Source organism: Cupriavidus necator A5-1 (genome assembly GCF_000744095.1).
Classification (GTDB): Bacteria; Pseudomonadota; Gammaproteobacteria; order Burkholderiales; family Burkholderiaceae; genus Cupriavidus; species Cupriavidus necator_A.
Window position 1 is genome coordinate 2,238,158 of sequence record NZ_JQLI01000001.1, and the last position, 57,671, is coordinate 2,295,828.

The 57,671-nt window shown below is 66.7% G+C and carries 41 protein-coding genes, 2 tRNA genes, 3 rRNA genes and 2 pseudogenes (2 of these 48 running past the window's edge); 22 read left to right on the forward strand and 26 right to left on the reverse strand.

All coding sequences use genetic code 11. From position 1 onward, the window contains the following. From K307_RS09835 to K307_RS09845, 3 genes are all read left to right on the forward strand, one after another. Window positions 1–399 carry the 3' portion of a (2Fe-2S)-binding protein gene (locus K307_RS09835; protein ID WP_042877852.1) on the forward strand. Its footprint begins 78 nt before the window's first position, so the window shows 399 of its 477 coding nt (coding positions 79–477); its start codon lies off the left edge, out of view; it ends in the stop codon at window positions 397–399. Beyond that, a complete protein-coding gene (locus K307_RS09840) occupies window positions 389–1,135 on the forward strand; it encodes a CoxG family protein (protein WP_042877854.1) in 747 nt (248 codons plus the stop codon). Before K307_RS09835 ends, K307_RS09840 begins: the two co-directional genes overlap by 11 nt. Before the next feature lie 102 nt (window positions 1,136–1,237). Continuing rightward, complete coding sequence (locus tag K307_RS09845; RefSeq protein WP_042877856.1) at window positions 1,238–2,065, forward strand: IclR family transcriptional regulator; 828 nt, start codon at window positions 1,238–1,240, stop codon at window positions 2,063–2,065. 37 nt (window positions 2,066–2,102) lie between these two features. Here K307_RS09845 and K307_RS09850 read toward each other — a convergent pair whose 3' ends face one another. Both K307_RS09850 and K307_RS09855 read right to left on the reverse strand, forming a co-directional pair. Continuing rightward, window positions 2,103–3,326 (reverse strand): acyl-CoA dehydrogenase family protein, encoded by a 1,224-nt coding sequence (locus tag K307_RS09850; RefSeq protein WP_042877858.1) that lies wholly within the window; start codon window positions 3,324–3,326, stop codon window positions 2,103–2,105. Window positions 3,327–3,374: 48 nt separating this feature from the next. Beyond that, window positions 3,375–4,520 (reverse strand): acyl-CoA dehydrogenase family protein, encoded by a 1,146-nt coding sequence (locus tag K307_RS09855; protein ID WP_042877860.1) that lies wholly within the window; start codon window positions 4,518–4,520, stop codon window positions 3,375–3,377. Window positions 4,521–4,776: 256 nt separating this feature from the next. On the opposite strand from K307_RS09855, the gene K307_RS09860 reads away from it, so the two are divergent. Continuing rightward, window positions 4,777–6,324, forward strand: a complete 1,548-nt coding sequence (locus K307_RS09860) for an AMP-binding protein (protein ID WP_042881736.1) — start codon at window positions 4,777–4,779, stop codon at window positions 6,322–6,324. Between the two features lie 284 nt (window positions 6,325–6,608). After that, window positions 6,609–9,383: a LuxR C-terminal-related transcriptional regulator gene (locus K307_RS09865; RefSeq protein ID WP_042877862.1), complete on the forward strand. Its 2,775-nt coding sequence runs from the start codon at window positions 6,609–6,611 to the stop codon at window positions 9,381–9,383. Between the two features lie 86 nt (window positions 9,384–9,469). On the opposite strand, the gene K307_RS09870 is transcribed toward K307_RS09865, so the two are convergent. Both K307_RS09870 and K307_RS09875 read right to left on the reverse strand, forming a co-directional pair. Further along, a complete protein-coding gene (locus tag K307_RS09870; RefSeq protein ID WP_042877864.1) occupies window positions 9,470–10,141 on the reverse strand; it encodes a nitroreductase in 672 nt (223 codons plus the stop codon). Window positions 10,142–10,178: 37 nt separating this feature from the next. Next, window positions 10,179–11,054 (reverse strand): crotonase/enoyl-CoA hydratase family protein, encoded by an 876-nt coding sequence (locus tag K307_RS09875; protein ID WP_042877866.1) that lies wholly within the window; start codon window positions 11,052–11,054, stop codon window positions 10,179–10,181. Between the two features lie 210 nt (window positions 11,055–11,264). Between K307_RS09875 and K307_RS09880 the strand changes: the two genes are divergently transcribed. From K307_RS09880 to K307_RS09895, 4 genes are all read left to right on the forward strand, one after another. Further along, complete coding sequence (locus K307_RS09880) at window positions 11,265–12,242, forward strand: NAD(P)H-dependent flavin oxidoreductase (RefSeq protein ID WP_268989213.1); 978 nt, start codon at window positions 11,265–11,267, stop codon at window positions 12,240–12,242. 4 nt (window positions 12,243–12,246) lie between these two features. Then, window positions 12,247–12,720 (forward strand): PaaI family thioesterase, encoded by a 474-nt coding sequence (locus K307_RS09885; RefSeq protein WP_042877870.1) that lies wholly within the window; start codon window positions 12,247–12,249, stop codon window positions 12,718–12,720. An 87-nt stretch (window positions 12,721–12,807) separates the two neighbouring features. Next, window positions 12,808–13,983 carry an acetyl-CoA C-acetyltransferase gene (locus tag K307_RS09890; RefSeq protein ID WP_042877873.1) on the forward strand — a complete coding sequence of 392 codons (1,176 nt, stop codon included), beginning with the start codon at window positions 12,808–12,810 and terminating at the stop codon, window positions 13,981–13,983. A gap of 635 nt (window positions 13,984–14,618) precedes the next feature. Then, window positions 14,619–15,755 carry an IS110 family transposase gene (locus K307_RS09895; RefSeq protein WP_042876367.1) on the forward strand — a complete coding sequence of 379 codons (1,137 nt, stop codon included), beginning with the start codon at window positions 14,619–14,621 and terminating at the stop codon, window positions 15,753–15,755. A gap of 921 nt (window positions 15,756–16,676) precedes the next feature. Here the strand turns inward: K307_RS09895 and K307_RS50595 are convergent. Further along, window positions 16,677–16,766: pseudogene (locus K307_RS50595) on the reverse strand (histidine phosphatase family protein); the annotation flags it as partial. 351 nt (window positions 16,767–17,117) lie between these two features. Here K307_RS50595 and K307_RS44360 point away from each other — a divergent pair. From K307_RS44360 to K307_RS09910, 3 genes are all read left to right on the forward strand, one after another. Next, the gene (locus tag K307_RS44360; RefSeq protein ID WP_051974795.1) at window positions 17,118–17,903 is read left to right on the forward strand and encodes a phage late control D family protein; all 786 of its coding nucleotides are present in this window, start codon (window positions 17,118–17,120) and stop codon (window positions 17,901–17,903) included. A 316-nt stretch (window positions 17,904–18,219) separates the two neighbouring features. Beyond that, the gene (locus tag K307_RS44365; RefSeq protein ID WP_051974796.1) at window positions 18,220–18,405 is read left to right on the forward strand and encodes a hypothetical protein; all 186 of its coding nucleotides are present in this window, start codon (window positions 18,220–18,222) and stop codon (window positions 18,403–18,405) included. A 12-nt stretch (window positions 18,406–18,417) separates the two neighbouring features. Continuing rightward, window positions 18,418–18,708 (forward strand): PAAR domain-containing protein, encoded by a 291-nt coding sequence (locus K307_RS09910; protein ID WP_042881738.1) that lies wholly within the window; start codon window positions 18,418–18,420, stop codon window positions 18,706–18,708. A gap of 101 nt (window positions 18,709–18,809) precedes the next feature. Here the strand turns inward: K307_RS09910 and K307_RS09915 are convergent, their stop codons facing one another. From K307_RS09915 to K307_RS09930, 4 genes are all read right to left on the reverse strand, one after another. Beyond that, the gene (locus K307_RS09915) at window positions 18,810–19,484 is read right to left on the reverse strand and encodes a histidine phosphatase family protein (protein ID WP_042877875.1); all 675 of its coding nucleotides are present in this window, start codon (window positions 19,482–19,484) and stop codon (window positions 18,810–18,812) included. Window positions 19,485–19,719: 235 nt separating this feature from the next. Beyond that, window positions 19,720–20,406, reverse strand: coding sequence for a TetR/AcrR family transcriptional regulator (locus K307_RS09920; RefSeq protein ID WP_042877876.1), 687 nt, complete (start codon window positions 20,404–20,406; stop codon window positions 19,720–19,722). Window positions 20,407–20,577: 171 nt separating this feature from the next. Further along, entirely contained in the window at window positions 20,578–21,312 is a 735-nt protein-coding gene (locus K307_RS09925) for a VIT1/CCC1 transporter family protein (protein WP_042877878.1), read from the reverse strand. A gap of 60 nt (window positions 21,313–21,372) precedes the next feature. Beyond that, the gene (locus K307_RS09930) at window positions 21,373–22,263 is read right to left on the reverse strand and encodes a LysR family transcriptional regulator (RefSeq protein WP_042877880.1); all 891 of its coding nucleotides are present in this window, start codon (window positions 22,261–22,263) and stop codon (window positions 21,373–21,375) included. Between the two features lie 121 nt (window positions 22,264–22,384). Between K307_RS09930 and K307_RS09935 the strand changes: the two genes are divergently transcribed. Continuing rightward, window positions 22,385–23,035 (forward strand): glutathione S-transferase family protein, encoded by a 651-nt coding sequence (locus K307_RS09935; protein WP_042877882.1) that lies wholly within the window; start codon window positions 22,385–22,387, stop codon window positions 23,033–23,035. 51 nt (window positions 23,036–23,086) lie between these two features. Continuing rightward, window positions 23,087–24,058, forward strand: a complete 972-nt coding sequence (locus K307_RS09940; RefSeq protein ID WP_042877884.1) for a pyridoxamine 5'-phosphate oxidase family protein — start codon at window positions 23,087–23,089, stop codon at window positions 24,056–24,058. Between the two features lie 44 nt (window positions 24,059–24,102). Here K307_RS09940 and K307_RS09945 read toward each other — a convergent pair whose 3' ends face one another. Together K307_RS09945 and K307_RS09950 are read right to left on the reverse strand one after the other, a co-directional pair. Beyond that, the gene (locus tag K307_RS09945) at window positions 24,103–24,543 is read right to left on the reverse strand and encodes a hypothetical protein (protein WP_042877886.1); all 441 of its coding nucleotides are present in this window, start codon (window positions 24,541–24,543) and stop codon (window positions 24,103–24,105) included. A 119-nt stretch (window positions 24,544–24,662) separates the two neighbouring features. Beyond that, window positions 24,663–26,258: a 3'-5' exonuclease family protein gene (locus K307_RS09950; protein WP_042877888.1), complete on the reverse strand. Its 1,596-nt coding sequence runs from the start codon at window positions 26,256–26,258 to the stop codon at window positions 24,663–24,665. Window positions 26,259–26,754: 496 nt separating this feature from the next. Between K307_RS09950 and K307_RS09955 the strand changes: the two genes are divergently transcribed. From K307_RS09955 to rrf, 5 genes are all read left to right on the forward strand, one after another. Next, window positions 26,755–28,286, forward strand: a 16S ribosomal RNA gene (locus K307_RS09955). A 62-nt stretch (window positions 28,287–28,348) separates the two neighbouring features. Next, window positions 28,349–28,425 (forward strand) — tRNA-Ile (locus K307_RS09960). Window positions 28,426–28,437: 12 nt separating this feature from the next. Then, window positions 28,438–28,513, forward strand: a tRNA-Ala gene (locus tag K307_RS09965). Between the two features lie 298 nt (window positions 28,514–28,811). Continuing rightward, window positions 28,812–31,690: ribosomal RNA gene (locus tag K307_RS09970) — 23S ribosomal RNA — on the forward strand. Between the two features lie 116 nt (window positions 31,691–31,806). Next, a 5S ribosomal RNA gene (rrf, locus tag K307_RS09975) occupies window positions 31,807–31,920 on the forward strand. The 16S, 23S and 5S rRNA genes sit together here with 2 tRNA genes alongside, the layout of an rRNA operon. Before the next feature lie 143 nt (window positions 31,921–32,063). Here rrf and K307_RS09980 read toward each other — a convergent pair. The 7 genes from K307_RS09980 to K307_RS10010 form a co-directional block, all read right to left on the reverse strand. After that, window positions 32,064–32,642 carry a dihydrofolate reductase family protein gene (locus K307_RS09980; RefSeq protein ID WP_230625619.1) on the reverse strand — a complete coding sequence of 193 codons (579 nt, stop codon included), beginning with the start codon at window positions 32,640–32,642 and terminating at the stop codon, window positions 32,064–32,066. A 90-nt stretch (window positions 32,643–32,732) separates the two neighbouring features. Next, a complete protein-coding gene (locus K307_RS09985; RefSeq protein WP_042877890.1) occupies window positions 32,733–35,456 on the reverse strand; it encodes a nitrate reductase in 2,724 nt (907 codons plus the stop codon). Between the two features lie 41 nt (window positions 35,457–35,497). Continuing rightward, on the reverse strand, window positions 35,498–36,739 hold the full coding sequence (locus tag K307_RS09990) for an NAD(P)/FAD-dependent oxidoreductase (protein ID WP_051974797.1): 1,242 nt from the start codon (window positions 36,737–36,739) through the stop codon (window positions 35,498–35,500). Between the two features lie 61 nt (window positions 36,740–36,800). Further along, complete coding sequence (gene nirD, locus K307_RS09995; protein WP_042877892.1) at window positions 36,801–37,184, reverse strand: nitrite reductase small subunit NirD; 384 nt, start codon at window positions 37,182–37,184, stop codon at window positions 36,801–36,803. A gap of 26 nt (window positions 37,185–37,210) precedes the next feature. Continuing rightward, on the reverse strand, window positions 37,211–39,772 hold the full coding sequence (nirB, locus tag K307_RS10000; RefSeq protein ID WP_042877893.1) for a nitrite reductase large subunit NirB: 2,562 nt from the start codon (window positions 39,770–39,772) through the stop codon (window positions 37,211–37,213). 65 nt (window positions 39,773–39,837) lie between these two features. Continuing rightward, window positions 39,838–41,157: an MFS transporter gene (locus K307_RS10005; RefSeq protein WP_042877895.1), complete on the reverse strand. Its 1,320-nt coding sequence runs from the start codon at window positions 41,155–41,157 to the stop codon at window positions 39,838–39,840. A gap of 321 nt (window positions 41,158–41,478) precedes the next feature. After that, on the reverse strand, window positions 41,479–41,952 hold the full coding sequence (locus K307_RS10010; RefSeq protein WP_042877897.1) for a winged helix-turn-helix transcriptional regulator: 474 nt from the start codon (window positions 41,950–41,952) through the stop codon (window positions 41,479–41,481). A 90-nt stretch (window positions 41,953–42,042) separates the two neighbouring features. Here K307_RS10010 and K307_RS10015 point away from each other — a divergent pair, with 90 nt between their 5' ends. Continuing rightward, complete coding sequence (locus K307_RS10015) at window positions 42,043–42,624, forward strand: GNAT family N-acetyltransferase (RefSeq protein ID WP_042877899.1); 582 nt, start codon at window positions 42,043–42,045, stop codon at window positions 42,622–42,624. A gap of 41 nt (window positions 42,625–42,665) precedes the next feature. Here the strand turns inward: K307_RS10015 and K307_RS10020 are convergent, their stop codons facing one another. Beyond that, window positions 42,666–43,541, reverse strand: coding sequence for an EamA family transporter (locus K307_RS10020; RefSeq protein ID WP_042877901.1), 876 nt, complete (start codon window positions 43,539–43,541; stop codon window positions 42,666–42,668). 202 nt (window positions 43,542–43,743) lie between these two features. Next, the gene (locus tag K307_RS10025; protein ID WP_042877903.1) at window positions 43,744–44,166 is read right to left on the reverse strand and encodes a Fur family transcriptional regulator; all 423 of its coding nucleotides are present in this window, start codon (window positions 44,164–44,166) and stop codon (window positions 43,744–43,746) included. A gap of 99 nt (window positions 44,167–44,265) precedes the next feature. On the opposite strand from K307_RS10025, the gene K307_RS10030 reads away from it, so the two are divergent. Continuing rightward, window positions 44,266–46,452: a TonB-dependent siderophore receptor gene (locus K307_RS10030; protein WP_042877904.1), complete on the forward strand. Its 2,187-nt coding sequence runs from the start codon at window positions 44,266–44,268 to the stop codon at window positions 46,450–46,452. A gap of 2 nt (window positions 46,453–46,454) precedes the next feature. Next, window positions 46,455–47,671: pseudogene (locus K307_RS10035) on the forward strand (DUF1624 domain-containing protein). A gap of 30 nt (window positions 47,672–47,701) precedes the next feature. Here the strand turns inward: K307_RS10035 and K307_RS10040 are convergent. The 6 genes from K307_RS10040 to K307_RS10065 all read right to left on the reverse strand — a co-directional run. After that, a complete protein-coding gene (locus tag K307_RS10040; RefSeq protein ID WP_042877905.1) occupies window positions 47,702–49,549 on the reverse strand; it encodes an efflux transporter outer membrane subunit in 1,848 nt (615 codons plus the stop codon). A gap of 35 nt (window positions 49,550–49,584) precedes the next feature. Next, complete coding sequence (locus K307_RS10045) at window positions 49,585–51,546, reverse strand: glycosyltransferase (protein WP_042877906.1); 1,962 nt, start codon at window positions 51,544–51,546, stop codon at window positions 49,585–49,587. Between the two features lie 2 nt (window positions 51,547–51,548). Further along, window positions 51,549–52,895, reverse strand: coding sequence for a hypothetical protein (locus K307_RS10050; protein ID WP_042877908.1), 1,347 nt, complete (start codon window positions 52,893–52,895; stop codon window positions 51,549–51,551). Window positions 52,896–52,924: 29 nt separating this feature from the next. After that, entirely contained in the window at window positions 52,925–54,313 is a 1,389-nt protein-coding gene (locus K307_RS10055; RefSeq protein WP_042877910.1) for an HlyD family secretion protein, read from the reverse strand. Window positions 54,314–54,860: 547 nt separating this feature from the next. Beyond that, window positions 54,861–56,327 (reverse strand): MFS transporter, encoded by a 1,467-nt coding sequence (locus K307_RS10060; protein ID WP_051975038.1) that lies wholly within the window; start codon window positions 56,325–56,327, stop codon window positions 54,861–54,863. Window positions 56,328–56,373: 46 nt separating this feature from the next. After that, window positions 56,374–57,671, reverse strand: partial view of a TRAP transporter large permease gene (locus tag K307_RS10065; RefSeq protein WP_042877912.1) — the 3' portion only. The gene runs 661 nt beyond the window's last position; 1,298 of the gene's 1,959 nt are visible here — the last part of the coding sequence; its start codon lies beyond the right edge, outside the window; the stop codon is at window positions 56,374–56,376.

Consider the following 57,671-nt stretch of genomic DNA (forward strand, 5'->3'; position numbering starts at 1 on the left):
GACCTGCTGCGCGACGACCTGAACCTGACCGGCACCAAGCGCGGCTGCGAGACCGGCATCTGCGGCGCCTGCTCCGTGCTGGTCGACGGCGAGGTGGTCAAGTCCTGCCTGATGCTCGCCGTGCAAGTGCGCGGGTGCCATGTGATGACCGTCGAAGGACTGGCCGCCGACGGGCAGCTCCATCCGCTGCAGCAGTGCTTCATGGACAACGGCGGGCTGCAGTGCGGCTACTGCACGCCGGGCTTCCTGATGGCCTCGTGCGCGCTGCTCGCCAACAACCCCCATCCTACGGAAGAAGAGGTCCGCCACGGCCTGAACGGCAACCTGTGCCGCTGCACCGGCTACGTCGGCATCGTCGAATCCATCCTGTCCGCCGCGGAGAAAATGCGTGGAAATTGAAAAGACCCTCATCACCGCGGCGCCGCCGGCGCGCGTGTGGGAACTGCTGCTCGACCCCAACGTGATGGGCGCCTGCGTGCCCGGCATGGAATCCATCGAGGTGCTCGGCGATGTCGAGTACATCGCGCACATGGCGGTCAAGATCGCCTTTATCAACGCGCGTTTCCGGCTGCATACGAAGATCGTCGAGACCCGTGCGCCGCACTACCTGCGCACCGAGGGCACCGGCGAGGATGCCTCGGTGGCCAGCTCGCTGCGCCAGTCGAGTGAGATCTTCCTGACCGGGCAAGACGATGGCTCGACGCAGCTTCGCATCAAGGTGCAGGTCGAGGTGCTGGGCCGGCTGGGCACCTTCGGCCTGAGCGTAATGAAGACCAAGGCCGACCGCATGTGGGACGAGTTCGGCGCCAACCTGCTGGCGCGGCTGTCGCCTGACAACGCACCGGTTGCCGCGCCACAACCGGCGGCCCGGCGGCCGCAAGCCGCTGTGGCACCGGCACCGGCCGCCGTCAACGGCCATGCGGTGCTGCCGGCGCCATCCGTGGCGGCCGCGGCCCCGGCCATGGGCGGGCTGTTCGCCCGCTGGTTCGGCCGCAGCGAGGCCGCGCGCGGCCCCCAGAGCGATATCTGCGTCGAGCTGCGCCGCCGTGACGAGACCGTCGTGGTGCGCTGGCCGGCGGCGCATGGCGAGCAGTGCGCGGCCTGGCTGCGCGATTACCTGCGCCAGGGAGCATAGCGGGCACAGGGCAGGGGTTTGTCCGCAATACGGGTACCCTACAGGTCGCAGGCGTGATATATGGGAACGTTACGCCAAGACTGAATATTGCAGAGACAGACCATGACGACCGATTCGCCGCAGGATGAGGCCCAGGATAGCGGCCAGGACAAGTACATCGTGCCGGGGCTGGAGCGCGGCCTGCGGCTGCTGGGCGAGTTCAGCAGCCGCGAACGCACCTTGTCGGCGGCCGAGCTGGCGCGCCGGCTCAAGGTGCCGCGTTCGACCGTGTTCCGGCTGCTGGCCACGCTGGAGATGATGGGCTTCGTCGAGCGCACCGACGGCGGGCGCGAGTTCCGCCTCGGCATGGCGGTACTGCGCCTCGGCTTCGACTACCTGGCGTCGCTGGAACTGACCGAGCTGGGCCGGCCGCTGCTGGACCGGCTGCGCGACGAGATCCACTACCCGTGCAACCTGGTGGTGCGCGACGGGCGTTCGATCGTCTACGTGGCCAAGTCGGTGGCGGCGCGGCCGTTTGCCAGCACGGTCAATGTCGGCACGCGGCTGCCGGCGCACGCCACCGTGCTGGGACGCGTGCTGCTGGAGGACCTGTCGCGGGAAGAGTTGCGCGCGCTGTATCCGGAGGAGCGGCTGGAGGTGTATTCGGAAAGCACCCCGCGCACCGTCGAGGAGCTGTACGAGATGGTCCAGCGCGACCGCCAGCGCGGCTATGTGCTGCACGAAGGCTTCTTCGAGGCCAGTATCTCGACCATCGCGGCGCCGGTGCGGGACCGCAGCGGCAAGGTGGTGGCGGCGCTGGGCGCGACCATCCCGGCCGCGCGCATTGACCCGGACCAGCTCGACATCGTGGTGGAAAAGGTCAGGCAGGCGGCGGCCGAGTTGTCGCGCCTGCTCGATTACCGGCCACAGGTGCCCAAGCCGTTCGCCTGACCGGCCATCGGACTGGAACCGATATGCAGCTTGCCGCTCAGAGCCCGAGCACGAGCTTGGCGATGATGTTGCGCTGGATCTCGTTGGACCCACCGTAGATCGACGCCTTGCGATAGTTGAAATAGCGCGGCGCCAGCACCGCGGCATAGTCCGGCCCGACGCGCGGCGCGGCCTCGCATCCCTGCAGCTCGGCCCAGGTGTCCTGCACGAACGGCAGCGCCGCCGGGCCGGCGGCTTCCACCGCCAGTTCGCTGGCCGCCTGCAGCGTCTCCGTGCCGGTGAGCTTCAGCATGCTCGACGCCGCTCCGACCGAGCTGCCCGATTCCAGGCCGGAGAACACGCGCAACTCCACCGCTTCAAGCGTGGCGGCGCGCACGTGCAGCGCCGCCAGCTTGCGGCGGAAGGCGGGGTCGTCCAGCAGCCGGCCACCGTCGTCGGCGGGCTGGTCGGCGGCGATGTCGGCAATCCTGGCCAGCTGCTTGCGCAGCATCGGGCTGTAGGTGCCGCCGCGCTCGAACTCCAGCAGGTACTTGGCATAGGTCCAGCCCTTGCCTTCCTCGCCGATGCGGTTTGCCACCGGCACGCGCACGTTCTCGAAGAAGACCTGGTTCACTTCCTGCTGGCCGGCCACGGGGCCGTCCAGCGTCGGCAGCGGCGACACCGTGATGCCGGGCGCATGCATGTCGAGCAGCAGGAAGGAGATGCCTTCCTGGCGCTTCGATTCGCGGCTGGTGCGCACCAGGCAGAACATCCAGTCGGCCCACTGCGCGTGCGTGGTCCAGATCTTGGAGCCGTTGAGGATGTAGTGCTCACCATCACGCTCCGCGCGCATCTGCAGCGAGGCCAGGTCGGAGCCTGAGTTGGGCTCGGAATACCCCTGGCACCACCACACGTCGGAAGCCAGGATCGGCGGCAGGAAGCGCGCCTTCTGCTCGGGCGTGCCGTACTTCATGATCACCGGCGCCACCATCTTCAGGCCCATCGGCGATACCGGGGGGGAGCCGGCGGCGGCCAGCTCCGACTGGAAGATAAAACGCTGGGTCGCGTTCCAGCCCGGACCGCCATATTCCTCGGGCCAGTTGGGCGCGGCCCAGCCGCGCGCGTGCAGCGCCTTCTGCCAGCGCACCTGGCTGGCCTTGTCTAGGTAGCCGTTCTTGGACTGCGCCATCATGGCGCGCAGGTCGGCGTCATAGGCCTGGGCGATCCAGGCGCCTACGTCTTCACGGAACTGCTGGTCTTGCGGGGAGAAATCGAAATGCATCGACGGGCCTCGCTGGGATAGTCGTCTGGGTTGGCGGGGAGGCGGGCCTTATGCCCCGGCAGGGTAGAGCAGATCGGCGTAGCGGCGCAGGTGGTGTTCGGCCGAACCCATCTGCAGGTCGATCGCCGTGACGCGCTTGAAGTATTGGCCTACCGCCAGTTCTTCGGTGACGCCCATGCCGCCGTGGATCTGCACTGCGGCCTGGCCGACGAAAGCACCGGCCTGGCCCGCCTGGATCTTGGCCGCGCACGCTGCCTGTGCACGCACCGCCGGCGCACTCGTCGCCTGCATCGCCGCCACCTGGGTCAGTCCCACCGACTGCTCGAGCTGCATGTACATGTCTGCCATGCGATGCTGCAGCACCTGGAAGGTACCAATCGGGACGCCGAACTGCTTGCGCTGGCGCGCGTAGTCGATGGTGTCGGCCAGCATGCGCGCCATCGCGCCGTTGGCTTCGGCTGCAAGCGCGACCATGGCTTCGTCGCACAGGCGCTCGATCAATGCGAAAGCTTCACCTTCGGCGCCGATGCGCTGGCTGGCTGGAACCTGCACGTCGTCGAGCAATACCTCGGCGGCGCGCAGGCCGTCGAAGGTCGGGTACTCGCGCAGGCTCGCGCCCGGCGTGTCGCGAGCGATCCAGAACAGGCTGATGCCGTCGCGGTCACGGCGCGTGCCGGCAGTGCGGGCGCTGACCACCAGGTGCGAGGCGAACGGAGCGCCGACCACCGCGTGCTTGTGTCCGCTCAGCTTGTAGCCGTCGCGCTGGCGCGTTGCAGTCGCCTGCACGTCGTGGCGGCAGTAACGGCTGGCGGGTTCGGCATGGGCCCAGGCCGCGGTCGCTTCACCACCGATGATGGCCGGCACCCACTGCGCCGCCAGTTCGGGGTTGCCGTGCACCAGCGCGCCGCCGCTTAGCACCACCGTGCCCAGGTAAGGCTCCAGCACCAGGTGGCGGCCGAACTGCTCCATCACGATCATGTGCTCGGCGGCACCGCCGCCCAGGCCGCCCAATGTCTCGGGGAAGGCCGCGCCGAGAATGCCGAGTTCGCGTGCGAACGCGCGCCAGCAATCCGGGCGCCAGCCCGCGGCGGAATGCGTGGCAGCGCGACGCGCTTCGACATCATAGTGATCGGCCAGGTAACGCGCGATCGTGTCGCGCAGCATCGACTGTTCTTCGCTGAACTGGAAATCCACCGTGGCTCCTTCGGATTGAGGATGAGACGTGACTGCGGTAGTCATGCCGGGCATGATCCGGCCGAGCCGCCAGGTGGCGCATCGTCGCATCGGACGAAGCCGCGCGGCCGGGCAATGTCCCGTTTTATGCGGCGCTGCGGCAAACCTTCGCCGCGGCGCCTCGTCGCTTCCGACGATGGTTGAACCGCCGGGGCCTTCCCAGAATGCGGGATTGGCAATCGCCTATACCGTGACACCTATCGAGGAGCTCAACGTCATGCATCCGCACATCCACGCGCAGCGCACGCCAGACAAGCCGGCCGTCATCATGGGCAGCAGCGGCGCAGTCGTCACCTACCGCGAGCTCGACGCGCGCTCCAACCAGGTCGCCCGGCTGTTCCGCGCACATGGGCTGCGGCCCGGCGACCGCGTGGCCTTCATGGTGGAGAACCATCCGAGGCTGTTCGAGCTGTGCTGGGGCGCGCAACGCAGCGGCATCGTCTTCATCTGCCTGAGCACGCGGCTGAACGTGGCCGATGCTGCCTACATCGTCAACGACAGCGGCGCGAAGATGCTGGTGACCACGCAGGCGCAGGCAGAGACCGCCGCGGCGCTGGTCGGGCAGACGCCCAACCTGATCGGCAGGCTGATGCTGGACGGCACCGTGCCGGGCTACGAGGCCTATGAAACGGTGCTGAGCCGCTGCCCGGGCACGCGCATCGAAGACGAGGCCACCGGCGGCGACATGCTCTATTCCTCCGGCACCACCGGCCGGCCCAAGGGCGTGTTCGCGGCGCCGGCGAGCCCGCACATCGACGATCCCACCTCGCTGACGGCGCTGTGCCAGCGGCTCTACGGCTTCGATGCCGACACGCGCTACCTGTCGCCCGCGCCGCTGTACCACGCCGCGCCGCTGCGCTACAACATGACGGTGCAGGCGCTGGGCGGCACCTCGGTTGTGATGGAGCATTTCGACGCGGAGCAGTTCCTGCAACTGGTGCAGCAGCACCGCATCACGCATACGCAGCTGGTGCCGACGATGTTCTCGCGCATGCTCAAGCTGCCCGAGGCGCAGCGGCTCGCGTACGACGTATCGTCGCTGCGCGTGGCGATCCACGCGGCCGCGCCGTGCCCGGTGCAGGTCAAGCAAGCGATGATCGACTGGTGGGGCCCGGTGATCTGGGAGTACTACGCCGGCACCGAAGGCAACGGCGTGACCGTGGTCAGCACCCAGGAGTGGCAGCAGCGCAAGGGCACAGTGGGGCGGGCGATGATCGGCAAGCTGCGGATCTGCGGCCCGGACGGCGCGCTGATGCCGCCGGGCGAGCCGGGCACGATCTACTTTGCCGAGGGCCGCGCCTTCACCTACCACAACGACGACGCCAAGACCGCGGAGTCGCGCCACCCGCGGCATCCGGACTGGAGCACCATCGGCGATATCGGCTACGTGGACGAGGAGGGCTACCTGTACCTGACCGACCGCAAGGCCAACATGATCATCTCCGGCGGCGTCAACATCTATCCGCAGGAGGCCGAGAACCTGCTGATGACGCACCCCAGGGTGATGGATGTGGCCGTGATCGGCGTGCCCAACGAAGACTTCGGCGAAGAGGTCAAGGCCGTGGTGCAGCCCATCGACATGGCGCAGGCCGGGCCGGAACTGGCCGCCGAGCTGATCGCGTTCTGCCGCGCCAACCTGTCGTCGATCAAGTGCCCGCGCACGGTGGATTTCGAAGCCGAGCTGCCGCGCCTACCGACCGGCAAGCTGCTCAAGCGGCTGCTGCGCGACCGCTACTGGGCCGGGCACACCAACAAGCTGGTTTGATACCCGTGCCGGCGGCGCGGTGCTGTCAGCGCCGGCCGCCGGATCTCCCTTTGCTGCGTCGTCTGGACTCTGCCTGACACGCGCCCGCCACCGCGCCCGCCACCGCACCCGCCATCGCACCCGCCATCGCACCCGCCATCGCACCCGCCATCGCACCCGCCACTGTTTACGCCATAATTCCGAGTTCCATCACAGTCACGCCCGCCCCGGCCTGCACCGCAGCAAGGGCGGGCGCGTTGCCCCGCCCGCGGCGGCGGCCATGCGCGCAAGACGACAACAGGCCAATGGCAAGTATCGAGGAGACAGGGCGGCGCACGCCGTCCGCCACCGGCGCCGGCGCCGCATCGCTGGCGGCCAAGCTGCGTCCGCCGCTGCTGACCCCGTTCCAGGTCGAGCGCGCGGGGATCTGTGACGCCGTGTGCGCAGCGGGCTTCGTCAAGCTGGTGCTGGTGCGTGCGCCGGCGGGCTTTGGCAAGACCACGGCCATGCTCCAGTGCCGCGCGCGGCTGGAGGCCGCGGGCGGGCGTACCGCCTGGCTTACGCTGGACCGTTCGGACAACGACGCCACGCGCTTTCTCGGCTCGGTCGAAGCCGCCATTGCGCAGGCGCTGGGCGGCAGCGTGGCGGGCCGGTCCGCGCGCCCCGCGCTGGCGCAGGATGCGGGCGAACAGGCGCTGGCGCTGATCGACCGCCTCGCCAGCTACAGTGGCGCCTTCACGCTGTTCCTCGACGATTTCGAAGCGATCCAGAATGCCGCCGTGACCGGCCTGGTCTGGCAGCTGGTGGAAAGCCTGCCGCCGGGCTGCCGCGTGGTGATCGGCACGCGCTGGGTGCCTGAATCCGGGCTAGGGCGGCTGCGCGCGCGCGGCGAGCTGCTTGAGATCGAGCCAGCGCAACTACGCTTCAGCGCCAGCGAAACCGAATCCTTCCTGCGCCAGGCGCGCGGGCTCAAGCTGGAGCCCGCCGCGATCAGCGCCCTGCATCGCCGCACCGAAGGCTGGGCCACGGCCTTGTGGCTGGCGTCGGTGGCGCTGGAGCGGCGCAGCCAGCCGGAGGGCTTTATCGCCGGCTTTTCCGGCTCGAACGCGGCCATTGCCGATTACTTGGTCGAAGACGTCTTCCTGCACCTGCCCGACGCGGTGCGCGACTTCCTGCTGCGCACCTCGATCCTGGACCAGCTGTGCGGGCCGCTGTGCGATGTCGTGTGCCAGCCTGCGGGTGGCGCCGGCAGCAGCGACGAGATCCTTGCGTGGCTGGAGCGCGCCAACCTGTTCCTGCTGCCGCTGGAGAGCGAGCGCTATGGCGAACGCGGCAGCGGCGCGGCGCCGGAGCAGTGGTACCGCTATCACAGCCTGTTTTCCGGTTTCCTGCGCGGCCAGCTCGCGCAGGCCATGCCCGACGTGGTACCGCAGTTGCATCTTGCCGCGTCGCGCTGGTACGAGTCGCAGGGCCGCCCGGTGCCCGCCATCGAGCATGCGCTCGCGGCCGGTGCGCTGGCGCACGCGCTGCAGCTGCTTGACGGGGCCGCCGACGAGCTGTTGGCGCAGGGCCGCATGCGGCTGCTGACGCGCTGGCTGGAAGCGGTGCCGGCGGAAGAACTGGCGCGCTGGCCCAAGCTGCAGATCGCCCATGTGTGGGCGGTGTCGTTCACGCGCGGACCGGCCGATGCCATCGCGCTGCTGCAGGCGATCCCGACCGAGGGCGCGGCCGGCGACCTGCTCGCGCATATCCGCGCGCTGCGGCACATGCTGCTGAACATGATGGACCGCTTCGACGACGCGCGCGCCTTTGCTCGCAATGAGCTGCCGCCATTGCCGATGGGTTACGCGTTCCCCGATGCGATCCTGGCCACCTCGATGGCGCGCCTGGCCGCGGTCAGCGGCGACTATCCCGAGGCGCGGCGGCTGCTGCAGGTCGCGCGCCAGGCGGTGCGCGGCTCGGACAGCAACTTCAACAAGATTTTCTCGGAGTCGGTCGAAGGGCTGATCGACCTGCGCCAGGGCCGCTTGCAGCAGGCGCTGGCGCGCTTTCGCATCGCCGCGCGCACGATGCTGCCGAACCGCTTTGGCCCGACCAACGGCAACGCCATGGCAGGCATCCTGCTGGCCGAAGGCCTGTACGAGAGCGGCGACACCGAGCGCGCCAGTCGGCTGCTCAACGTCTACCTGCCGCTGTCGCGCGACCTCGGCCTGCCGGACCAGATCATCACCGGCCACGCGGTGCTGGCCCGCATCGCCTTCGAACGCGGCGAAACCGACCAGGCCCATGAATGGCTGGCGCAACTGGAGGCACTGGGGCATCACCGCGGCCTGACCCGGCTGGTGATGGCGGCGATGCTGGAGCGCGCGCGGCTGGCGCTGCGCCAGGGCAATGTCCACGCCGCGCAGGAAGCGATCGAACGGGCCGCGGATCCGGCGCTGTGGCGCACCCGCCCGGGGGTCAGTTCCTTTGCCCAGGATGTCGAGGACATCGCCGTCGGGCGGTTGCGGCTGGGCGTGTATGCGCACCCCGGTGCGCAGGTGCGCGAGGCGATCGAGCGTGAACTGGCCGCCGCCACCGGCAATCAGCTGATGCGCCGCGCACTCAAGCTGCGCATCCTGCTGGCGCAGGCGTGCCAGCGCATCGGCGACGGCGCGCATGCGCTGGTGGTGATGGGCGAGGCGCTGCGCTTCGGTGCCGCCGAGGGCTTTGTCCGGATCTTTGCCGACGAGGGCGAGGACGTGTGCCGGCTGGTTGCCGATGCGTGTGCGCGCCAGTCAGCCAGCCTGCCCGCGGCCTACGTGGCAAAGCTGCTGCAGGCCTGCGGCCAGCGCTGCGCCGACGGGCAGGCCGGCACGCCGGCCCGGCCCGCGCCGGCAGCGCTGGTGGAGCCGCTGACGCCCAAGGAGCTGAAGGTGCTGCAGCTTCTGGCCGAAGGCTTCTCCAACGTGGCGATGGCTGAGCGGCTGTTCGTGTCAGAGACCACGGTGCGTACGCACCTGCGCAATATCAGCGCCAAGCTGCACGCCAGCAACCGCACGCAGGCGGTGGCCATCGCGCGGCAGCTGGGCTTGCTCTGAGCTCGCGGCTCAGATGCCGCTCAGATACCCCTCAGATACCCCTCAGATACCGCTCAGATGCCGCTCAGATGCCGCTCAGATGCCGCTCAGATGCCAATAAACTCGGTGAATTCCTCCAGTTGCGCGCGCGCCGCGCGCAACTGGTTGGCCGGCGCCTCGGGATCTTCATAGCCGATCGCCATGCCGGTGAACAGCATCCGTTCCGCCGGCAGCGACAGGAACTCGCCGATGGTCTGCGGGTACATCGCCCAGCATTCCTGCGCGCAGCTATCGAGCCCTTCCTCGCGCAGCAGCAGCATCACCGTCTGCAGGTACATGCCCAGGTCCGACCATTGCGGCGGGCCCATGCGGCGGTCCACGGTGCAGAACAGCGCCAGCGGCGCGCCGAAGAAGGTGAAGTTGTTGGCGAACTGCGCCAGCCGCCGTGCCTTGTCCTCGCGCGGGATGCCGAGGTAGTGGTACAGCGCCTCGCCCACCTGGAAGCGTCGGTCGCGGTAGGGCGAGACCAGTTCGCGCGGGTAGACGTCGTACTCGCGTTCTTCGCCGGCCGGCGCCTGCGCGATGCGCTCGCGCATGATGCCGCGCAGCCCCTGCAGCGCCTCACCGCCGATGACGTGGATATGCCAGGGTTGCAGGTTGCCGCCCGAGGGCGCGCGCGCGGCGGCGTCGAGCACGCGCCGGATGGTGTCGGGCGGCACCGGTTTGGGCAGGAAGCCGCGGACTGACTTGCGGCTGGCGACGGCTTGGCTGACTTTCATGCGAACTCCGGAAGAATTGGTAGCGGACAGGTGTGCCTCAGGCGAAGGGCGGTTCGCCGCGCCAGTCGAAGAAGTCTGGCAGGTCTTGCGACACCGTATCGGGGAAAGCGGCGGGACGTTTTTCGAGGAAGGCGCTGACGCCTTCCTTCACGTCGGCCGAGCGCCCCCGCGACTGGATCGCGCGGCTGTCGAGCTTGTGCGCTTCCATCGGGTGGCTGGCACCGGCCATGCGCCAGATCAGCTGGCGCGAAATTGCCACCGACACCGGCGCGGCGTTGTCCGCGATTTCGCGGGCGAGCGCCCGTGCCGCGGGCAGCAGGTCTTCGGGCGCGTGCAGCGAGCGCACCAGGCCGCGCTCGAGCGCTTCCTGCGCGGAGAAGACGCGGCCGGTGTAGCACCATTCCAGCGCGGTCGATACGCCGACCACGCGCGACAGGAACCACGACGACGCCGCTTCCGGCGTGATGCCGCGGCGGGCAAAGACAAAGCCGAACTTGGCGTCGGTCGAGGCCAGCCGGATATCCATCGGCAGCTGCATGGTCACCCCCACGCCGACCGCGGCGCCATTGACCGCGGCGATCACCGGCTTGAGGCTGCGGAAAATGCGCAACGACATGCGCCCGCCGCCGTCGCGATGGGCGGTGTCGGGGCTGGCGCCGTAGCGCTTCTCGTAGTCAAAGGTCGAGCCGCCGGCCGAGAGGTCGGCGCCGGCGCAGAAGGCACGGCCCGAACCGGTGACGATCACCGCGCGCACGTTGTCGTCGGCATCCGTGGCATCGAACGCCGCGAGCAGGTCCTGCATCATCTGCGCGGTGAAGGCGTTGAGCTGGTCGGGGCGGTGCAGCGTGATGGTGGCGACACCGTCTTCGACGGCGTAGCGCAGGGTTTCGAATGAAGGCGTGGCTTGCGTCATGGCGGCTCCTGCTGAGGGAAGGGGCAAGGATGCGGTGGCCGGCGGCGGCTGGGCCTTGTGCCGGCAGGGGGACAGCCAACACTAGTGCAGAATGCGCCGCCCGCAATCGTCGCTTCCGACGAGGCTGGGGAGCGGCGCCTGGCCTTAGACTGGCCCGGATCGCCGGCAGGCCACGCCTCGCTCGCACCGGCCGGAGCAGACAGTAAAAGGATATCCATGAAGACACGAATCACCGAACTGCTTGGCATCCGCTACCCGATCATCCAGGGCGGCATGCAATGGGTTGGCTACGCCGAAATGGCCTCCGCCGTTTCCAACGCCGGCGGGCTGGGCATCCTCACCGCGCTGACGCAACCCACGCCGGAGGCACTGGCCGACGAGATCCGCCGCTGCCGCGAAATGACCGACAAGCCGTTCGGCGTGAACCTCACCCTGCTGCCGTCGATCAACCCGCCGCCGTACGCGCGCTACCTCGACGTCATTATCGAGAGCGGCATCACGGTGCTGGAAACCGCCGGCAACAATCCCAAGGAACATATCGCGCGCGCCAAGGCCGCCGGCATCAAGGTGATCCACAAGTGCGTGGCGGTCCGCCATGCGCTGTCCGCCGAGCGCCTGGGCGTGGACGCGGTGTCGATCGACGGCTTCGAGTGCGCCGGCCATCCGGGCGAGGACGACGTGCCCGGCATGGTGCTGATCCCGCAGGCCGCGCGCAAGCTGTCGGTGCCGGTGATCGCCTCGGGCGGCATCGCCGACGGCCGCGGCATGGCGGCGGCGCTGGTGCTGGGCGCCGAGGGCGTCAACATGGGCACGCGCTTCTGCGCCACGCGCGAAGCGCCGATCCACGACAACGTCAAGCAGGCACTGGTGCAGGCCAGCGAGCGCGACACCAACCTGATCTTCCGCACGCTGCACAACACCGCGCGCGTGCTGAAGAACGCGGTGTCGGATGAGGTGGTGAGCATCGAACGCCGCCCGGGCGGCGCGCAGTTCGAGGACGTCAAGCACCTGGTCGCCGGCGTGCGCGGCAAGGCCGCGCTCAAGGCGGGCGAGACCGATGGCGGCATCATCAGCGCCGGCCAGTGCGTGGGCCTGATCGACGACGTGCCCAGCTGCGAAGAACTGATCACGCGTATGGTTGCCGATTGCCGGGAATACCTCGGCGTGGCCTCGCGCTACTTTGCCTGACGCCATGGCCGAAGCAGGAATCGAGGCGTCCATGACCGCGACCCTGGCCGAGCCGGCCGGGGGCGCCGGTGCAGGGGACCTGCCGGAGGGCTTCGTGCCCCTGCGCCGGATGAGCGGCTACATGGCCAATTTCGGCCAGCTCTACCTGCATGCGGAGCGCCGCACGCTGGCGGTGCGGATCGACGAGAGCCACCTGAACAACCTCGGCATCCCGCACGGCGGCATGCTGGCGACGCTGGCCGATACCGCCATCGGCATGATGATGTCGCTGGAGACCGGCCGCTCCAAGAGCGCGGTCACGGTCAACCTGAGCCTGGACTACCTCGATTCCGCGCGCCTGGGCGACTGGGTCGAGGCGCGCGTGGAGTTCGACAAGCTGGGCTCGCGGCTGCGTTATGGCACCTGCCGGGTGGTCAGCGGCGAGCGTTGCGTGCTGCGCGCCACGGCGATCTTTGCGGTGCTGGCGCCGCGCAGTTGAGCCTGCTGGTCAGCATCGTCGCTTCCGACGACGCTTGACGGCTTCCCCACGGCAACAATACCGATCGACGCAGACAAAGGAGATCACATGGCAGAGGCATATATCGTCGCAGCGGTTCGCACCGCCGGCGGGCGCAAGGGCGGCAAGCTGTCGGGCTGGCATCCGGCCGACCTGGCCGCGCAGGTGCTGGACGCGCTGGTCGAGCGCACCGGCGCCGATCCGGCACTGGTTGAAGACGTCATCATGGGTTGCGTGAGCCAGGTCGGCGAACAGGCCGGCAACGTGGCGCGCAATGCGATCCTGGCCTCGCGCCTGCCGGAGAGCGTGCCCGGCACGTCGGTGGACCGCCAGTGCGGATCGTCGCAGCAGGCGCTGCACTTTGCCGCGCAAGCGGTGATGTCGGGTGCGATGGATATCGTGATCTCCGCCGGCGTCGAGAGCATGACGCGCGTGCCGATGGGCCTTTCGTCGCAGCTGCCGGCCAAGAACGGCTTTGGCGTGCCCAAGAGCCCCGGTGTCGAGGCGCGCTATCCGGGCGTGCAGTTCAGCCAGTTCACCGGCGCCGAGATGATTGCACGCAAGTACGACCTGTCGCGCGAGCAGCTCGATGCCTATGCGCTGCTGAGCCACCAGCGCGCAGCCGCCGCGACCAAGGCGGGCCGCTTCAATGCCGAGATCGTGCCGGTGGAAGTGCGCACGGCCGAGGGCGGCAACGGTGAAATGCATACGTCCGACGAGGGCATCCGCTACGACGCCACGCTGGAGAGCATCGGCAGCGTCAAGCTGATTGCCGAAGGCGGCCGCGTGACGGCCGCCTCGGCCAGCCAGATCTGCGACGGCGCCGCTGGCCTGATGGTGGTCAACGAGGCTGGCCTGAAGAAGCTCGGCGTCAAGCCGCTGGCACGCGTGCACCATATGACCGTGATCGGCCATGACCCGGTGGTCATGCTGGAAGCGCCGCTGCCGGCCACCGAGATTGCGCTGAAGAAGGCGGGCCTGAAGATCGGCGATATCGACCTGTTCGAAGTCAACGAAGCGTTCGCCCCGGTGCCGTTGGCCTGGCTGAAGGCGACCGGCGCCGATCCGTCGCGCCTGAACGTGCATGGCGGCGCGATTGCGCTGGGCCATCCGCTGGGCGGCTCGGGCGCCAAGCTGATGACCACGCTGGTGCATGCGCTGCATACGCATGGCAAGCGCTATGGCCTGCAGACGACGTGCGAAGGCGGCGGGCTGGCCAACGTCACCATCGTGGAACGGCTGTAAGGCACAGCCCAGGGAACTGTAAAAGGTAAAGGGAGAAGGACCGGCGGCGCGGGCATGTCAAAGTGCCCGCGCCAGCAGCCGGATCAACGAGGCCGCGACACTGCGGCCTTTTTTGTGTGTGCCGAGCATGTCCAACAGCTCGGGGGTGCAAGTCCCCTATCCAACCTGATGGTGGTGAAGGATTAGTGAAGCGCAAGGGCGTCGTCGCGAGGCGGGGTCTGAAGGAAGCGTGGAGCAAAGCCACGACCTGACGAACAGAAACCAGATATGAGGCCTACCCGGCTGGACGAGCGAGCACATGATCGCGAAGTCCATAGCCATCAAGAGCCGGGGTGGTAAATCTGGCAGGTGTGTGGTGAAGGCGGTTGGACTTACCTCGGGAGGCCTGCTCCGGTGTCCTGAAATCGGGACTGAGTGACCCGCAAGGTGCACTGATCGCCGGGCAGGAGTCAGCAAACGGCATAGTACGGCAGCAATGCCGGAAGGCCCGAACGGAATAGAGAGGCAAGTAGGCCGGAGAACTCGACATGGAAGGGCAGCAGAAAACGCACCGCGGCCTTGAGCAAGATCCTATGAGACAGGACAAACCGATGCTTAAAATCAGCGTGTCGCGCTTGGCTCACAGGGGAGACATCATGCGTACAGATATCGAGGAGCGGGTGTTGGCGGTATCGCTCGAACTGGCGGCCGCGAAGTGGAAGGTCGCGTTACACGACGGTCACCGCGAGCAGCCTGCGGTGCATACGGTCGCGCAGCCGCAAGCCTCAGCGCGTCTGCAGGAGGTGCTGGACCTGATCGAACAGCACAAAAAGAAGTGGTCCCTACCAGCCGGGCTGCGCGTCGTCGTAAGCTACGAGGCCGGCCAGGACGGGTTCTGGATCTGTCGCGCGCTTCAGGCGCACGGCATCAAGTGCTACGTCATCGATCCGGCCAGCATTCCGGTTGAACGCCACAAGCGGCGCGCGAAGACCGACCGGCTCGATGTCATCAAGCTGGTGATCAACCTGCGCGCATGGCTACGCGGCGAGCGCGACCGCATGCACGTGGTTCACGCGCCATCGCCGCAGGACGAAGCGTCGCGGCACCTGATGCGCGATCGCGGGCAACTGCAGAAGGAAGTGCTACAGCACCGCGACCGCATGCGCAAACTGCTGGCCACGTTCGGCTGCTGGGATGAGGTGGATCACAAGCACTTCGCCGGCCGGCTCGCCCGTGACGAGGTGAAGTGTCACGACGGCGCGCCGTTGCCGCCCGAAATGCGTGAGCGGCTGCTGCGCGAGTGCGAACGGCTGGCGCTGGCACAACAGCAACTCACGGCGCTGGAGAAGACGCGGCAGGCAAGCCTGCCCGCACCCGCGCGCAAGCGACGCGATGACCTGGCCCGCCTGAAAGGGATTGGCGAAGTGGGCGCGTCGCGCCTCGCGCTCGAACTGTTCTGGAGGGACTTCAGCAACCGGCGCCAAGTTGGTGCCTGTACCGGTCTGGTGCCCCAGCCCTACGACAGCGGCGAGAGCCAGGTCGACCAGGGCATCAGCAAACAGGGCAACCGACGAGTGCGCGCGTTACTGGTCGAGATGGCATGGTGCTGGCTGCGCCACCAACCCGACAGTGCACTCACGCGCTGGTTCAACGCGCGCACCCAGAGCACGGGACCAAACCGGCGGGCCCGGCGCATCGCGATCGTTGCAGTCGCACGGCGACTCGCCATTGCGCTGTGGCGCTATCTGAAAGACGGTGAGATTCCCGAAGGCGCACGACTGAAGTCAGCGTAGGCTCCCAAAAAAAGTTTTGCAGGAAGGAGGTAACGGTCGGTCAGGGCAACTACGCAAGCACAAACGGTCTGAGGTGAACATGCCCGTTCTCCTCCCGGGTTGCTGATGCAACCGATTTACCAAGATGGGGCATGTCTCCTGGTTGATGATTCCGGCGTAATGCGCATGCAGGACGAGGCCGGCCAAGCGCCGGCGGATAGAAGGTGGTCAGACGTCACGTCTGACGCGCGCACAAACGGCTTCAGACTATGCCGCACGTAGGAAGTTTGATCGTCGGTCGACTAGCCCCAACCTCCCAAAGGGACTTGACAAACCACTGCTCATAGAAGGGAGGAGGGGTGAAGCCCCGGCGCCCGGCCCTCGAGGGGCTGAATCCATGGCGGCGAACCCCGAGACTGAAAGCCCGTCGGTAAGCGACCGACTGATGGAGGAAATCTGTGAACCGGAGAACCTGAGGCAGGCCTTGAGGAGGGTAAGAGCGAACAAGGGGGCACCGGGGGTAGACGGAATGACCGTCAAAGAGTTACCGGCATACCTGAAGTCGCACTGGGCTGAGTTACGGGGGCAACTGCTACGGCTGGCTGCGCCGGCGCCTGCGCTGTTTCCTCTGGAAGCAGTGGAAGGTCAGCCCGGCCAGGTTTCGAGAACTGCGGGCCCGCGGCATTGGCCCCGACCTGAGCGCCCAAACTGTGGGGAGTTCACACGGGCCATGGCGACTAAGCTGCAGTCCCGCCCTCAACATGGCCCTGCCTAATCGGTACTTCGACGAACTGGGACTTCCATCATTAGTACGCAAACCGATTAACTAGACCGAACCGCCGTGTACGGACCCGTACGCACGGTGGTGTGGGAGGGGCCGGGCCGCGAGGCCCGCCCCTATCCCGATTTGCCGTCAGGCGCGAAGCTCGCGCGCGATGCCCTTCAGGCGAAAGTCAGTGCGCTGCGGCGATCGGACCGTTCCAGGTGCGGCACGCTGTTGAAGCTCATCAGCCGCTGCACGCCGCGGCCGATGGCGCCATCAATTTCTTGCTGCTGCCCAGGGGAAAGGAGGGTACTCGCCCCTCGCCCCGGCGATGACTAACACGGGAGAGATATAGCCGATATAGGACTTCTCCGATTTGTGCGTAGACGTTGATGCAAGTTGATAAGGCGCATCAGCGCCGTCCAACAGTTTCCGGCGTTAAGGAATGCGGCTAACTTGCGGCGCGCGGGACCATGCGTCGCACGATGCGTGGTACCTGCAGCAAGTTCGATAACGCTGACAACGGAGCGCACGCAATGGCGGATTTGGTTGAAGAACTGAGGACGTAGGGAGACGCGCTGCTCAAGGGACTGACCGGGCGGCAGGCTTACTTCCTGGAAGTGCCCGGCACCGCAAGCGCTGCCGCGCTGTCGGTGGTGTCGTTCGAGGCCGTGGAGCGGATAGGCGAGACTTATACCGTGACCATCCAGCTTACCCACCCGCTGGAACTGGATCGCGCCGACTACCTCAACAAGGACGCAACCTTCCTGATTGACGCCGGCGATGGCAGCGAGCCGCGCAAGTTCGTGGGCTGCATCACGCGCTTCTCCAAGACCCGGCAGACCCGGGATTTCAGCGGCTACGAGATCGTAGTCGAGCCGCTCGTCGCGCGATTGAAGCTCACGCGCGCCAGCCGAATTTATCAGCAGCAGACCGCCCCGCAGATCATCGAGGCGATCCTGCGCCGCCACGGCCCGAAGGGCCACCAGTTCGCCTTCAAACTGCGCCGCAAATATGCGCAGCACAGATTCCGCATGCAGTACGAGCTGTCTGATTTGGCATACATCCGACTGCTATGCGAACAGGAAGGACTCTATTTCTATTTCACCCCCGGCAAGTTTGGCGAGATGGTTGTGTTCGGCGACGACATCGACCACTACATTTACCAGCCGGAACTGCACGTACCCTACCGCGAGACGGCCGGGCTGGAATCCGGCCAGCGGTATTCTCGCTTAAGATGCACGCGAAGACCATACCGGAATCAGGCGGTCGGCAGCCATTCTTCAATGCCCTCCCGGCCTACGTTTTCGTTTTCGAAGACAGCGACGGAGACTCCAGTGCTATCTCATCCAGTACCGAGCAGGGCCACGCAATCACGTGCTTCCTGTCGCCGTTCGATGCCGTGATCGAAGCGGGCCTAAGGACTGGCCTAAGGACGGCACTCGGGCAGCCCTGCCAAGTTGCGCCAGCATCAATTCTCAACGGGAACTTATTTCGAGACGCGGATGGCGCCGGCTTCATCGCCGACATCCACCTTGGCTGGCCGGCACGTGACGGATGCCTGCTGCAAACTCCACGCGGTGCAGTCGGCAGATATGCCCGTGAGATGCACCACTGGGCGCGCGAGGCGCAAGGGTTCGAAGTGGATGCGGTAACGCTGGCGGAGTTTGCCAAGTAGCAGCAGGCCTGTTTGCCTGGCAGGAAACCAACAGAGAAATTTTGATGTGGGACTCTAGCCGCCTGACCACGGCGTTTGGGCGTGCCGCTGAAACTATCGCCTTTACGCAAGGTGATATTGCCGACTGCAATCAAATCGCCATGTTCGACCCGGAGTTCGGGCAATGGCATTTCGTGCCCATGCCTTTTCAATTTGATGGTGGCGGGCAACCCAACAGCAGTACGACATGATTTCAAGGAATGATGAACCAGCGTCATGACATTCTCAACGGCGACACCACTACGACAAACGGTACTGTCATTGCGACGTCCCGGACCGAAATGCTTAACGGTCGGGCGTTGGCGTATGAGGGCGACCCCGTCTGGTGCCCGAAATGCAAGACAACGGGCAAGATAGTCTGCGTGGGTGAGCGGCTGACCAGTCGAGGACCTGATGGCCGCGAACAGGCGTTGAGCTATGACTGGTGCCTGTGCAAGTGTGATCCGAAGCCGCGCCTGATTGCGTCGCAGAGCGAGTCCGCGAGCATTGCATAAGCCCTCCCGCACGGAACCGCAAAATCCAAGCCGAGGACTTTTCGGCGACGGTTGGCGTGAAAAGGGCGGAACAATCCCACGCCCCCCAACCACGACGCCCTTCAGGCGAACGTCAGCGCACTGCGGCGCTCGGCCCGATCCAGGTGCGGCACGTTGTTGAAGCTCAGCAGCCGCTGTACGCCGCGGCCCACGATGATCTCGCAGAAGGCGGTATTGCGGAACTGCAGGTTCATCTCGATCGCGGCCTGCGAAGGCGCGCCGAGCAGGTCCGCCGTGGCGCGGCCGATCGCGCCGCCGGAACTCACCACCAGGATGGCGTCCTCGCGCGTCGTGCCTTCGCAGGCGTGCGCCAGTGCACCGGCAATGCGCGAGCCGAAGTCTCCCCAGGTCTCGGGCATGTCGGCGAGGCCGTCCTGGGTCCACGCGTGGTAGGCCGCGCGGAAGGTGCGCCAGTAGTCGTTGTAGTCGCTGTTCTGGTGAGCGCGGTGGTCGGCGCCGCCAGTGTGGCAGCGGTACAGCGCCTCGCCGTCGTATTCGTTCAGGCCCGGATGCGTGGCGATCTCAGCCTGAGGCTGTCCCATGGCGGCGAGGATCTCGCTGGCGGTGTCCTGCTGGCGCACCAGTGAGCCGGCCACCACGTGGCGGAAGCGCACGCCGCGCTCGCTGAAGTACTCGCCGAGCCAGCGTGCCTGCTGGCGGCCGGTTGGCGACAGGCAATCGTAGTTGGCGGCGCCAAACGAGGCTTGTCCGTGCCGGACGAGGAAAAGCGTGGCCATGAGCGGTCTCGATAAACGTTGGTGCGCGTAGGTGCGCGTAGGTGCGTATAGCAAGGCCAGGCCGCGCCCGGGGGCCAGGGCGGCCTGGCAGGGCGCGGGCCCGGTGTGAAGGCATTCTAGGGATGCGCATCGCGCCAGCCAAGCAAGCGGTACGCAATTCATAGCAGCCATGGCCGGGCTGCATTACCGCAGGGTGCTGCAGTGCCGGTGACCCAGCACGCAGTGCGTATTGCGCTCAGGCTTGCGGCTCGGACGACACACCCAGGTAACCGGCCATCATCCGGCTGAGCTCCGGCACCAGCCGTTCGTCGTCGAGATGCAGCGGGCCGGAGTCATTGAGCACCGCATTGACCAGCACGCTGAAGACGGCCTGCATGGCAAAACGCACACGCAACTCGGCGGTATCGGCGGGCAGCGACAGCCGCGGCACCAGCAGCTGCACCATGCGCTCGACGATCGCCTCGCCGTTCTGGCGATGGGGCAGCCATTCCTCGGGCCGGGTCGATGCATGACGGAGCGAAGCACGGATCACGCCGCGATTGGCCAGTGTGCCCAGCACCATAAAGCGCGCGGTCTTGTCGAGCAGTACGCCGGTCGGCACGTCGTCCCAGCGCTCCTGCGCGAGGTAGCGGTCGATCGAGGCCGAGGTTTCTTCCATCACCAGCGTGCGCAGCGCCTCGAAATAGGCCATCTTGTCGCGGAAGCGCCCGTAGAAGGCGCCCACCGAGACCTGGCAGGCCGCGGCGATCTGGGCCACAGACACCGCGGCAAAGTCGCGCGTCGCAAGTAGTTCACGGCCGGCGCCCAGCAAGGCCTGCTCGGTCTCGCGCGCACGGCGCTGGCGCGGCGGCTGCAGGATCGAAGGCGTATCGATACGGGGGAAGGAGGCGGAGGCCGCGAGGCCGGTGGGGGTTGTTGACATAGGGTTTTTTCGTATTCGAATTCGGATTCGATTTTGAAAAATACCGGTGCCCGCCGCGACGCGTCAAGGCTTTTGTCGGGTGGTGGCCCGGCCAGGCGTGGGGGCTGCACAGTGGCGCCGGGGCAGGGCGGGCCTTCGGCGCCGCTTCGGCGCCATCGCGGGGAAGCCGTCTCAGAGCGCGCCGAACACCGTGCCGAGCCCGTAGGTAAAGGCCGCCGCCATGCCGCCGATCAGGATCTGGCGCGCGGCCGAGAACCAACCCGGGCGGCCGTTGAAGGAGGAAGTGCCCCAGCCCACCAGGCCGAGCCCGGCCAGGCAGGCAACGATGCTTCCGAGCTGCGCTGACGGCCCGCCCGTCACCAGGAAGGGCAGCAATGGCACCAGCGCGCCGCTGCTGTACAGCACGAACGAAATCACCGCCGCCTGCACGGGATTGCCGCCGCGTTCCTGTGGGTTGATACCCAGCACGTCGCGCGCAAAGGTGTCGAGCGCCGCCTGCGGGTCGCGCATGATCTCGTCGGCGGCGCGCACGGCATCGGCCGGCAGTACGCCCTTGGCCGTGATCACCGCCACCAGCCGCTGCCGCGCCTTGCACGCATCGTGCGCAATCTCGTGCGCCATATCGCGCAGCCGCTTGTTGTTCATCTCGCGGCTGTTGGTGACCGACAGCCATTCGCCCAGCGCCATCGAGCACGCCCCCGCCGTGAGGCCGGCCAGTCCGGCGAGGATGACCGCCTCGCGCGTGGCGGCGGCGCCCTCGAGCCCCATCACCAGGCAGAAGCTGGACACCAGTCCGTCATTGACGCCCAGCACCGCGGCGCGCAGCGCATTGCCGGAGGGGCGATGGATCAGGCGCCGCACGCGGGCGCCAAAGCTGGTTGGAGTCGGGGCGCTGGTCAGGGGCATGGTCAGTGCGGATGAGGGCGGCGTGCTGGTCGAGGTGGCGAACGGCGGCAGGATGCAAAGTCAGCCGAAGCGCGGGCCCAGATCATCCCGCATCCATTCGATAAAGGCCCGCGTGCGCGCGGGCAGCAGCCGCGCATGCGGATAGATCAGCGACAGCGGCCACGCCGGCTGCTCGAAGGCTTCCAGCACGATGCGCAGCTTGCGCGCCTGCACCAGCTCGGCCACCTGGTATGACAGGAAGTTGCCGAAGCCCGCGCCTTCGGCACACGCCGCCACGGCGGGCGCGGTCTGGTTGAATTCGAGGTTGCCCGACACCTGCACGTGAAACGGGCGGCCGTCCTCCTGGAAAGTCCACCAGTGCGCGGCATTGCCGATAAAGCGCACGCAATTGGCGTCGGCCAGTTCCTCCGGGCGGCGCGGCACGCCGTGCTTGCGCAGGTAGGCGGGCGTGGCGACGACCACGCGCCGGATGCGGCCGACGCTCTGCGCCACCAGCGTGGAATCCGCCAGCGGCCCGATGCGCACGCCCACGTCCAGGTCTTCTTCGAGCAGGTTCACCACGCGGTCGGTGAATTCCATGCGGCAGCGCACGCGCGGATAGCGCTGCACGAAGCGCGTGACGGCCGGCGCCACATACATCTGCCCGAACAGCACCGGCGCGGTCAGCGTGAGCTGGCCGCTGGGTTCCACATGGCTGGCGCTCAGGCCGGCCTCGACCTCGTCGATGGTGGCCAAGATGCGCCGGCAGCTGTCCAGGTAGCTGCGCCCCTCGCCGGTCAGCGACAGGCGCCGCGTGGTGCGGTTGAGCAGGCGCACCTGCAAGTCCGACTCCAGCGCGGCCAGCGTGCGCACCACGGCTGGCAGCGAAGTATGCAGCGTCGCGGCGGCGGCGGTGAGGCTGCCCTCGTCGACGATCCGCACAAAGGTCTGCATCGCGCGTAGCTTGTCCATGGCGCCACATTACTCCGATTTGTGGAGTAGTCAAATATCAAACGCCCCCTTTATTGCAGGGTGGCCGGCGCCCAGAATCCCCATATGCCAACCGTCGAACCCAGACTGTCGAGGAGATGCCATGCAAGCCACCAACCGCCCCGCCGCGCCGGCCACCCCGCTGGTGCTGTACCGCTCGCCGCTGTCCGGCCACGCCCATCGCGCGCAGCTGTTCCTGTCGCTGCTGGGGCTGCCGCACCGGCTGGTGGACGTCGACCTGCGCGGCGGCGAGCAGCGCGGCGAGCCGTTCCTGCGGCTCAACCCGTTCGGCCAGGTGCCGGTGCTGGACGATGATGGCGTGGTGGTGGGCGATTCCAATGCGATCCTGGTCTACCTGGCCACGCGCTATGACGACGGCCGCTGGCTGCCGCGCGACGCGGCGGGCGCGGCGCGCGTGCAGCGCTGGCTGTCGGTGGCGGCCGGCGAGATCGCCTTCGGGCCGGCGACGGCGCGCCTGGGCGTGCTGTTCGGCCGGCCGGTGGCGATGGATGACGCCATCGCGCGGGCACAACGGCTGTTCGCGGTGATGGAATCCGTGCTGGCGGCACAGCCGTTCCTGGCTGCCGACCACGCCACCATCGCCGACGTCGCCGCCTACAGCTACATCGCCCGCGCCGAAGAGGGCAACGTGCCGCTGGCGCCGTACCCCGCGCTGCATGCATGGCTGCGCCGCATCGAGGCCTTGCCCGGCTTTGTGCCGATGGTGGCGTCAAAGGTCGGGCTGGCTGCGTGAGGCCAGCCAGTCGTAGTTGCCGCTGAAGCAGCACCGAACCAGGAGCGCATCATGGACCTGCCGATCTGGCCGCATGCCGGCCTGCCTTTTCACACCGGCGAACTGGCTGCACAGGAACGCGCGGGCAAGCGCGAGCGCCTAGCGGCGGTCGCGAACCGCGTGATCCGGGGCGAGATGCCGGAGCAGCACAGGACGTTCTTTGCCCAGTTGCCCTTTCTGCTGGTCGGCGCGGTCGGCGCCGACGGGCTGCCGTGGGCGACGGTGCTGGCCGGCAAGCCGGGGTTTGCGCACACGCCTGACGCCAGGCATTTGCGCATCGACGCGCTGCCGATGCCGGGCGATCCGGCACAGTCCGCGCTGGCGCGGGGCGCGCGCATCGGCCTGCTCGGCATCGAGCTGCATACGCGGCGGCGCAACCGCATGAACGGCATCGTGGTCGAGCGCGATGAGGCGGGGCTGACGGTGGAGGTCGAGCAGAGCTTCGGCAACTGCCCGCGCTATATCCAGCTGCGCGATCTGAGCTTTGCCGAGCCGGCCACGGCTGCGGCGGCCTGGCAAGGCGACGCGCTGGACGACCAGGCCGCGGCCTGGCTGCGCGGTGCCGATACCCTGTTTATCGCGACCAGCCATACGACGTCGGAAGCCGAGGGCGCGCACACCGGCGGCGTGGATGTCTCGCACCGCGGCGGCAAGCCGGGCTTTATCCGCGTCGACGACGACGGCACGCTGACGTTTCCGGACTTCAACGGCAACAACTACTTCAATACGATCGGCAACCTGCTTGCCAATCCGCGTGCCGGGCTGGTCGTGCCGGATTTTGCCGACGGCTCGCTGCTGCATGTCGGCGGGCGTGCCGAAGTGGTCTGGGACGGCGCCGAACTGACGTCATTCGCCGGCGCCGAGCGGCTGGTGCGGCTGCATGTCGAGCGCGTGGTGCGGCGCCCGGGCGTGCTGCCGCTGCGCTGGCAGTTGCGGGAGTATTCGCCGGTGCTGGAGGATACGGGGGCCTGGCCGGCGCCGTGAGCAGCTGGGCGCGCAGGACGATCGGAGCGCGATGCCCTCGGCGGTCAGTCGCGCCCGCGGTACTTCAGGCCGGCGCAGTGGCCGACCAGGGTGCTGATGCAGCAGGCATTGCCGCGCCATTCCCCACCGATCACGATGCCGTCAGGGCCTGCCACCAGCTTGCGCTGGCAATGGCCGGGCACCGGCGTGCGTTCCATGCCGGCATCGCGCGGGCCGCTGCCCGGCGGCCGCGCGGCGGGGACGGTGTCGTTCCAGACGTAGGCCGTGCCGGACGGCATGGCCTGCACCGCTTGTGGCGGCCCCCACTGGTGTTTGGCTTCGTCGATGGAAACGCTCTTCCAGGAATCGAAGACTTCCTGCATGGCGCCGGCCTCCAGGCCAGCGCAGGCGCCCGTGGCGGCCAGCGCCCACATGGCGGTCAGGCATGCGCACAGCCGGGCGGCGCCGCGGGCTCTCTCGGCGGGACGAACTGGGTTGGCAGACATGATCACTCCGCGTCGGCGCTGCCGGCCGCAAGGGCCGGTCTGTGGAGACTACCGGAGGTGAGTGCTGCGTCGCAAGCGCGTTTTGCGCGATGGCGAACAGAGCCCAGGGCAGGGCGTCTTCAGTCGGCGAACAGGCCCAAGGCTTGCTGTCCGGCAGCGGACGGCGCCTTGCGCGCAGCCAGTCCGGGCGGGGCGCGCAGCGGGCGCGGCGCTTCGGCAGGCGCTTCGGGTGCCGTCAGTGCGAAGGCCTTCGCCACGGCCAGCGGCACCGCCTGCGGCATCCATTGCGTCATGCGGGGCGCGAGAATCTGGTACGTGTCGAGGTCGAAACGCGCGGGCGCCCCGGCCAGCGCTTGCGCTTCCTCCAGCGTGCCGGCGCAGCCGAGGTAGCACCAGTCCTCGGCCACATGCCACCACGTGCGCTCGCCGTGCTGCTCGCGCCAGGCGACCGGGCCATCGAAGGGCCAGCGCATCAGCGCGATCGGGGCCAGCGCGGCGGCCAGCCGTGCGCGGTGCCCGGCCAGGGGTTCGGCGCCGATGCAGGCGCCGGCGCAGCGGTGGACCTGGCGGGCAAAGCAGGGGCTGCCTCGGCGCGTGGTTTTCTCCAGCGACAGCGTGGCCATGCACAGGCCATGCTCTTCCGCCAGCGCGCGCAAACGCGCCTCGGCCGCCCCGCGGCTGCCGAACACGCCAAACAGGTCGTGATGGCGGCAGAAGTCGGTGTCGCGGTCCGAGCGCAGACGCGGCACGGGCAGTTGTTGCGGCAATTCCCAGGCGTAGAGCCGGGCATTGCGGCGCAGCAGCTGGTTGTGCACGGGCTGCAGGCTTTTGACCAGTTGGGCTTCGAGCAGCAGCGCGCCGGTCTCGCCACCGGTTTCGCGCCATTCGACGCGGCGTACCAGCCGGGCCAGGCGCATGTCCTTGCCGTATCGATAGTCGCCTGAGAAATGGGCGCCGATCCGCTGCCGCAGATGCACGCTCTTGCCGACATAGAGCGGCACGTCCTGGTCGCCATAGAAGAGGTAGACGCCGGGCGTGGCGGGCACGTCCTCAAGCGCGGTTTCGTCCAGGCCGGCCGGCAGGCTGGCGCGGCGCACCAGCGTGCGCACCGCGGATTCCACCAGCTCGACCGAATAGGTGGCGTGGATCTTCTGCCAGAACTGCCATAGCAGCTCGGCATCGGCCAGCGCGCGGTGGCGGCCCTTGGGCGTCAGGCCGAAGCGGGCGATCAGCGCGTCGAGGCCGTGGCGCTCCACGGACGGGAACAGCGAGCGGGACAGCCGTACCGTACACAGCACATCGGCGCGGAAGGTGACCCCGGCGCGACGGAACGCGTTCTTCAGGAAGCCGTAGTCGAAGCGCGCGTTGTGCGCGACGAACAGCCGCCCTTGCAGGCGCTCGGCCAGCGATTCGGCGAGTGATTCGAAGGTGGGTTGTCCCAGCACCATCTCGTCGGTGATACCGGTCATGCGCTGGATAAACGGCGGGATCGACATCCCGGGGTCGAGCAGGGTGTCCCATTCGATGATGCCGTCCGGGCCAACTTCGACTACCCCGATTTCAGTGATGCGGTCGCGCTGCGCGTCGGCGCCGGTGGTCTCCAGGTCGACAAAGACAATAGGACGCGACAGCGCAGCGGCTAGCGCCTGGGCGTCGGGAAAGCGTGCGCCGTCGGCTGGCAGGTGCGACGGCAGATAGGTGGGCATGTCCGGCATCCGCTGATTTTACGGGGCCTGCAATGGCGGCACGAAGAAGTTTTCAGAAACCGCTTGCCAACCTCGCTGGCCTCCCTTAATATTCGCCCCCTCGCAACACAACGCGGCGCTGCAAAGCAGACGCAGCAAGGGTTGCGGGGTTGACCGGGAGGTCAGCGCAGCGAGGTTTGCAGCGCTGACCGCAGCAGAAAAAGATTGCTGAAGCGGTTGACGAAACGAAGAAAGCTCTGCATAATCGCTTTCTCTGCTGCTGACGCAGCGACGCTAACGGCAAAGCCGGAGGCGCGGTCGAAAGACCAGGTTCTTTAACAACCAAACAACCGATAAGTGTGGGCGCTGGGTAGCGGACGCCGCTGTCTTCGGACAGTGATGCTTCAAAAGTTATCAGTGCTCGCACAGCAAAACGTGACTGGGTCTTCGGATCTGGTCAGTCAGTTTTCTGAGAGTGAGCGACCGCTCGAAAGAGCGAGGGCCCGCGAGGGTCCACACAGAGATTGAACTGAAGAGTTTGATCCTGGCTCAGATTGAACGCTGGCGGCATGCCTTACACATGCAAGTCGAACGGCAGCACGGGCTTCGGCCTGGTGGCGAGTGGCGAACGGGTGAGTAATACATCGGAACGTGCCCTGTAGTGGGGGATAACTAGTCGAAAGATTAGCTAATACCGCATACGACCTGAGGGTGAAAGCGGGGGACCGTAAGGCCTCGCGCTACAGGAGCGGCCGATGTCTGATTAGCTAGTTGGTGGGGTAAGAGCCTACCAAGGCGACGATCAGTAGCTGGTCTGAGAGGACGATCAGCCACACTGGGACTGAGACACGGCCCAGACTCCTACGGGAGGCAGCAGTGGGGAATTTTGGACAATGGGGGCAACCCTGATCCAGCAATGCCGCGTGTGTGAAGAAGGCCTTCGGGTTGTAAAGCACTTTTGTCCGGAAAGAAATGGCCTGGGTGAATACCCCGGGTCGATGACGGTACCGGAAGAATAAGCACCGGCTAACTACGTGCCAGCAGCCGCGGTAATACGTAGGGTGCGAGCGTTAATCGGAATTACTGGGCGTAAAGCGTGCGCAGGCGGTTTTGTAAGACAGGCGTGAAATCCCCGAGCTTAACTTGGGAATGGCGCTTGTGACTGCAAGGCTAGAGTATGTCAGAGGGGGGTAGAATTCCACGTGTAGCAGTGAAATGCGTAGAGATGTGGAGGAATACCGATGGCGAAGGCAGCCCCCTGGGACGTCACTGACGCTCATGCACGAAAGCGTGGGGAGCAAACAGGATTAGATACCCTGGTAGTCCACGCCCTAAACGATGTCAACTAGTTGTTGGGGATTCATTTCTTCAGTAACGTAGCTAACGCGTGAAGTTGACCGCCTGGGGAGTACGGTCGCAAGATTAAAACTCAAAGGAATTGACGGGGACCCGCACAAGCGGTGGATGATGTGGATTAATTCGATGCAACGCGAAAAACCTTACCTACCCTTGACATGCCACTAACGAAGCAGAGATGCATTAGGTGCCCGAAAGGGAAAGTGGACACAGGTGCTGCATGGCTGTCGTCAGCTCGTGTCGTGAGATGTTGGGTTAAGTCCCGCAACGAGCGCAACCCTTGTCTCTAGTTGCTACGCAAGAGCACTCTAGAGAGACTGCCGGTGACAAACCGGAGGAAGGTGGGGATGACGTCAAGTCCTCATGGCCCTTATGGGTAGGGCTTCACACGTCATACAATGGTGCGTACAGAGGGTTGCCAACCCGCGAGGGGGAGCTAATCCCAGAAAACGCATCGTAGTCCGGATCGTAGTCTGCAACTCGACTACGTGAAGCTGGAATCGCTAGTAATCGCGGATCAGCATGCCGCGGTGAATACGTTCCCGGGTCTTGTACACACCGCCCGTCACACCATGGGAGTGGGTTTTGCCAGAAGTAGTTAGCCTAACCGCAAGGAGGGCGATTACCACGGCAGGGTTCATGACTGGGGTGAAGTCGTAACAAGGTAGCCGTATCGGAAGGTGCGGCTGGATCACCTCCTTTCTAGAGGCTTGTGTCTCAAGCCTAGCGTTCACACTTATCGGTTTGTTTGCTGTTACAGCCAAGGGTCTGTAGCTCAGGTGGTTAGAGCACCGTCTTGATAAGGCGGGGGTCGTAGGTTCAAGTCCTACCAGACCCACCAAGTTATCCGTACGGGGGATTAGCTCAGCTGGGAGAGCACCTGCTTTGCAAGCAGGGGGTCGTCGGTTCGATCCCGTCATCCTCCACCATCACCTGGTACCTTGGATTGGTTGTCAAATGAAAGCGCATCGCGACGATGAGGTTGCGAGTGTTTTCATTTGGCATTGCCAAGCGATCGAATGATCGGCTGTTCTTTAAAAATATGGGATGTAGTAAAGGTGTCGTGAAGCCTTGATGAGAGGCTGCAGTACAAAACACGATACCGGGTTGTGATTGTATCAACCAAAATGTATTTAAGTGATCGAAAGATGACTTGGAATACGGCACAAATGCGAGAACTCATCCTGTAGCGACTTGTTTCGAGCGATCGAGACACACTCGTTATAGGGTCAAGCGAACAAGTGCATGTGGTGGATGCCTTGGCGATCACAGGCGATGAAGGACGCGGTAGCCTGCGAAAAGCTTCGGGGAGCTGGCAAACAAGCTTTGATCCGGAGATGTCCGAATGGGGAAACCCGGCCCGTATGGGTCATCCCACACTGAATTCATAGGTGTGGGAAGCGAACGCGGCGAACTGAAACATCTAAGTAGCTGCAGGAACAGAAATCAACCGAGATTCCCAAAGTAGTGGCGAACGAAATGGGAAGAGCCTTGTACTCTTTAGCAGTGGTGTTAGCAGAACGGGATGGAAAGCCCGGCCATAGCAGGTGATAGCCCTGTATGCGAAAACACGATTGTGGAACTAGGTGTACGACAAGTAGGGCGGGACACGTGAAATCCTGTCTGAAGATGGGGGGACCATCCTCCAAGGCTAAATACTCGTGATCGACCGATAGTGAACCAGTACCGTGAGGGAAAGGCGAAAAGAACCCCGGGAGGGGAGTGAAATAGATCCTGAAACCGCATGCATACAAACAGTCGGAGCCTGGCAACGGGTGACGGCGTACCTTTTGTATAATGGGTCAGCGACTTACATTCAGTGGCAAGCTTAACCGATTAGGGCAGGCGTAGCGAAAGCGAGTCCGAACAGGGCGTTGAGTCGCTGGGTGTAGACCCGAAACCAGATGATCTATCCATGGCCAGGTTGAAGGTGCGGTAACACGTACTGGAGGACCGAACCCACTAACGTTGAAAAGTTAGGGGATGAGCTGTGGATAGGGGTGAAAGGCTAAACAAATCTGGAAATAGCTGGTTCTCTCCGAAAACTATTTAGGTAGTGCCTCGTGTCTCACCTTCGGGGGTAGAGCACTGTCATGGTTGGGGGGTCTATTGCTGATTACCCCGCCATAGCAAACTCCGAATACCGAAGAGTGCAATCACGGGAGACAGACATCGGGTGCTAACGTCCGGTGTCAAGAGGGAAACAACCCAGACCGCCAGCTAAGGTCCCCAAATATGGCTAAGTGGGAAACGAAGTGGGAAGGCTAAAACAGTCAGGAGGTTGGCTTAGAAGCAGCCACCCTTTAAAGAAAGCGTAATAGCTCACTGATCGAGTCGTCCTGCGCGGAAGATGTAACGGGGCTAAGCCATATACCGAAGCTGCGGACGCGCGCAAGCGCGTGGTAGGAGAGCGTTCTGTAAGCCTGTGAAGGTGTCTTGTAAAGGATGCTGGAGGTATCAGAAGTGCGAATGCTGACATGAGTAGCGATAAAGGGGGTGAAAGGCCCCCTCGCCGTAAGCCCAAGGTTTCCTACGCAACGTTCATCGGCGTAGGGTGAGTCGGCCCCTAAGGCGAGGCAGAGATGCGTAGCTGATGGGAAGCAGGTTAATATTCCTGCACCGTCGTATGATGCGATGGGGGGACGGATCGCGGAAGGTTGTCCGGGTGTTGGAAGTCCCGGTCCCTGCATTGGAGAAGGCGCTTAGGCAAATCCGGGCGCGGAATTCAAGGATGTGGGGCGAGCGGCCTAGTGCTGCGAAGCAATTGGAAGTGGTTCCAAGAAAAGCCTCTAAGCTTCAGTCATACGAGACCGTACCGCAAACCGACACAGGTGGGCGAGATGAGTATTCTAAGGCGCTTGAGAGAACTCGGGAGAAGGAACTCGGCAAATTGGTACCGTAACTTCGGGATAAGGTACGCCCTGGTAGCTTGACTGGCCTGCGCCAGAAGGGTGACGGGGTTGCAATAAAATGGTGGCTGCGACTGTTTAATAAAAACACAGCACTCTGCAAACACGAAAGTGGACGTATAGGGTGTGACGCCTGCCCGGTGCCGGAAGATTAAATGATGGGGTGCAAGCTCTTGATTGAAGTCCCGGTAAACGGCGGCCGTAACTATAACGGTCCTAAGGTAGCGAAATTCCTTGTCGGGTAAGTTCCGACCTGCACGAATGGCGTAACGATGGCCACACTGTCTCCTCCCGAGACTCAGCGAAGTTGAAGTGTTTGTGATGATGCAATCTCCCCGCGGCTAGACGGAAAGACCCCATGAACCTTTACTGTAGCTTTGCATTGGACTTTGAACCGATCTGTGTAGGATAGGTGGGAGGCTTTGAAGCGTGGACGCTAGTCTACGTGGAGCCGTCCTTGAAATACCACCCTGGTTTGTTTGAGGTTCTAACCTTGACCCGTGAATCCGGGTCGGGGACAGTGCATGGTAGGCAGTTTGACTGGGGCGGTCTCCTCCCAAAGTGTAACGGAGGAGTTCGAAGGTACGCTTGGTACGGTCGGACATCGTACCTAAAGTGCAATGGCAAAAGCGTGCTTAACTGCGAGACCGACAAGTCGAGCAGGTGCGAAAGCAGGACATAGTGATCCGGTGGTTCTGAATGGAAGGGCCATCGCTCAACGGATAAAAGGTACTCTGGGGATAACAGGCTGATACCGCCCAAGAGTTCATATCGACGGCGGTGTTTGGCACCTCGATGTCGGCTCATCTCATCCTGGGGCTGTAGCCGGTCCCAAGGGTATGGCTGTTCGCCATTTAAAGAGGTACGTGAGCTGGGTTTAAAACGTCGTGAGACAGTTTGGTCCCTATCTGCCGTGGGCGTTGGAATCTTGACGGGGGCTGCTCCTAGTACGAGAGGACCGGAGTGGACGTACCGCTGGTGTACCTGTTGTCTCGCCAGAGGCATCGCAGGGTAGCTATGTACGGAAGAGATAACCGCTGAAAGCATCTAAGCGGGAAACTCGCCTGAAGATGAGGATTCCCTGGAGGCTTGACCTCCTTGAAGGGTCGTTCGAGACCAGGACGTTGATAGGCTGGGTGTGGAAGCGCAGTAATGCGTTAAGCTAACCAGTACTAATTGCCCGTAAGGCTTGATCCTATAACCAGTGTGTTTTACCTGGTGTGTGTGATCGTGTCTGTGCCAGATACGCACAACCCCCAACTACATCCCTATTCGTGACGCTGGCTTCAACCCCAGCGCCACAACCCCTTATGCCTGGTGACCATAGCGAGTTGGAACCACCCCTTCCCATCCCGAACAGGTCCGTGAAACGACTCCGCGCCGATGATAGTGCGGATTACCCGTGTGAAAGTAGGTCATCGCCAGGCTCTTATCCCGCAGAACCCCAGCCCTAACAGGCTGGGGTTTTTGCCTTTTGGAACGCGGAATTCAACGCCGGCGCGCTCTCCAACAGCACGCAAGTTGTTCAAATTCCAGCGTCCAGCTTAGTCCGACCGAATCTTCATCGAATTCAGCAGTGGGTTGCCGTGGCCAGCGGCGCCGCCACGCGATAGGTGCTCTGCACGAAGCCGCTTTCGTAAGTCGTGGTGCGCAGGTGCGCCAGCCGGATATCGTGCCCGGCATTGCCGAACAGCGGAATGCCGTTGCCGATCAGCATCGGGATACGCGTGATGGTCAGCCTATCGATCAGCCCTTCAGCCAGGAACGACTGGATCAGCTTGCCCCCGTCGACATAGACGCTCTTGGCGCCGGCCGCGGCCAGCGCTGCCGCGGCGTCGTGCACGGTGCCGTGCTGCAGGCTGAACTGACCGGCAAGCGCGGGCGGGATGGCGGCATCATCGAGCGTGTTGCTCATCACCACGACACGCTTGCCGGCGTAAGGCCACGGATCGAAGCTCAGTACCTTCTCGTAGGTGTGCCGGCCCAGCAGCAGTGTGTCGATCGACTGCATGTAGGCGGCATAGCCGTGATCGTCGGTGGAGGTGGTGGCCGTGAGTAGCCAGTCCAGTTCGCCGTCCGTGCGGGCGATGAAGCCGTCGAGGCTGGCGGCGATAAAGACGGAAAAACGCAGGTTCGGTGAAGTGGTCACGGGGCGCTCCGGGGCGGTGCGGTCCGGCCGGGCCATTGACTGGCCCGCCGGTTCCGGCCGCTATGCTACCCCGAAGCGCTCAACCAGCGCTCAGGCAGTTTCCGCCACGCGCACTTCCACCAGCAGCTTCTTCAGCTCCGGCACGCACGAGCCGCAATTGCCGCCGGCCTTGACGCAGGCGGTGATCTCGGCCGGCGTCTTCAGGTCGTGCTTGCGCACCGCATCGCAGATGGTGTTGCGGCCCACGCCGAAGCACGAGCACACCGTCGGGCCGGTATCGGCGCCTTTTTCCATTGGCTGGCCGAGCAGCAGGCCGATGCGGTCGGTATCCTCGAGCCGGTCGCGGCCGAACAGGCCGGCGAGCCATGCGCGCGACGGCAACTCGGGCCGCGAGGAGACGTAGACGCAGGCTTCGAGCCGGTCGTTGACGACGTAGCCGGCATGGTAGACGCCCGCGGTGCGGTCTTCGTACTCGAGCCAATCGGCGTCCGGATCGGTCACGCCGAGCAGCGCGCGCGCCCAGGTGGCGCGGTCAGCGATGGCTTCGCGGCCGGCGAATTCGTAGCGCTGGAACTGGCGGCCTTGCACGCGCGTCCAGTAGGTCAGCGCCTCCGCCGGCAGCTCGCTCCGGCTCAGCACGAAGCCGTGCCAGTTCACGCCGAACGGCTCCACGCGCACCGGCGTGTGCTTGAACTCGGGCTCGCCCGATACGGGATCGACCGCGGGGTTGACTAGCGCACCGACGCGCGCATCCGAGCTGAACTGGCCATTCCAGTGGATCGGCACGAACACGCTGCCGCGCGGGATGCCGCCGCCATGGTGTACGCGCGCCACCATCGCGCCCCAGCGCGTGCTGACACGCGCCAGCTTGCCTTCACCCACGCCGCACAGCAGCGCATCCTGCGGGTGCATGTCGACGAAGGGCTCGGGCAGGTGGTCGGCCAGCCGCGCCGACTTGCCGGTGCGCGTCATGGTGTGCCACTGGTCGCGCACGCGGCCAGTGTTGAGGATCAGTGGGAAATCGTCGTCCGGCGCATGGGCCGGCGCGCGCGGCGGCGTCGCGACAAAGCGGGCCAGGCCGTCGGCGTGGGCGTAGCGGCCGTCGCGGAACAGGCGGCGGGAATCGGACGTGGCATTGGCGGGCACGGGCCATTGCACCGGCTCCAGCGTGTCGTAGTGCTCCTTGTCCATGCCGGCGAGCCCGCCGATATCGAACACGCGCGGCGCATCGTCGTTGCGCCAGGCGCTCAGGCGCGCGTGTTCGTCGAAGATTTCATGCACGCCTGCATAGTCGAAGCCGCTGAAACCCATCCGGCTCGCCACGTCGCACAGGATGCGCCAGTCGGCGCGCGCCTCGCCCGGCGCCGCCAGGAAGGCGCGCTGGCGCGAGATGCGACGTTCAGAGTTGGTAACAGTACCGTCTTTCTCGCCCCAGCCCAGCGCAGGCAGCAGCACGTGCGCGCCGGCATTGGTGTCGGTGCGCTCGATGATGTCGCTGGCGACCACCAGTTCGCACTTTGCGAGCGCGCGGCGCACCTGGTCGGCATCGGGCAGGCTCACCACCGGGTTGGTGGCGATCACCCATACCGCCTTGACGCGGCCGGCTTCGATGGCTTCGAACAGTTCCACCGCCTTCAGGCCCGGACGGTCGGCGACGACCGGCGACTGCCAGAAGCTCTGCACGACCTCGCGGTGCAGCGGGTTGGCCAGCTCCATGTGCGCGGCCAGCATATTGGCCAGGCCGCCGACCTCGCGCCCGCCCATCGCATTGGGCTGCCCGGTCAGCGAGAACGGGCCCATGCCGGGCTCGCCGATGCGGCCGGTCAGCAGGTGGCAGTTGATGATGCTGTTGACCTTGTCGGTGCCCGACGACGACTGGTTGACGCCTTGCGAGAAGGCCGTCACGACCTTATTCGTATCCGCGAACAGCTGATAGAAGGCCAGCACGTCCTGCACGTTGAGCTTGCAGGCGCGCGCCACGGCAGCCGGATCGGCGCAGGCGGCATCCGCGGTCTGCAGGGCCTCGTCCAGACCCGCGGTGCTCGCGGCGACGAAGGCTGCATTGCTGTGGCCTTCGCGCGCCAGGTAGCTCAGCAGCCCGTTGAACAGCCACACGTCGGTGCCCGGGCGGATTGCCAGGTGCAGGTCGGCCAGTTCGCAGGTGGCAGTGCGGCGCGGGTCAATCGCCACGATCTTAATCTCGGGGCGCGCTTCCTTGGCCTTGGACAGGCGCTGGAACAGGATCGGGTGGCACCACGCGGTGTTGGAGCCCACCAATACCACCAGGTCGGCCAGTTCCAGGTCTTCATAGTTGCCCGGCACCAGGTCTTCGCCGAATGCGCGCTTGTGGCCGGCCACGGCCGACGACATGCACAGCCGCGAGTTGGTGTCGATATTGGCGCTGCCGATGAAACCCTTCATCAGCTTGTTGGCGACGTAGTAGTCCTCGGTCAGCAACTGGCCCGAGACATAGAGCGCCACCGAATCCGGGCCGTGGCGACGGATGATGTCGGAGAAGCCTTGTGCCACGGTGTCGAGCGCACGGTCCCACGACACTTGCTGCAGGCTGCCGTCCGCGTCGCGCAGCTTGGGGTGGAGCAGGCGGCCTTCGAGGTCCACCGTCTCGCCCAGCGCCGAGCCTTTGACGCACAGCCGGCCGTAGTTGGACGGGTGCTGCGCGTCGCCCGCGATCTCGACCTGGCCGTCGGCACGCACGGTGGCGTGCACGCCGCAGCCGACGCCGCAATACGGGCAGGTGGTGGCGGTGGTGATGGTCGGGGTAGCCGAAACGACCGGGATGTCGGACAGGTTCACGCGTTCTCCGTGCGGGGGCGTTGTATGGCTTACGGTGATGCTTATGCGGCGAGCGCTTCGCACTGCGCCTGGCCGAACAGCAGGCGCTGGCGCAGCGCGGCCACCGGCGTGCGGCGCTGGATCATGTCGAAGTACCAGGGGCCGTCCTGCACGTCGCCGTACAGCACGGCGCCGACCAGGCAACCGTCCTGCAGCACCAGGCGCTTGTAGACGCCGCGGCGCGCATCGCGCAGCACCAGGTCCTCGCTGCCTTCGCCGCCGATGAAGTCGCCGGCCGAATACAGGTCCACGCCGGTCACTTTCAGTTTAGTTGCGGTGGCCTGCTGCACATAGCGGCGATGGCCGGCGCCGGCGAGGTGGGCGGCGCACACGCGGGCCTGGTCCCAGATCGGCGCGACCAGGCCGAAAGTGGCCTGGCGGTGCTGCACGCACTCGCCCACGGCGTAGATGCGCGGATCGTAGGTCTGCAGCGTGTCGTCGACGACGATGGCACGCTCGCAGTGCAGGCCGGCGCCGGCGGCCAGCTCGATATTGGGGCGCACGCCAGCGGTCATCACCACCAGGTCGGCGGGGATCTCGCTGCCGTCCTTGAAGCGCACGCCGGTGACACGCTCGGTGCCGAGGACTTCCGCGGTCTGCGCGCCCAGCATGAAGCGCAGGCCCTTGCGTTCGAGCGCGCTCTGGAGCAGCGTGGCAGCGGGCTTGTCGAGCTGGCGCTCCATCAGGCTGTCGGGCAGGTGCACCACGGTCACGTCCATGCCCTGGCGCAGCAGCCCGTTGGCCGCCTCCAGCCCGAGCAGGCCGCCGCCGATCACCACCGCATGGCGGTGGTTGCGCGCGGCTTGCTGCATGGTCTCCACGTCCTGGATATCGCGAAACGCGATCACGCCGTCGAGCTGGTGGCCCGGCACCGGCAGGATGAAGGGCTTGGAGCCGGTGGCCAGCAGCAGGCGGTCATAGCGCACCTCGCGCCCCGAGGCCGAACGCACGATGCGGCGCGGGCGGTCGATCGCCACTACCGGATCGCCGGCGAGCAGCTCGATGCCGTGCTCGTCATACCACTCGCGCGTGTTCAGCATGATGTCCGCCACCGTCTTCTCGCCGGCCAGCACCGGCGACAGCAAGATGCGGTTGTAGTTGCCATGCGGCTCGGCCCCGAACACCGTGATGTCGTACAGGTCCGGGGCGAGCTTGAGCAGCTCCTCGACGGTGCGCATGCCGGCCATGCCGTTGCCGACAACGACCAGGCGCGGGCGGGACTGCGGGTTGTCGGATGGCGTCATGCCGGCATCTCCAAGGCAAAAAGGTGAGCGTAGGGCGAACATCGAGGGCGCGAGGGCGGTATCAGGCGGCCAGTTCTTCTTCGACCTCGCGCAGCACCACGCTGGCGGCGACCCATACCTTGCCGTCATAGACGCGCGCGCCGTACGCGTTGACCGAGTGCTCCGGCGCCTCCAGGCATTCGCCGGTGCGCAGGTCGAAGTGGTGCTTGTAGATGGGCGAGGCGACCACCAGGCGATCGCCCAGGTTGCCCACCAGCCCGCGCGACAGCACCGCGGCCTGCGAGTTGGGATCGAAATTGTCGATGGCGTAGACCTCTTCGCCACTGCCGATGCGGAACACGGCGATCTGCTTGTCGTCCACCAGTGCGCACACACCAGTATTGGGCACGATATCGCGTACGGTGCAGACGGCGGTCCAGCTTTCGGGATGGTGGGGATGGCTCATCACGTTCTCCTTAGTTTCGGCCACGGTCAGGCAGCTTTTGCGGGCACGGCGACCACAGGAATGTGGCCCAGCCGGGAGCGCTGCAAGTTCCGTTCCTCCGGCGTGGCCGGGCGGATCTGGCCGCGTTCCTCGATAAACACCAGGTTGTCGTCGCGGCGGTCGCTGTTGACGAAGTGGCGGAAGCGCTTGCGCGTCTCCGGATCGGTCACGGCCTTCTTCCACTCGTCTTCGTAGGTGTCGACCACGTGCTGCATCTCGGATTCGAGCTCGGCAGCGATGCCCAGCTTGTCGTCCAGGACCACGGACTTGAGGTAGTCCAGGCCGCCTTCCAGGTTGTCGCGCCAGACGCTGGTGCGCTGCAGGCGGTCGGCGGTGCGCACGTAGAACATCAGGAAGCGGTCGATGTAGCGCACCAGCGTGTCGTGGTCGAGGTCGCTCGCCAGCAGTTCGGCGTGGCGCGGCTTCATGCCGCCGTTGCCGCAGACGTACAGGTTCCAGCCCTTGTCGGTGGCGATCACGCCCACGTCCTTGCCCTGTGCCTCAGCGCATTCGCGGGTGCAGCCGGACACGCCAAACTTGATCTTGTGCGGCGCGCGCAGGCCCTTGTAGCGGTTCTCCAGCTCGATCGCAAGGCCGACCGAATCGCCCACGCCATAACGGCACCACGTCGAGCCCACGCACGACTTCACCGTGCGCAGCGCCTTGCCGTAGGCATGCCCCGACTCAAAGCCCGCTGCAATCAGTTCTTCCCAGATATAGGGCAGTTCCTCGGCACGTGCACCGAACAGGTCCACGCGCTGGCCGCCAGTGATCTTGGTGTACAGGCCATACTTCTTGGCGACCTGGCCGACGGCGATCAGGCCCTCGGGCGTGACTTCGCCGCCCGGCATGCGCGGCACCACCGAGTAGGTGCCGTCCTTCTGGATGTTGGCCAGGTAGTAGTCGTTGGAGTCCTGCAGGCTGGCGTGCTCTTCCTTGAGCACGAACTCGTTCCAGCACGAGGCCAGGATGCTGCCCACCGCCGGCTTGCAGATATCGCAGCCCATGCCCTTGCCGTGCGCTTCCAGCAGCGCGTCAAAGGTCTTGAACTTGCCCACGCGCACCAGGTGGTAGAGCTCCTGGCGCGAGAAGGGGAAGTGCTCGCAGATGTGGTTGTTGACCGCCATCCCTTGCTTCTTCATCTCGGCCTTCATGATCTGCGTGACCAGCGGCACGCAGCCGCCGCACGCGGTGCCGGCCTTGGTGCAGGTCTTGAGCGCACCGATGCTGGTGGCGCCGTCGCAAACGGCGCCGCAGATCTCGCCCTTGGAGACGTTGTTGCACGAGCAGATCTGGGCGGTGTCGGGCAGGGCGTCGGCGCCCAGCGCCGGCTTGGCCTTGCCACTGCCGTCGGGCAGGATCAGGAATTCCGGCGACTCCGGCAGCTCGATCTTGTTCAGCATCATCTGCAGCAGCGTGCCGTACTCGCTGGCGTCGCCGATCAGCACGCCGCCCAGCAGGTACTTGCCGCAGTCGGACACCACCAGCTTCTTGTAGACCTCCTTGCGGTCGTCGCTGAACTGGTAGATGCGTGCGCCCGGCACGGTACCGTGCGGATCGCCGATGCTGGCCACGTCCACGCCCATCAGCTTGAGCTTGGTACTCATGTCGGCGCCGCCGAACTCGGCGCTTTCGCCGCGCAGGTGGCGTGCGGCCACGCGAGCCATGTCGTAGCCCGGGGCTACCAGGCCATAGATCTTGCCTTGCCACAGCGCGCATTCGCCGATGGCGTAGATGTCCGGGTCGGAGGTGCGGCAGTTGTTGTCGACCGCGATGCCGCCACGCTCGCCCACCGCCAGGCCGCTGGCGCGCGCCAGCTCGTCGCGCGGGCGGATGCCTGCGGAGAACACGATCATGTCGGTGTCGAGGTGCGTGCCGTCGGCAAACACCATGCGGTGCGTGCCGTCTTCGCCGTCGACGATTTCAACGGTGTTCTTGCCGGTGTGGGCGGTCACGCCCAGGCCCTGGATCTTCTGGCGCAGCATGCGGCCGCCGCCTTCGTCGACCTGCACGGCCATCAGGCGCGGGGCGAACTCCACCACATGGGTCTGCAGGTCCATGTCGCGCAGCGCCTTGGCGCATTCCAGGCCGAGCAGGCCGCCGCCGACGACCACGCCGGTCTTGGAGCGTGCGCCGCATTCGCGCATCGCTTCCAGGTCCTCGATGGTGCGGTAGACGAAGCAGTCCTTGCGGTCCTTGCCTGGCACCGGCGGCACGAAGGGGTAGGAGCCGGTGGCGAGGATCAGCTTGTCATAGGACAGGGTCTCTCCGGTCGAAACCTTGACCGTGCGCGCGGCGCGGTCGATCTCAACGGCGCGGGCATTCAGGCGCAGCAGCATGTTGTTGTGCTGCTCGAAGAAACCGGCGGGTACCAGCGACAGATCCTCGGCCGACTTGCCGGCGAAGAACTCGGACAGGTGCACGCGATCGTAGGCGGGACGCGGTTCTTCGCACAGTACGGTCACTTCCAGATTCTGCGCGCCGGCTTCCGCCAGGCATTCCAGGAACTTGTGACCCACCATACCGTGGCCGACGATGATCAGTTTCATGATGCTTTCCTTGTCCGGTAGTCAGTCTTTGCTGCTTGTTGTGCTGTGGGGGCGATGCAGGGGATTCAGTTGGCCAGCGCGCTGTCGTACAGCGCCTGCTCCTGGGCCTTGTGCTCGGCGCTGAAGCGGATGGCAATGGCGCACAGCGCGGCAATGGCGGCCAGTACGCCCAGCACCGTCAGCGTTTGCTGCAGGTCGCCCAGGCCCTTGAGCAGGAAGCCCGCGGCGACGGCGCCCACATTGCCGCCCGCGCCGATGATCCCGGCCACGCCGCCCAGCGCCTTGCGGTCGATAAAGGGCACCAGCGCGTAGGTTGCGCCGCAGGCCATGTGGGTGAAGAGGCCGAACAGCAGCATCGCGACCACGGCCAGCGTCACGCTGCCGGCCTGCGCGAACCACAGCAGGCCCAGGCCTTCGCCGAGGATCAGCACGAACAGCAGCATGGAGCGTGCGTCGAGGCCGCGGCGCTGTGCCGCCTTGTCCGACAGCCAGCCGCCCAGGGCGCGGGCAAACAGCGCCAGCAGGCCGAAGCTGGCGGCGGCCAGGCCCGCGGCCTTCAGGCTCAGGCCGAAGCGGTCCACGTAGAACGAAGCGGCGATGTTGTGGATGAAGATCTCCACGCCAAAGCACGCGCCGTAGGTGATAAACAGCAGCCATACGCGGTAGTTGGCGCTGGCGGCGCGGAAGCTGGCCCAGCCGCCACCCTTGCCGCCGTCTTTGCCGGTGATGGGGATGCCGCGAGCGCGCAGGTCCGAGTAGTTGCCTTCCGGGCAGTCCTGCGTGAAGCGCCAGTAGATCACCGCCATCACCAGCATCAGCACACCCGGCACCAGCAGCGCGAAGCGCCAGCCGAGCGCGTGATCCGCGCCGAGCATCAGCACCGCACCCAGCAGCAGCGGCATCAAGGCCTGTGCCGCGCCGCCGCCGGCATTGCCCCATCCGGCTGCGGCCGCGTTGGCGGTGCCGACCACGTTGGGCGCGAACATCACCGAGGTGTGGTACTGCGTGATCACGAAGCTCGCGCCGACCGCACCGATCAGCAGGCGGAAGAACAGGAAGGTCTCGTAGTTCTGCGCCAGCGCCACGCCGAGCACGGGCAGCGCGCCCAGCGCCAGCAGGCCGGTGTAGGTCTTGCGCGGGCCGAAGCGGTCGCACATCGGGCCGATCACCAGGCGCACCAGGATGGTCACAGCCACCGCCGCGATATTGATGTTGGCGATCTGGCCCGGAGTCAGGCCGAATTCGCCCTTGAGCACGGGCATCAGTGGCGCGCAGGCGAACCACGCGAAGAAACAGACGAAGAACGCCATCCAGGTCAGGTGGAAGGCACGCATCTGCGGGGTGCCGAGGCTCAGCAGTTGAATGCGGGTGGCTTTGCCGGTCATCGTCGCTTGCTCCAAAAACAAATGGCGTCCCGAAAACCAAGCCGTCAAGGCCAGTTCAGGGGACGCCGTTGTCCTGACAGCCGCTACATGGGATAGGGGCTGTGTGTGGGGGGATGGGCCGGTCGCCGTTGACGGGCCCGACCCACTTACGCAAGGGGTGTGCCAGGCGTATAAGTGACGGCAGATAGGGGATTGGCGCGCTCAGGCGCCTTGGGGGACGCAGCCGATGCGCTGCGGTGGGGCGGCCGCCTCGGGGACGGCACAGTCATGGTGCAGTGCAGTGGGCCGCTACGGTGCGATGCAGCATGCGGCGCCCGGAACCTAAGCGTCCTCGCCTTCTTCTGCGGGGCGGCGCATGGGGATCACCTGCATGTCGCGCGGTGACACCAGCGCGCCGTCCTCGTCGACCAGCGCGGCGCGCACCAGCTTGCCGCTGGCGCGGGAGCGGACCTGCACCGGACCTTCGCCATCCGGCGCCATATGGCAGTCGCCCCATTGCATCAGCCCGATCAGCACGGGAAGCAACTCGACGGTGGCGCGGGTGGGGCGGTATTCGAAGCGTTCGCGCTCGCCGGGTTCGCGGTAGCTGACCTTGCGCAGTAGTCCGGCCTCCGTCAGCGTCTTGAGCCGCGCCGACAGCACGGCCGGCGAGCATTCCAGCCGGCGCAGGAAGTCGTCGAAGCGCGTCACGCCGTGAAGGACATCGCGCAGGATCAGGATCGTCCACTTTTCGCCGATCAGCGAAAGCGTGGCGGCGATTGAGCAGTGGCGGATGTCGGACGCAGTGATATTCATGGTGAACCCAGCATAGCATGCTGACTTCATTTGCAAAAGTCAGGTTATTGCCTATACTCTGGCTACAAACAATGTAGTCAGGGTGGTGGCATGGAAGGTAAGAGCGAAATTAGGTCGGGTGATGCGGAAAGCTGGACGGTGAAGCGGGGCGTGCGGGTCACACTGCGCCGCACCCGGGCGCAGGATGGCGGGGCGCTGCGGGCGCTAGTGGACGGCCTGTCGCGCGAAAGCCGCTACTTCCGCTTCCTGACCGGCGGGCGCGTGGTGGACCAGATCGTCGATGGCCTCGCCAGCCCGGGTCCGGATGGCGTGGCGCTGGTGATCGAGGCGCCCGGCGCCGACGGCGAGCCGGCCGTGGTCGCCAGCGCCGAATACGTGGTGAGCGGGCGGGTCGCGGAACTGGCCGTGGTGGTCGCCGATGCCTGGCAAGGCCAGGGGCTGGGCCGGCGCCTGATCGGCAAGCTGCGCGACCTGGCCGGGGCCGCCGGCCTGCACGCGATGCGTGGCGACGTGCTCAGCGAAAACCGCCGCATGCTCGCCATCCTGCGTGACTGTGGCTTCAGCACCCGCCGCAATCCGGAGGACAGCTACCTGCATGAAGTCTCGCTGGCGCTGCGCGCGCCTGCACGCAGCGCGCAGTCGCTGCCGGCAGACTGGTTCGGCGCGCGCTGAGGGAAGGGTGCCCCCTCAGCGAACGGCGCTTGCCGCGCGCCTCAGCCGGCCGCGCGTTTGCCGCGCGCCGTCAGCGTGCAGCCCACCGACGCCGTGATGATACTGGCGATCGCCAGCCACTGCAGCGCGCTCAGCTGCTCGTGCAGGAACACCAGCCCCGCCAGCGCGCCCATGGCCGGCTCCATGCTCAGCAGGATGCCGAAGGTGCGCCGGTGCAGGCGCTTGAGCGCCACCATCTCCAGCGAATAGGGAATCGCACTCGACAGCACGCCCACCGCCAGCCCGAACAGCAGCAGCGTCGGGCTGAACATCGCGGTGCCCGCGTGCGCCAACCCGAACGGCATCACCACCAGCGCCGCCATGGTCAGCCCCAGCGACGTCGCCTGGCCACCGTGGGCGTTGCCCGCCATCTGCCCGAACACGATATAGAGCGCCCAGCCCACGCCGGCGGCCAGCGCATAGCCGATCCCGACCGGATCGAGCGTGCCGGCCGCTTCGCCCACCGGCAGCAACAGCAGCAGGCCGGTCACCGCAAACGCAATCCACAGGAAGTCGATCGCGCGCCGCGACGACATCACTGCGACCGCGAGCGGGCCGGTGAACTCGATGGCGATCGCCAGCCCCAGCGGGATGGTGCGCAGCGACATGTAGAACAGCAGGTTGGTGGCACCCAGCGCGGCGCCATACAGCGCGATCGCGCGCGCGTTGGCCAGCGTCAGCGGGATGCGCCATGGCCGCCAGACGCCTAGCAGGATCAGCGCCGAGAAGCCTACGCGGAGCGCCGTGGTGCCTTGCGCGCCCAGCGCCGTGAACAGGCTCTTGGCAAACGAGGTGCCGATGCACAGCGAGGCCATCGACCCGGTCAGGGCCAGGACGGCGATCAGGGTCGAGCTTCGGTTGGCGGCGGTTTGCGGCAATTGGGGATCCTGTTATTTGGCATGCGTCTGGTGCGCGGTGCAGCGGCATCATGGGGCAGATGCCGCCCTGGCGCCATATACAGGTTGGGGTGGTTGGCGCAGTACAGTTGTTTTGGAGCTCGTGCGGTAATCACGGGCCTGCACTCTCCCCCGGCCCCTCTCCCGCGAGCGGGAGAGGGGAGCAAGCCACGGGCATGCGCGTTCAGTGATTGCGCGACACAGCCTTGCGCCGCTTGCCCGGCTTGCTCGCGCAATCCGGGCAACGCCCCAGCAGCGTCAGTTCGTGGTGCTCGACCTCGAAGCCCGGCGGCGTGATCTCTTCCAGGTGCCCGGGGCAACCTTCCAGCGGGAAGACACGGTCGCACGACAGGCACTGGAAATAGTGCCGGTGCGTGACGACGCCCGGTTCGTCCGCCAGTTCATAGCGATCCGGCTGACCCGGCAGCTCGACCGCATGCACCTGTGCGTCGTCCAGCAGCGCGCGTAGGTTGCGGTAGACCGTGGCCAGGCCGAGCGAGGGGACCTGGCGCTGCGCCGCGGCCAGGATCTCGGCCGGGCTCAGCGGCCGGCCGGCTTCGCGGAGTGCGTCGATAACCGCTCCGCGTTGACGGGTCATGCGTTCCATGCCTAAAATCTTAATGAGAATTTATTATCATTAACGGGTTTGTGCGGTTACTACCTGGTTGCCGCTGCGGTGACTCGTCCTTTCCGGGGTGTTCCTACCATGCTGCTTTCGCAGCCCAGCCTTGCCCGGCGCAGGCAGCCTTGCCGTGCGCCGTTCGCGTTCCTGCCTGCCGCTCGTCTCCCGCGCCACACACCGGCGCGCTCGCTGCGGCCAGTCGCCGCGCTGATGCTCGCGATATCGGGCCTGGCCGATGCCGCCGAGGCCTCCGATATTACGCTGCCGGCGGTGTCGGTGGTCGACACGGCCACTGCATCATACAACCCGCCCGAGGCGTCGGGCGCCACCCGCACCGACACCGCGCTGCGCGAGATCCCGCAGTCCGTGCGCGTGGTGCCGCGCGCGATGCTTGACGATATCGCCGCGACCCGTTTCGACCAGACCTTCGACCATGTCAGTGGGGTTGCGCGCCAGAACAACTTCGGCGGCCTGTGGGACAACTTTGCCATGCGCGGCTTCACCGGCAACGAGAACACCGGCGCCAGCTACCTGGTCAACGGCTTTGCCGCCAACCGCGGCTATACCGCGCCGATGGACGCGGCCACCATCGAGCGCGTGGATGTGCTCAAGGGCCCCACGTCCTCGCTGTACGGCACCGGCGAGCCCGGTGGCACCTTCAACGTGGTCACGCGCCAGCCGCAGTTCCGGCCCGCGCAGACCTATTCGTTCGAGGCCGGCACGCGCGACGCCTACCGGCTGGCGGCCGACGTGACCGGCCCGCTGGGCGAGAACGTGGCCGGCAGGCTGATCGCCGTGGCCGACCACCAGGGCAGCACGCGCGACTACATCCACAGCCAGCGCTACCTGGTGGCCCCGTCGTTCACCTGGACGCTGGGCAACGACACCATCCTGCAGTACGCGGGGGAATTCCAGCGCTACACCACGCCGATGGACCGCGGCGTAGTCGCCGTCAACGGGCAGCTGGGCCGCATCCCGCGCTCGCGTTTCCTGGGCGAGCCCGGCGACGGCGACATGCGGCTCGACAGCCAGTCGCATCAGCTCAGCGTGGAGCACCAGTTCACCGAGCGGTGGAAGGGGCGGCTGGCCTTGTCATATCGCGGCGGCGCGCTCACCGGGCATTCCTCCGAGGCCGCCGCGCTCGCCGCCGACGGCCGCACGCTGTCGCGCTCGCGGCGCTACCGCGACTTCCAGTCTGACGACGTCTCGCTGCAAGCCAGCGTGACCGGCAAGTTCAGCACGGGCCCGGTCGGGCATGAACTGCTGATGGGCGTGGACGCTTACCGCTTCGGCAACACCATGCAGGTGCTGCGCAAGAACCCGACCGCCGCCGCGCCGTACGCGATCGATATCTACGATCCGGTCTATGCCCAGCCGGCGCCGCCGCTGCCCTGGAACATGGACACGTACGAGCGCCAGCTCAACGTCGGCGTCTACGCGCAGGACCAGATCGGCCTGGGCGAGCGCTGGCGCGTGCTGGCCGGCGCGCGCTTCGATGCCTTCGACCAGTCGCTGGACGACCACCTGCGCGGCACCCGCACGACGCAGCACCAGAACGCGGTGTCGCCGCGCGTGGGCGTGAGCTACCTGGCCAGCCGGAACGTGTCGCTGTTCGCCAATGCCAGCCAGTCGTTCCGGCCCAATGCCGGCGTCGACGCCGCCGGCCAGCCGTTCGACCCGGAGCGCGGCCGCGCCATGGAGGCCGGCATCAAGTTCGACAGCGACGACCGCCGCACCGGTGCCACGCTGGCCGTGTTCGAGATCCGCAAGCGCGACGTGCTGGCCGCCAATCCCGCCGATCCGTCGTATTTCATCGCCGCCGGCGAAGCGCGCAGCCGTGGCGTGGAGCTGGACGTGGCCGGGCAGATCGGCACGCACTGGCGCGTGTCGGGCAGCTTTGCGCTGACCGATGCCGAGATCACGCAGGACACGCGCATCGCGCCGGGCACTCCGCTGTCCAACGTGCCGCGCACCAGCGGCAGCCTGCTGGCGGTGTATGAAGACGCGGCGCCGATCGGGCAGCGGTACGGCGTCGGCGCCGGGCTGCGCTACGTCGGACGGCGCCCGGGCGATGTGCAGGACTCGTTCTCGCTGCCCGCATACGTGGCGGTGGACCTGCATGGCTACTGGCAATACAGCCGCAAGCTGCGCGTGTCGCTGAATGTGGGCAACCTGTTCGACAAGACCTACTACGCCAGCTCGTACAGCAACCTGTGGATCGCGCCGGGCGCGGGCCGCACCGTGCGCCTGGGCGTGCAACTGAGCTACTGACAATGCTGCCAGGCCACGCGCGCACTGCCGCGCCTCCATCTCTGCCGACAGTCTCCCCTTTTGCCGCGGTCGCGCGGCCGGCCGGCGGCCGGCTGCTGTCCATCGACGCACTGCGCGGACTGGTCATCCTGATCATGCTGCTCGACCACGTGCGGGATTTGTTCTTCCTGCACGTGCAGGTCGCCGATCCCATGGATGCCAGCGCGACCTCACCGGCGCTTTTCTTCAGCCGTCTCGCCGCCCACCTGTGCGCGCCAGTGTTTATCTGGCTGGCCGGCGTCTCGGCCTGGCTCTACGGCGCGGCCGGCCATGACCGCGGCGCGGTCAGCGGCTTCCTGCTGCGGCGCGGCGTGTTCTTGGTGGTGCTGGAGCTGACGCTGGTCGGCTTTGCCTGGACCTGGACCTACCCGCCGCAGGTGGTCTACCTGCAGGTGATCTGGGCCATCGGCCTGAGCATGATGGCGCTGGCGGCGCTGGTGTGGTTGCCCCGGCCGGTGCTGATCACTGTCGGAATCGCGCTGGTGGCCGGGCACAACCTGCTGAGCCCGCTGCATTTCCCGCCGGAAAGCGTGTGGCATATACCCTGGGCCATCCTGCACGACCGTACCTGGATCGATATTGCCGACGGGCTGCGGGTGCGCACCTCATACCCGGTGCTGCCGTGGATCGGCGTGATCGCGCTAGGCTACGCGGCAGGGCAGTGGTTTGCCGCGTCGATGCCTGCCGGTGCAAGGCAGCGGCGCCTCGCCGGCTGCGCCGTCGCGGCGCTGGCGGCCTTTGCCGTGCTGCGCGGGCTGAACGGCTACGGCCAGGCGCAGAAGTGGATGCCGGGCGGCGACGCGCTGCATACTGCGATGAGCTTCTCAACGTCACCAAGTACCCGCCGTCGCTGCTGTTCCTGCTGCTGACGCTGGGCGTGGGGCTATTGCTGCTGGTCTGGCTGGAGCGCACGCAGCGTGGCTGGCTGGCGCAGCGCCTGGCCGTGTTCGGGTCGGTGCCGATGTTCTTCTACCTGCTGCACCTGTACGTGCTGCAGGGGCTGTACCAGGCCTGCGTGCGGCAGTGGGGCCTTAACCAGGGGAGGGTCTTCGGCTTCGACCACGTCTGGCAGCTTTGGCTGGTGGCAGCCGTGCTGGCCTGCCTGCTGTGGCCGGCGGTACGCTGGTTCGCCGCGCTGAAGGCGAGGCGGCGCGACTGGCGCTGGCTGAAATACTTCTGACCAGCGCACTGCGATTGCGCACCGCCTGGCTCAACGGGGCGTAGCCGCAACGGGCGATGGCTGCGCCGCGGCCGTGGGCTGCGCTGTGGCCTGGGGCTGCGCTGTGGCCTGGGGCTGCGCTGCGGCCTGGGGCTGCGCTGTGGCCTGGGGCTGCGCTGCGGCCTGGGGCTGCGCTGTGGCCTGGGGCTGCGCTGCGGCCTGGGGCTGCGCTGCGGCCTGGGGCTGCGCTGCGGCCTGGGGCTGCGCTGCGGCCTGGGGCTGCGCTACCGCCTGGGGCCGCGCTGCCGCCTGTGGCCGGGCCGTCGCCTGGGGCCGCGCGGCCGGCGCGGGGTTTGCGCCGCCACCGGAGGCGTCGGCTACCTCGCGCCAGCCACCCCCCAGCGCCTTGTACAGCGACACCCGGCTGGTCAGCCCGGCCAGCTTGTACGTGACCAGCGCCTGCTGCGCGGTGTAGAGCTGGCGCTGCGCATCGAATACGCCGAAGTAGTCGTCCACGCCATTCTTGAAACGCATTTCAGACAATCGCCGCGTTTCGCTGCCTTCGCGTACCAGGGCTTCCTGCGCCTTGACCTGGCGCTCGTAGGTGGCGCGTGCCGCCATGCTGTCGGCCACTTCGCGGAAAGCGGTCTGGATGGTCTTCTCGTAGTTGGCCACGTTGATGTCCTTGCGCACATTGGCCGCATCCAGCCCGGCGCGGTTGCGGCCGCCGTCGAAGATCGGCACGGTGAGCTGCGGTGCGAACAGCCACGCCATGCCGCCGGAGAACAGTCCCGCCAGGCTGGTGCTGGCCACGCCCAGCGCGCCGGTCAGCGAGATGCGCGGGAAGAACGCCGCGCGCGCCGCGCCGATATTGGCGTTGGCGGCCTTGAGCCGGTGCTCGGCGTCAAGGACGTCGGGACGCCGCTCCAGCAGGCTCGACGGCAGTCCTTCGGGAAACTCGCTCAGCAGCGTGCGTGGTTCGAGCGGATCCGGCTTCGCTGCCGCGTTGCCCGCTGCCGCACCCGCATCGGTCACGGATTTCGGCAATGGGGCGCCGACCAGCAGCGTCAGCGCGTTCTCGTCCTGCGCCACCTGCCGCGTGTACTGCTCCACGCCGACCTGCGCGGTCTGCACCTGGGTTTGCACGCGATGCTGGTCGAGCTGGGCCATGGCACCGGCCTGCCGCCCGCGCCGAACCATCTCGGCCGCGTCCTGCTGGGTCTTGAGCGTTTCCTGCGACAGCCGCAGCAGTTCCCGGTCAGCCTGCAGCGTCAGGTAGGCGTTGGCCACTTCCGCCACCAGGCTGATCTGCGCGCTGCGTCGCGCCTCTTCCGTCGCCATGTATTCCTCCAGCGCCGCATGCTTGAGGCTGCGCACCCGGCCGAAGAAATCGAGTTCGAACGCGGTGAAGCCGATGCCTGCGTTGTAGGTAGTGATCTGCTGAGACTGGCCCGGCGCGCGCAGCCGCGGCGAGAGCCGCTGCGACACCATGCCGGCATTGCCTTCCACGGTGGGGAACTGCGCCGCGCGCTCGATCTGGTATAGCGCGCGCGATTCGTCGATGGCGAGCGTCGCCATGCGCAGGTCGCGGTTGTTGGCCAGCGCCAGCTCGATCAGCTGCCGCAATTGCGGATCGACGAAGACGTCGCGCCATCCCAGGTCCGCGGCGGAGGGCCCGGCGGGCTGTGCGGGCTGTCCCGGCTTTGCGGCCTGAGCCGCGCCAGTGGCATTGGCCGCGTCGCGACGATAGGCGGCACCCTGCGGAAAGGCTGACGGAATCGGCGCATCCGGCCGCTGGTACTGCGGCTCCAGCGTGCAGGCCGCAAGGGCCAGTACGAGTGCGCCAGGCAACAGCAGGCGCGGCGGGGGCAGGGTACGGCGGCGTGGCAGGCTTCGCATGAAGGGTCCCGGAAAGTCGAAGAAAAAAGTGGTATTCAGCCCAGCAGCGCGCGCCGCATGAAGCGCGAGATCGCCAGCCGTGGCCGGCCTTGCCGGGCGATGTTGTGCGCGGGGTCGGTGAACAGCAGGCGGATCAGGCTGTGTCGCGCCGCCATGTCGGCATGCAGCGCGATGCCCAGCAACTGGCCGTCGCGGCGCACGATGCGGCAAGGGATCCATCCGGTCTGGCTGAGCCATAGCGCGCCGTCGGTGCCGGCAAGGAAGGCGGGCGCCAGCGGCGTGGTGACGGCCACGCCGTTGCAGGACAGGTCCTTGGTGGTGACGCGGTACTCGCGCCCGTCCACGCGCAGCAACGCCGCCGCGCGGTGCGGGAAGCGCTCTTCCTTGCGCGGGCGCGGCAGCTCCACGCAGACCAGGAACGACGCCAGGTACAGCATCAGCGCCACGCCGGTCCAGACCGTGTTGAAGGCCAGCCCCGGCGCATCCGGGTCGACCACCAGCGCGCGCCCCAGGCCCAGCGCCGACAGCGCCAGCAGCCCGGCATAGAGCGCGGCGAACTTGCCGTGGATCACCAGCTTCGAGCGGTCCAGCCCCTTGTTGGTGACCTTGAACGGCCGCCCGAATGGCTTGAACATCGCGCTGACCAGCGATGCGGTCACGGCCAGTGACGCCACGATCTGCGTCACCTCGGTAAAGATGGGCAGCGCGCGCTGGCCGGTGATCCAGATACTGTAGGCCCAGTACGCCACCAGTGCCGGCAGGCCGTAGGCGAGAAACTGCAGCGGCTCACCGTACAGCGTGGAGACCCCGAAATACCAGTACAGCAGCGGCCCGGCCAGCAGCATCAGCGTGAACGGCCGCGAGAGCCAGTGCAGCAGGCCGTGCACATAGTGCAGCCGCTGCGCCGGGGTGAAGCCGCGTCCGCGCAGCGGCCCGTCCGCGGTCAGCGCCACCTGGATGGTGCCCAGCCCCCAGCGGCTGCGCTGGCTGATGTACTCGGGCAGGCCTTCGGCGGACAGGCCCACGCTCAGGCGCTCGTTGAGCCAGCGCGTGATATAGCCGTGCGGCAGCAGTCGGTAGGTCAGGTGGATGTCCTCGGTCACGGTGCCGGTGGGGAAACCGCCGATCAGATCGACCAGGTCGCGCCGCACCAGGAACGAGGTGCCGATGCAGAACGCTGCGCCCCACGCGTCCTTGGCCGGCTGCATCACGTCAAAGAAGGCGCGCTGCTCGTCGACCCAGCATTCGGTGGCGCGCAGGTTGTACTGGATCGGGTCGGCGTTGTAGTAGAACTGGGGTGTCTGTACCACGCCCACGCGCGGCTCGTTGAACAGGCCCACGGTGCGCAGCAGGATGTTGCGGTGGGGCGCGAAGTCGGCGTCCAGCACCAGGATGTAGGGCGCGCCGCCGGCCTCGGCGCTGTGGCGCAGGCCGTTGTTGAGGTTGCCGGCCTTGGCGTGCGCGTTGTCCGGGCGCGTCACGTAGTACGCGCCCACGCTGTCGCAGAACTTGCGCAGCCAGTCGCGGCGGGTGTCATCCAGCACCCAGACGCGGAAGTCGGGATAGTCGATCGCCAGTGCGGAGACGATGGTCTTCTCCAGGATCTCCAGCCCTTCGTTGTAGGTGGCGATGAAGATGTCCACGCGCGGCACCTGCTGCGCGCGGCGCAGCGCGGCTTCGCCCGCATCGGCATCAGCCGAGTGGTTGCTGTTGCGCGTGAGCACCACGATCGACAGCAGCGTATAGGCCAGCGTCATGCATTCGAACGCGAAGAACACATGCGCCCACACGCTGGTGAAGGTCATCTGCCAGTCCGGCAGCGTTTCGCGCACGCGCCAAGTCAGGTAGACCACCAGCAGCAAGGCGGTGACGCCGCCGAACAGCACGCGGTCGGCGGGCCGGTCCTGCCGGCACATCAGCGCAAGCAACACCACCGCCAGCAGCACGCCGCCGTTGATGACCAGCAGCGTCTGGTTCTCGAGGAAGAGGGCGAACATCATCACTCCTTGTTAGTGGCGTTGGTCGCTGCTGCGACGGCCGGGGGCGGGCAGGACGGTTCCAGGCATCCGCCCGGACGGAAGGGGTTCCAGCGCGCCGCGGCCAGCACGGCCCAGGCGGTGGCGCCCAGGTGCGGCAGGTGGAAGTAGTAGAAGTCCTCCGTGGTCGAGGTGGGCCCGATCGACAGCCCGGTGCTGATGCGCGATTCCGGCGTGGCGTAGAGCATCCCGGACGGCGCGCGTTGCGACAGCAGCAACTGCCACAGGGGCTGCGCCTGCTGCGTGAGGCCGGCGGCCTGCAGCACCAGCGCGGCCTGTCCGGTGCCTTCGGTCCAGATGCCGTCGGGGCTGCCTTTGAAGCCGTAGCCGGCGCCGGCGCGATGGCGTGCGTCGACCCAGGCCAGGCTGCGGCGCCAGTCCTGCGGCGGATCGGGAATCGCGATCAGCGGCCACAGCACGGCATCCAGCGCCGAGGGGCCGGCGTTGGGCGCGCGGCCGTCGTCGCGCGTGCCGATGATGAAGCGGCCCTCGCGCGGCTGCCACATGGCGTTGACGAAGCCGCGCGAGCGCGCGGCGCCGTCGCGCCAGCGCGGGTCGTTGCGCAGGCTGGCCAGCCAGCTGAAGGCGGCATAGGTGTCGACGTTGTGCTCGGTGGACTTCCAGCCCTGTCGCGTCTGCTTGGGTTCATGGCCGAAGAAGCCGCCGATATAGCCCGCGGGGGCGCCGTCGTCCGGCATGCTGCCATGCACCCAGCCCATCAGCGCGGCGGCGCCGTCGAGGTAGCGCGCGTCGCGCGTGGCCTCGTGAACGGCCAGCAGCAGCAGCGCGGCCCAGGCCACGTTGCCGGTGGCGGTGCCGACCTGGTAGGCGTCTTCAAACCAGCGCTTGCTGGGCTCGTCCCACCAGCCCGGCAGCGGTGCCGGGCCTGCCGGCAACGCACCGGCGCGGTAGGCGTTGCGCAGGCGCGCGTCGCGGTAATGCCGGTCCTGGCGCGTGGCCTGCAGCACGGCGTCGGCGATGCGGCGCGCTTCGGCCGGGCGCTTGCAGGCCACCAGCGCGATGCCGGCCAGCGCGTTGTCGTAGACGAAGGCGGCATTGCGCAGTGCCGGCGCCAGTGGCTCGCCCCCTGGCGCGGGCTCGTAGCTGCCGAGGAACAGCGGACCGTTGCCCGGTTCGCGGCTGACGCGCTCGGCCAGCGCCTTGCAGCCGTCGGCCAGCAGGGTTTGCTGCGCGGGTGGTGCTGCCGCCTGCGCCGCGGAAGCAGCGCGTGGTGCCATGGCAAGCAGGCCAGCGAGCAGCAGGCTTGCCGCGATCCTGGAGGGGCGTGTATCAGGTAATGGTCGTCGCATCAGGGAGTCTCCCGTGCCTGCGCTCGCCATCACGACAGCGACGCGCGCAGTTGTCCGAGCCAGCTCTGGTTCAGCGTCACGCGCGCCCAGCGGCCCATGCCGCAATGCCCCGACGATGCCTGCGGGACCGACGCGTTCGCGGCGGACACCACGCCCGATGCGCTCGCCTTGCCCGGCAGCTTGTCCAGCGGCCGGTCGAGCTTGGCGATCACGTAGATCTCGTTCTTCTCGATCGGCGGGAACGGCACGAAGTAGCGGGCCTGGTCGCCATCGGGCGCACGCGGCAGGATCTCCGCCACCGATGCCGGCAGCGCCGCGGGCAGGCCATCGACATGCACGTTCAGCCGTGCGCCGGGCAGCAGGCTGTCGCTGAGGCTGCGCGGGAACACCGCCACCACGCGCGTCTGCGCGCAGTTGCTGGCGCGGGCCAGCGTGGCGCCGGCCGCCACGCGCATGCCGGGCTGCGCGATCAGGTCTTCGACGGTGCCGGGCTCGGTCAAGCGGATCTCGAGGTTGGAGAGCCGGTCGATGCGTTCCTGCTCGGTGGCGAGCAGCTGGTCGACCGACTTGCCATACTCTTCCAGCTGCTCCAGTTCCGCGGTCAGCTGCGCGGACTCGGCGTTCAACACCTGGCGCCGCTGCGCCAGCGCGGCGCTGGGGCTGTCGGTGGAAGAGGTATAGACCTTGTTGCGCGACGCCTCGCTCTCGCCGACGGCGTTGTCGAGTTCGGCCTTGGCCGCGGCCTTGGCGTTGGACAGCATCGACAGCTGGTAGCGCGAAGCGTTGGTATACGCCTCGCTGACCGCGCCCGCCCATTGCATGTTCTGGTTGCGGTTAACCACTTCCTCTTGCTGGTCCTCCTGCGCCTTGGCCGCTGCCAGGCGCGCTTCCAGTGCGCGCACGCGCGATGCATGCTCGCGTTGCGCGGCGCTGTTGTAGCGCTGCAGGTCCTGCTCGGTCGCGGCCAGCAGCCGGCGGTTGCTTTCGAGCTTCGCCTTGGCGGAATCGTGGCGCTGCTGGTTGTCGAGCTTCTTGCCGGTCAGCTCGACCAGCAGCGAACGGTCGATGTTCGGGTTCTGCACCACCATCAGCGGCTGGTTGGCGGTGAAGGGCTGGCCGGCAGCGATCATCTGCCGCATCACGATGCCTTCGACTGGCGAAGTCACCAGGCTCACGGGACTATTGACCACCGCGCGTTCCGACGAGCGTGTGAACACATTTGGAAACATGATGGTGAGCACTGCCCAGACAATGAACAGCACCACGCCGTATCCGGCCATGCGCGGCACGATGTGCCACAGTGGTACCGCCACGGGTTGCTTGCGTTCCACCAGTCCCTCGCCCTGGGACTGGCGCGCGGCAGGCGCCGGCGTCAGCAAGTGTTGTCTGGGTGGCGGGTTGTTGCGCTGGTCGGCCATGGTGTTGTTCTCCGGCTAGCAAATCAAAGGCTTCCCCGCCGGCTGTGCGCTGCGCACGCCGGACGAGATTTTTTTCAGACAAGCGGGTGGCCTCGCGCTAGGGCGGTCGCGCGATGCCCGGCTTGCAATGTCCCCAATTCAGCTTGTTGTCTGCAGCACGCGCGATGTGGCGGGATGCCGTATCGGCGCACTTTGCGATCGGACCGCGTAGCGGTCCGTGGATTTGCCCGCCTCTATGCGAGCAGCGTTGAACAATGGCCAGGACACAATCCCTGGCCAAGAAATGGCAGCCCGCTGACGCAAAGACTCATGCACTCAGGCCACCGCAGGTGTGTTAAGGCTAGACAAGTGCTCCGTCGCTTGCTGTAAAAATGTGTAAGGGGAGGCTGTAGCACTGCTTAACACGGCAGTAAGATTGCAGGCGGCGCGCAGGGCTGCGCCGTGCCTTCAGCGGCGTGCTTGCCGGCTTACGCAATGTTGCGGAATGTTGTGAATGGCGCAAATGTCGCCAATGTCGCATTGATTGCGACATTGGCGATGATGCCGGTCAGTCGTCGGCCGAGAGCGGCGGTGCGACCTGTTCCAGCGGACGGCGTTCGGCATCGATGCCGAAGCGCAGGGCCAGCAGCCCGGCCACGATCACCAGTGCCGCGCCGATGCCGTAGCCCACCGCAACCGCTTCACGGCTGCCGCTCTCGATCAGCATGCCGAACAGCAGCGGTGCGATAAAGCCGCCGGTGCCGGTGCCGACCGCATAGAACACGGAGATCGCCAGTGCGCGCATCTCCAGCGGAAACACTTCGCTGGCGGTGAGGTAGGCCGAGCTGGCCGCCGCTGAAGCGAGGAAGAACACGCCCGACCAGCAAAGCGCCTGCGAGCGCGCATCGAGCCAGCCTTCGACAAAGGCCCAGCCCGTCAGCGCCAGGCCGATGCCGGACAGCACGTAGGTCGCGGCGATCATGCGCCGCCGCCCGACGCGGTCGAACAGCGGCCCGAGCAGCAGCGGCCCCACGGCATTGCCCAGCGCAAAGGGGAAGATGTACAGCGCCACGCGCCCTTCGGGCACATGGTAGAAGCGCGCCAGCACCAGCGCGTACGTGAAGAAGATGGCGTTGTAGAAGAACGCCTGCGCAATCATCAGCGCCAGCGTGACGGTGCTGCGCACGCGGTAGCGCCGCACCAGCAGGCGCATGACTTCGCCCACGCCGGGCGCGGCGCGCCTGCGCATGGCCACCGCGACGCAATCAGGCGCCAGCGGGGGCAGGGTGCCGTGGCTCGCGCGTACTTCGGCCTCGATCGCGGCGACTACGCGCTCGGCCTCTTCCAGCCGGCCGTGGGTGGCGAGCCAGCGCGGGCTTTCCGGGACGTGCCGCCGCACCAGCACAATCGCAACGGCCAGCACCGCGCCCAGCGCGAAGCACGCGCGCCAGCCCCATATCGGCCCCAGCACGCGCGCATCGAGCAGCACCAGGCTCAGTCCCGCGCCAAGCGCCGCGCCCAGCCAGAAGCTGCCGTTGATGGCGAGGTTGACGCGCCCGCGCACGCGCGCGGGGATCAGTTCGTCGATGGCGGAATTGATCGCGGCGTATTCGCCGCCGATGCCCAGCCCGGTCAGGAAGCGGCACGCGGCAAAGAAGTAAAAGCCCGGTGCGAACGCGGTGGCCAGCGTCGCCACCATATAGACCGCGAGCGTGGCCAGGAACAGCCGCTTGCGTCCGAGCCGGTCGGCCATGCGGCCGAACACCAGCGCACCGATCACCGCGCCCAGGATGTAGAGCGAGCCGGTCCAGCCCACCTGCGTCGCGGTCAGCGCCAGCGTGTCGGGGCGCTCCAGCACCGCGCCGACCGAGCCCACCAGCGTGACTTCCAGCCCGTCGAGCACCCACGCGACGCCCAGCGCGATGGCTACGCGCCAGTGCCAGCGCGACCACGGCAGGCGGTCCAGCCGCCCGGGGATGTCGGAGCGGAAGGCGGTATCGAGGGGGAGGCTGGCGAGGGCGCTGTCGGTCGGCATCGCCAACCAGTATAGGCGCCCAGGATAAGCGTGCGTGCTGCGTGCCTCAGCGGTACAGCACCGTGGGCAGCCACAGCCCGATGCCGGGGAACACGTACAGCAGCACCAGCGCGATCAGCTGGATGCCCATGAACGGCAGCATGCCCAGGAAGATCTGGTTTAGCGTGACATGCGGCGGCGCCACGCCCTTCAGGTAGAACGCGGCCATCGCCACCGGCGGCGACAGGAACGCGGTCTGCAGGTTCAGCGCCACCAGCAGGCCGAAGAACAGCGGATCGATGCCGAAGTTGTCCAGCAGCGGGATAAAGATCGGCATGAAGATGATGATGATCTCGGTCCATTCCAGTGGCCAGCCGAGCAGGAAGATGATGACCTGCGCCAGGATCATGAACTGCACCGGCGACAGGTTCAGCGACAGCACCCACTGCTCGACCAGCGCCTGCCCGCCCAGCAAGGCGAACGCGGCCGAGAAGATCGACGAGCCCACGAACAGCCAGCACACCATGGCGCTGGTCTTGGCCGTCAGCAGCACCGATTCCTTGACCACGCGGAAGTTCAGCTGCCGGTACGCGGCCGCCAGCAGCGCGCCCCCGAGCGATCCCACCGCCGCCGCTTCGGTCGGCGTGGCCAGCCCGAACACGATCGAGCCCAGCACCGCCAGGATCAGCAGCGCCAGCGGGAAGAACGACGCCAGCAGCATCTTGAAGATTTCCACCCGCGCGAAGCTGAAGCGCCAGTAGAAATACAGCAGCACAGCCACCACCACGGCCAGCGTGATCCAGAACCAGCGCGGCGCAGAGACCGCGGCAGCCTGCGGGGCAGGTTGTGTCCCGGCTTGCGCGGCGTCTGGCGCCGCCGGCGTGGCGGGTGGCGTGGCTGCGGCGGGGGCCGCTGGAGCGGTCGGTGCGGCTGGTGCGGGCGTCGCCCCTGCAGCCGGAGCGGGCGATTCCTCCACCGGCGGCGCCTGCAGGTCGTCCAGCGCCGCACTGCTTTCCTCGGCACCGCCCAGCGACAACGATGACTCCACCGCAACGCTGGCAACAGGCGCGGTGACCGCCCCGTACAGCGTGCCCATCACCACCGCCACGGCCAACGCCGGCAGCAGCACGATGCCAAGCTGGCGCGCGAACTCGCCGGTCGGCACATCTGCGTTGCTGGGGCCCTTGAGCGTGCGCATCATGCCGGCGCCCAGCGCGGGCAGCGCATGCGTGGCGCCGCCGGCTTCCAGCGTGCGCGCCAGCGGCGGCAGCGGCACCACGCGCTCGGCCTCCGGCAGCGGCGGTGCGAGCGCGGGCTTGAGCTTGGCCAGGATCAGGATGTAGAGGATATAGAGGCCGGTCAGCA

Coding starts and splice junctions, on each gene's coding strand:
- K307_RS09845 (WP_042877856.1), top strand. CDS start 1,238: ATGACGACCGATTCGCCGCAGGATGAGGCCCAGGATAGCGGCCAGGAC.
- K307_RS09850 (WP_042877858.1), bottom strand. CDS start 3,326: ATGCATTTCGATTTCTCCCCGCAAGACCAGCAGTTCCGTGAAGACGTA.
- K307_RS09860 (WP_042881736.1), top strand. CDS start 4,777: ATGCATCCGCACATCCACGCGCAGCGCACGCCAGACAAGCCGGCCGTC.
- K307_RS09865 (WP_042877862.1), top strand. CDS start 6,609: ATGGCAAGTATCGAGGAGACAGGGCGGCGCACGCCGTCCGCCACCGGC.
- K307_RS09870 (WP_042877864.1), bottom strand. CDS start 10,141: ATGAAAGTCAGCCAAGCCGTCGCCAGCCGCAAGTCAGTCCGCGGCTTC.
- K307_RS09875 (WP_042877866.1), bottom strand. CDS start 11,054: ATGACGCAAGCCACGCCTTCATTCGAAACCCTGCGCTACGCCGTCGAA.
- K307_RS09885 (WP_042877870.1), top strand. CDS start 12,247: ATGGCCGAAGCAGGAATCGAGGCGTCCATGACCGCGACCCTGGCCGAG.
- K307_RS09890 (WP_042877873.1), top strand. CDS start 12,808: ATGGCAGAGGCATATATCGTCGCAGCGGTTCGCACCGCCGGCGGGCGC.
- K307_RS09895 (WP_042876367.1), top strand. CDS start 14,619: ATGCGTACAGATATCGAGGAGCGGGTGTTGGCGGTATCGCTCGAACTG.
- K307_RS44365 (WP_051974796.1), top strand. CDS start 18,220: ATGTGGGACTCTAGCCGCCTGACCACGGCGTTTGGGCGTGCCGCTGAA.
- K307_RS09910 (WP_042881738.1), top strand. CDS start 18,418: ATGAACCAGCGTCATGACATTCTCAACGGCGACACCACTACGACAAAC.
- K307_RS09915 (WP_042877875.1), bottom strand. CDS start 19,484: ATGGCCACGCTTTTCCTCGTCCGGCACGGACAAGCCTCGTTTGGCGCC.
- K307_RS09920 (WP_042877876.1), bottom strand. CDS start 20,406: ATGTCAACAACCCCCACCGGCCTCGCGGCCTCCGCCTCCTTCCCCCGT.
- K307_RS09925 (WP_042877878.1), bottom strand. CDS start 21,312: ATGCCCCTGACCAGCGCCCCGACTCCAACCAGCTTTGGCGCCCGCGTG.
- K307_RS09930 (WP_042877880.1), bottom strand. CDS start 22,263: ATGGACAAGCTACGCGCGATGCAGACCTTTGTGCGGATCGTCGACGAG.
- K307_RS09935 (WP_042877882.1), top strand. CDS start 22,385: ATGCAAGCCACCAACCGCCCCGCCGCGCCGGCCACCCCGCTGGTGCTG.
- K307_RS09940 (WP_042877884.1), top strand. CDS start 23,087: ATGGACCTGCCGATCTGGCCGCATGCCGGCCTGCCTTTTCACACCGGC.
- K307_RS09945 (WP_042877886.1), bottom strand. CDS start 24,543: ATGTCTGCCAACCCAGTTCGTCCCGCCGAGAGAGCCCGCGGCGCCGCC.
- K307_RS09950 (WP_042877888.1), bottom strand. CDS start 26,258: ATGCCGGACATGCCCACCTATCTGCCGTCGCACCTGCCAGCCGACGGC.
- K307_RS09990 (WP_051974797.1), bottom strand. CDS start 36,739: ATGACGCCATCCGACAACCCGCAGTCCCGCCCGCGCCTGGTCGTTGTC.
- nirD (WP_042877892.1), bottom strand. CDS start 37,184: ATGAGCCATCCCCACCATCCCGAAAGCTGGACCGCCGTCTGCACCGTA.
- nirB (WP_042877893.1), bottom strand. CDS start 39,772: ATGAAACTGATCATCGTCGGCCACGGTATGGTGGGTCACAAGTTCCTG.
- K307_RS10005 (WP_042877895.1), bottom strand. CDS start 41,157: ATGACCGGCAAAGCCACCCGCATTCAACTGCTGAGCCTCGGCACCCCG.
- K307_RS10010 (WP_042877897.1), bottom strand. CDS start 41,952: ATGAATATCACTGCGTCCGACATCCGCCACTGCTCAATCGCCGCCACG.
- K307_RS10015 (WP_042877899.1), top strand. CDS start 42,043: ATGGAAGGTAAGAGCGAAATTAGGTCGGGTGATGCGGAAAGCTGGACG.
- K307_RS10025 (WP_042877903.1), bottom strand. CDS start 44,166: ATGGAACGCATGACCCGTCAACGCGGAGCGGTTATCGACGCACTCCGC.
- K307_RS10030 (WP_042877904.1), top strand. CDS start 44,266: ATGCTGCTTTCGCAGCCCAGCCTTGCCCGGCGCAGGCAGCCTTGCCGT.
- K307_RS10040 (WP_042877905.1), bottom strand. CDS start 49,549: ATGCGAAGCCTGCCACGCCGCCGTACCCTGCCCCCGCCGCGCCTGCTG.
- K307_RS10045 (WP_042877906.1), bottom strand. CDS start 51,546: ATGTTCGCCCTCTTCCTCGAGAACCAGACGCTGCTGGTCATCAACGGC.
- K307_RS10050 (WP_042877908.1), bottom strand. CDS start 52,895: ATGCGACGACCATTACCTGATACACGCCCCTCCAGGATCGCGGCAAGC.
- K307_RS10055 (WP_042877910.1), bottom strand. CDS start 54,313: ATGGCCGACCAGCGCAACAACCCGCCACCCAGACAACACTTGCTGACG.
- K307_RS10060 (WP_051975038.1), bottom strand. CDS start 56,327: ATGCCGACCGACAGCGCCCTCGCCAGCCTCCCCCTCGATACCGCCTTC.